This is a genomic window from Kitasatospora sp. GAS204B, assembly GCF_029892155.1.
In the GTDB taxonomy this organism is placed as follows: domain Bacteria; phylum Actinomycetota; class Actinomycetes; order Streptomycetales; family Streptomycetaceae; genus Kitasatospora.
In genome coordinates this window covers 1-57671 of record NZ_JARZAG010000022.1, presented here as the reverse complement: position 1 = coordinate 57671, position 57671 = coordinate 1, and the positions used below count along the sequence as shown (strand labels likewise).

Here is a 57671-nt window from a genome sequence, read left to right as displayed (position 1 = left end):
GTCCGGGGAGATCACCCGGATCTTGTGTTCCGGCAGGCCCGCGACCATCGCGTAGAGGGTGCGGTGGGCGTGCGGCGCCTGGGTGGTGGCCCACAGGGTGAGCTTGCCGTCGACCGGGTCCATGTCGGCCACGCAGCCGCAGGTCTCCAGCGGGGCGGGGTGCACCCGCGGGTAGAGCATGTCCTGGGCGACCACCACGTCGGCGTCCGCGAACACCGCGTCGGTGGAGGCCTTGTCGCCCGCCTCCCAGTCGAAGACGTGGTTGTCGGTGCGGCCCTCCTGGTCATCCCGGATCACCGGGGCGTCCGCGTCCAGCGCGTGCCGCGCGTTGATCACCGGGGGCAGCGGCTCGTACTCGACGTCGATCAGCTCGATCGCGTCGCGGGCCGCGTAGTGGTCGTCGGCCACCACGAACGCCACCTCCTGGCCCTGGAAGCGCACCTTGTCGGTGGCCAGCACGGCCTGGGTGTCCATGGACAGCGTCGGCATCCAGGCCAGGCCCAGGCCGGCCAGCGCCTCGCCGGTGATCACCGCGCGGACCTTGGGGTGCGCCTCGGCCGCCGAGGTGTCGATCGACACGATCCGGGCGTGCGCCAGCGGGCTGCGCAGCACGGCGCCGTGCAGCATGCCGGGCAGCTGGACGTCGTCCACGTAGTGGCCCTTGCCGCGGACGAAGCGCGGGTCCTCCTTGCGCTTGAGCCGCCCGTAGCCGATCGGACGCTCCTCGACGACCGGCTCTTCCACAGCGGTCATGGCGTGCTCCCGGCGCTCGGGGCGGTGGCAGCGGCGGCCGCCGCCGGGTGGTGCGCGGCCCACTGGACCGCGCGGACGATGTTCAGGTAGCCGGTGCACCGGCAGAGCTGGCCGGAGATCGCCTCCCGGATCTGCTGCTCGGAGGGATCGGGATCGCGGTCCAGCAGCGCACGGGCGGTGAGCATCATGCCCGGCGTGCAGAAGCCGCACTGCAGCCCGTGCTGCTCGATGAACCCCTGCTGGACCGGGTCGAGCCCGTCGGCGGTCTCCAGTCCCTCCACGGTGCGCACCTGGTGCCCGGCCGCCATGACGGCCAGCATCGTGCAGCTCTTCACCGGCTCGCCGTCGAGCAGCACCACGCAGGTGCCGCAGTTGCTGGTGTCGCAGCCCCAGTGGGTGCCGGTGAGGCCGAGGTCGTCGCGCAGGAAGCGGACCAGCAGGTGCCGGGGCTCCACGTCGGCGGTGTGGTCCTCGCCGTTGACATTGATGGTGACCTGCATCGTCAGCCGTCCTTCCGGCTCGGTCAGGCCGCGGCGGCGGGCCGCAGGGCCCGCTCGACGGCCAGGCGCAGGGCGCGTTCGGTGAGTTCGCCGGCCAGGTGGCGCTTGTACGCGGCGGTGCCGCGGGTGTCGGTCACCGGCTCGCAGTCCTCGGCGGCCAACCGACCGGCCTCGGCGAAGACCTCCTCGGACGGCTCCCGGCCGACCAGCGCCTGCTCGGCCCGCCGGTACCCGGCGGCCGAGACGCCGACCGCCGCCAGCCCGATCCCGGCCGAGGCGATCCGCCCGTCCGCCAGCGACAGGGCGGCGCCACAGGCCGCGATCGCCCAGTCCCCGGTCTTCCGTTCGACCTTCTGATAGGCGCTGCCGGAGTCCGGCAGGATCGGCACCCGGATCTCGCCCAGCATCTCGCCGGCGCCCACATCCGTCTCGTACGGTCCCCGGTAGAAGTCCGCCATCGGCACCGAACGCCGTCCACCGGCACCGAGCACCACGGCCACCGCACGCACGGCCGTGCAGACGGCGGAGAGGTCCTCGGCCGGGTCGGCCTGGCAGAGCGAGCCGCCGATGGTGCCCCGGTTGCGCACCGGCGGGTCGGCGATCACCCGCTCGGCGTCGTGGAAGATCGGGAAGAGCCGGCCGACCAGCTCGGACTCCAGCAGGCCACGGTGGCGGGTGAGCGCCCCGATGCACAACTCGGCGCCCTCCTGCCGCAGATAGTCCAGCTCGTGCAGGTCGTTGATGTCGACCAGGAACTCCGGACGGGCCAGCCGCAGCTTCATCATCGGCAGCAGGCTGTGCCCGCCCGCGATGACCCGGGCGTCCTCCCCGAACCGCTCCAGCAGCGCGAGGGCGTCCGGCACGCTCTGGGCCCGCCGGTATTCGAATGACGCGGGAACCTGCACGGTGGCCTCCTGACGATCACGGGCCGCGCGCGGCCGCACTGCCGCACGCCTGCACGGTGACCCCGGCAACCGCCCAGGTCAAAGCCGACTTAGGGGAATGGTTAAGAGCCCGCCACGGCTGACATCCTCAGGGCGGAAATCCGCTGCGGACGGTGCGAGGCGGCGGACGACGTGGAGCAGCGGACGACGGGAGGCTCGGACGACGGGGGCTGTAGACGAGGGGGCGGACGACGGGAGGCGGCGATGACGCTCACCCAGCTCAGGGCGTTCCTGGCGGTGGCCCGGCTCGGCTCGGTCAAGGCGGCGGCGATCTCGCTGCGGGTCAGCGAGCCCGCCGTGTCGGGCGCGATCGCGGCGCTGCGCCGGGAGTTCGGCGACCGGCTCTTCGTCCGGGCGGGGGGCGGCATCGCGCTGACCCCGGGCGGGCGGCGGCTGGCGGCGGGCGCGGCGGAGATCGTGGGGCTGGCCGAGGAGACCCGCCGGCAGGTCCGGGCGGCCGGCACGGAGGGCGGCTACCTGCGGCTGGCCACCACTGAGCAACTCGCCGAGCAGATCGCCCCGCCGCTGCTGGAGGCCTTCGTGCGCCGGCACCCGGACGTCGAGACCACCACGCTGACGGTGCCGTCCAGCGCGCTGGCCGAACTGCTGCTGGACCGGCGAGCCGACGTGGTGGTCGGCCTCGCGGGCGCCGACCAGAGCGGGAGCGCCGGCCCGCCCGGCCCGGACACCTTCGAGCACATCCCGTTCCTGCGCTTCCAGCTCGTCGTGGTCGCGGCGAGGAACTGCGCCGGCTCCGGTCTCGACCGGCTGGCCGGCGGTCGGCTGCACCTGCCGGTCGGCCGCCTGCCGAAGGCGCACTGGCTGCTCGGCCCGGGCGGGCTCGATCCGGGCACGCCCGGCGGCGCTTTCCTCACCCGGCACGGCGTCGGCGAGGCCGACGCGTCCGTCTTCCCCAGCACCAGCGCGGCACTGGGCGCGGCGGTGGCCGGGGGAGGGCTGTCCGTCGCCCTGCTGCACCTGGTCCGCGACGAACTGCGCCACGGATCGCTCACCGTGGTCGCCGTCCCCGGTACACCGATCAACGGCGTGCTGCGGGCCAGCGCGCTGCCCGGTGAGCGGCGCTCGCCGACCGCCTCCGCGCTGTGCCGCTTCGTGACCACCCCGATTGCCGTGCAGAGCCTGCTGGCCCGGGACACCGGGGTGCCGGTCGGGCACTACCGGCCCACGGTGCGGGTGAGCCTGTGGAGCTGACCGGCGCGTGGCCGCGCGGGAATGGCGGGGCTGCGGCGAACCGTTGCACGAGGGGGGTCGCTCCGGGCAAGGAGGCTCGTCCGCATGGAGTTCAGCAACGAGTTCCGGGTGAGCCTGCCGATGGAACCGGCCTGGGAGCTCTTCACCGACGTCGAGCGGCTGGCCCCCTGTATGCCGGGGGCCCAGCTCACCGAGGTCGACGGCGACGTGTTCCACGGGACGGTCAAGATCAGGGTGGGCGCGGTCACCGTCCAGTACCGGGGCACCGCCTCGTTCGAGGAGCGGGACGAGGCGACCCGCACCGTCCGGCTCAAGGCCACCGGACGTGACACCCACGGCCAGGGCAACGCCGACGCGCACATCACCGCGCGGCTCGTGCCGGACGGCGACGGCACCCGGGTGACGGTGGAGACCAACCTCAGCGTCACGGGGAAGGTGGCCCAGTTCGGCAAAGGCGTCATGACGGAGATCAGCGGCAAGCTGCTGGCCCGGTTCGTGGACTGCCTGGAGGCACGCCTGGCCACCGAGCGTGAGCCTGAGCCCGCAGCCGCAGCCGTAGCACCCGAAGCCGCTGCAGCGCCCGAAGCAGCACCCGAAGCCCCCGCACCACTTGTAGCGCCGGCGCCGTTGCCGACCGCCGCCCCGGCCGAGAACGAGCCGCTCGACCTGCTCGCGCTGGCCCGTGGGCCGGTGGCCAGGCGCCTGGCTCCGGTCGCCCTCGCCGCACTGGCCCTGCTCGGCCTCGCGCTCGGGTTGCGCCGGGCCCGCTGCTGCCACCGACCCCGGCCGTGAGGGGGACCAGGTGCGCGACATCCTCGACGAGGTGTACCCGTGGTACCTGGCGGGTGAGACCTTCGCGCTCGGCACCGTGGTCCGCACCTTCCGCAGCGCGCCGCGCCGGCCCGGTGCCGCCATGGCGGTGTCCGCCGCCGGCACCGTGGTCGGCAGCGTGTCGGGCGGCTGCGTCGAGGGCGCGGTGTACGAGGAGGCGAGCGCCGCGCGCGTCTCGGGACGCCCGGTGTTGCGGACCTACGGGGTGAGTGACGACGACGCCTTCGAGGTGGGGCTGACCTGCGGCGGCACCATCCAGGTCTTCGTCGAGCCGGTGTCCCGTCGCACCTTCCCCGAACTGCCCGACCTGATGCGCTCATTGACGGATCGTCAGGCTGTCGCGGTGGCCACCGTGGTGACCGGTCCGGACGCCGGGCCGGGCGCGATCGGCAGCAGGCTGGTGGTCTGGCCCGACCGCGACGCGGGCACGTTGGGCTCGACCGCACTCGACCGCGCGGTGACCATCGATGTCCGGGGCCTGCTCGACCACGGCACGACCGCGCTGCGCGAGTACGACCTGGCGGGCCGCTGCGTGGACGGCGACGCGTCGGCCGATTCCGACCGACTGGCCGTCTTCGTCTGCTCGTTCGTCCCGCCGCCCCGCCTGCTGGTGTTCGGCGCCATCGACTTCGCCGCCGCCTTCGCCGAACTCGGCGCATTCCTGGGCTACCGGGTCACGGTGTGCGACGCGCGCTCGGTCTTCGCCACCGCCGCCCGGTTCCCGCACGCGCACGAGGTGGTGGTGCGCTGGCCGCACGAGTACCTGGCCGAGGCGGCCGAAGCTGGGCGGATCGACGACCGGACGGTGGTCGCCGTGCTGACCCATGACCCCAAGTTCGACGTCCCGCTGCTGAGCTGCGCCCTGCGCCTGCCCCAGCTCGCCTATGTCGGCGCGCTGGGCTCGCGTCGCACGCACCGCGACCGGCTCGCCCGGCTACGCGAAGTCGGGCTGAACGACGTCGAGTTGGCGCGACTGTCCGCCCCGGCCGGGCTCGATCTCGGCGCCCGCACCCCGCAGGAGACGGCCGTCTCCATCGCCGCCGAGATCATCGCCGTCCGCTGGGGCGGCACCGGCCGGCCGCTCGCCCGCACCGAGGGGCCCATCCACACCGCCCTGGCGCTGGGCGAGCAGTCGCCGGCCCGGCTCGCGGCAGACTGACGCTTCCATCCTGTCCATCGTGTGACGACCGCAGCGCGGTCCGCATGCTGGTCGGGGTGGTGGATGCGGCCCCGCGTGGTGTTAGAGTCCGCCCCATGCTGCACACCACCGCACTCGCCATGATGCGAATGATGCCCCGAACTTCGGAGGCGCTTCGCTAGCGAAGCCGTGTGCGCGCAGGACGCGACGGACCCTCCGGAAACGGAGGGTCCGTTTTTTGTTGTCCCGATACCTTGTCTCGATACCGCAGGAGAACCCCCGCCATGACCCAGCCACCGGTCATCTCCCTCACCGACTGTGCCGACCCGAACGCGCTGGCCCGGCAGTCCGCCAGGATCGCCGCCCTGTTCGGTGCCACGCCGAGCGTCCTCCCGCTGGCCGGGCCGGACCCGGAAGGCGTGGCCGCGCTCACGCTGCTCGACCTGCTGCGCGCCACCGACCTGGTCGGCGGACCGACGCACCCGGCCGTCGTGCTGGTCAACATCGCGCCGCGGGACGGCCACTGGCCCAACGGAGCGCCGTTCTGCTACTTCCGCCACCGGGAGCACCTGGTGATCAGCACCCTGAACCCCAGGGTGCTGGCGCCCCTGTCGACCTTCCTGGGGCTGACGGAGGTTCATGTCACCGACGTGCGCGAGGTGTTGGAGGCCGCCGCCGCCCAGTGGGCCGAGCTGGCGCCGGCCGAGGTCGAGGAGATCGCGCGGACCCAGTTCCGCAGCCTCTGGTACGTGCCGCTGCTGGCCCGCTGGCTGGTGGACGGCCGCCCGGTCCCCGCGCGGCCGCACGCGCTGGTGACACCCGGTCAGGAGGCGGGGGAGGCCGGTGCGGTGCGGGTCGCCGTGGTGGACAACTTCGGGAACTGCAAGCTCGACCGGCCCGCCGCCGCCATCCCCGGCTACCAGGAGGTGGCCGGTCTGCCGGTCCGCAGTGGCCGCGACGGCGGCAGTGTCCGGGTGCGCTGTTACGACCGGTTGCCCGATGTCCCGTACGGCGAACCGGGGATCACCACGGGGAGTTCGGGCCTCGGATTCGCCGAACTGGTCGTACGCGGTGGCTCGGCGGCCGAAATGTTCGGCCTGCGCGAAGGTGATCGGGTCTTTCATCTCACCAGCTGACATGTTGTCCGGGCGTTACCGAACGGTAATCACCTCAATTGACAGCGCGTCGCGCCGCCCGGAATGCTGAAGCGCATGTCCGGAACCCTCCCGCTGGTACGCCGCCGCCATGTCGACCACGTGCGTTGCGCCGCTGATCTGTGTTGCTGATCCGCGTTGCCGAGTGCACCGTCCCAGCCCCTCTCTCCGCACCGTCCGTTCTGGACATCTCTGCAAGGAATCTCCCATGTCCCGTGCCCGTAAGGCCGTTGCCGTCTCGCTGGGGGCCGCCGTCGTGCTGACGGCCGCCGCCTGCGCACCCCAGCCGCAGGCCACGGCCTCGTCCGCCGCCTCCGGTGCCGCCGCCTGCTCGCCGAGCAGTCCGAACCTGTTCAAGCAGGGCCAACTGACCGTCGCCACCGATTCCCCGGCCTACGCGCCGTGGTTCGACAGCAACGCCCCGGCCGACGGCAAGGGCTTCGAGAGCGCGGTGGCCTATGCGGTGGCCGCCAAGCTCGGCTTCACCCAGAGTCAGGTCAAGTGGGCGGTCGAACCGTTCGACAATTCCTATGCCCCCGGGGCGAAGGATTTCGACTTCGACATCAACGAGATCTCGAGCACTCCGGAGCGAGCCAAGGCGGTGGACTTCTCCACCAGTTACTACACGGCCAGTCAGGCCGTGCTGGTTCTGGACAAGTCCAAGTACGCGGGGGCCGGTTCGCTGGCCGCGCTCAAGGACGCCAGGATCGGCGTCCAGGTGGCCACCACCAGCTACCAGGCGGTACTCGACCAGATCAAGCCCACCCAGCAGCCGAGCGTCTTCAACACCACCAACGACGAGGTCAACGCGCTGAAGAACGGTCAGATCGACGTGGTGGTGACCGACCTGCCGACCGTCTTCTACCTGGCGGGCTCGGAGCTGGACAACGGAAAGATCGTCGGCCAGTTCGGCTACGACGGCGGCACGCCGGAGCAGTTCGGCCTGCTGCTGCACAAGGGCAGCGGGTTGACCTCCTGCGTGAACCAGGCGCTCGCCGGGCTCAAGGCCGACGGCACGCTCGACCGGATCACCTCCCAGTGGCTGTCGGCCTCGGCCAACGCCCCCGAGCTCAAGTAAGCGCGGGTCGAACAGTGGAGCAGCAGCCCACCGCCGAGCTGAACCAGCCGGCCCAGCCGTCCGGGCAGGCGTCACCGGGGCAGGAGTACCGCCCCAGCCCCCTGCAGCAGGAGCGCGAGCGGTTCCGCCGGACCCGCAAGCGGCGCAACAGCTGGATCGCGACCCTCTGCACCCTGGCCTTCCTGCTGGCGGTGGGGGCGGCCGCGGTCGCCTCGCCGGGCTGGGACCGGGTGCACAGCCTCTTCCTGGACGGCGCGGAGTTCCGCAGGACGCTTCCCGCGATCCTGAGCGGCTTCCTGCTCAACATCCAGATGTTCCTGATCGCCGAGGTGCTGATCCTGGCCCTGGGCCTGCTGGTCGCGCTGGTGCGGGTGACCCGCGCGCCGGGCCTGCAACCCGTGCGGCTGGCCGCCACCCTGTACGTCGACGTGTTCCGCGGGGTGCCGACCCTGCTGCTGGTCTTCCTGGTCGGCTTCGGACTCCCGGCGCTCCAGTTGCAGGGCACCCCCACCCAGCCGTGGGTCCTCGGGGTGATCGCGCTGGTGCTCTCCTACGGCGCCTACGTCGGCGAGGTGCTGCGGGCCGGGCTGAACTCGGTGCACCCCGCGCAGCGCAACGCCGCGCGGGCGCTCGGCCTGAGCGAGGCGCAGACCCTGCGGCGGGTGATCCTGCCGCAGGCGGTGCGCAACGTGCTGCCGCCGCTGCTCAACGACTTCATCGCGCTGCAGAAGGACACCGCGCTGGTCGCCGTGCTCGGGCCGCTGGAGGCGCTGCGGGTCGCGCAGATCAAGGCGGACTTCGCGTTCAACTACACCCCCTACCTGGGGGCGGCGCTCCTGTTCATCGCGGTGACCATCCCGCTGACCAGGTACGCCGATCGACTGCAGCGCCGTGCGGCGCAGCGCACCTGGGCGGAGGCGGGAGCATGAGCGAGCCGTTGCTGCGGATTCGCGGCCTGCGCAAGAGCCATGGTTCACGGCTGGTCCTGCGCTCGATCGACCTGGACGTCGCCGAGCACCAGGTGGTCTGCCTGATCGGCGGTTCCGGCTCCGGCAAGTCGACGCTGCTGCGCTGCGTGGACCTGCTGGACGTGGTCGACGACGGCACCGTCCACCTGGGCGCGACCGAGCTGACCGATCCCCGCCTGGACGCGAACGTCGCCCGCCGGCGGATCGGCATAGTCTTCCAGGCCTACAACCTGTTCCCGCACCTGAGCGTGCTGGACAACATCACCCTCGCGCCGCGCCAGGTGCACAAGGTGCCGCGCAAGCAGGCCGAGGAGTCGGCGCGGGAGCTGCTGGCGCGGCTGGGACTGGCCGACAAGGCGCACGACTACCCGGACCGGCTCTCCGGCGGCCAGCAACAGCGTGCCGCGATCGCCCGCGCGCTGGCCACCGAACCGGAGTTGCTCCTCTTCGACGAGATCACCTCGGCACTCGACCCCGAACTGGTGGGAGAGGTGCTGGACGTGGTCGCGGACCTCAAGCAGCGGGGCCTGACCATCCTGATGGCCACCCACGAGATGGGCTTCGCCCGGGAGGCCGCCGACCAGGTCTGCTTCCTCGAGGACGGCGTGATCCGCGAGCAGGGCACCGCGGAGCAGGTGCTCACCGACCCGCGCCACGGGTCGACCCGGCGCTTCCTCTCCCGCGTGCTGGAACGGTAGGGACTGTCGGGGGACGGCCGCGCGGCAACACGGCTGCTGCGGCCACGACTTGACCGACCATGATTCGCCACGGCTATTTGACGCAGCGACATGTCGGCGCCACCGTCCCGCGCTACCCTCTCCCGCGTACATGCCAGAAGGCCCACCCCCGCTCCCGGAGGTCCCATGTCCTTCCTGCCTGCGCTCGCCCGTCCGGTTCGCCGCGTGGCCACCGTGCTCGCCGCCGTAGCCTTCGCACTGCCACTCGCCACCGGGTCGTCCCTCGCCGCCGACACCGGTGGCCTCTCGCTCGCCGCCGGCACCTCGGTCGGCCTCCACAACACCTACGACGACACCACCCAGTTCCCCTTCCTGGCCAACGCGTTGGACACCGGGGCCTCGCTGATCGAGCTGGACACCTGGGTGGATCCCTTCACCCACGAGTGGAAGGTCAGTCACTCCAACCCGCTGGGCAACAAGAACAACTGCGTCGACGCGACCACCACCGCCGACCTCTACCAAGGTGGCGCCAACAAGGACCTCGGCAGCTGCCTGGACGACATCCGGATCTGGCTCGCGGCCCACCCCGGCCACCCGCCGATCATGGTCAAGCTGGAGATGAAGGCGGGATTCGACGCCACGATCGGCCTCGGCCCGACCGAGCTGGACGCGCTGGTCCAGGCCCACCTGGGCGCGGACGTCTACCGCCCGGCCGACCTGCTGGGCGGCTACCCGACGCTCGACGCGGCGGCGCGCGCCGGGAACTGGCCGACGCGCTCGGCGCTGGCCGGGAAGGTGATCCTGGAGGCGATCCCGGGGACGTTCGAGATGAACAACCCCTTCGACCACCTGTGGACCGACACCGAGTACGCCCAGCACCTGGCCGCGCTCCAGGCGGCGGGCACGCTCGACCAGGCGCAGATCTTCCCCTCCGTCCTCGGCGCCGCCGCCGGCGACCCCCGCACCCGCTACCCCGACACCTCGCTGCGCCCGTGGTTCGTCGTCTTCGACGGCGACGCGCACGCCTTCGTCGACGGGGGCATCGACACCTCCTGGTACGACACCAACCACTACCTGCTGGTCATGACCGACGCCCAGAACGTGAACCCCACGCTCTCCGACACCGCCCCGAGCCAGGCCGACGCACTCGCCCGGGTGGCCCGACTCGCGGCCGCGCACGCCTCGTTCGTCTCCTGCGACTGGACGGGTCTGCCGACGGTGTTGGGTCAGCAGCTCCCGCGCGGCTAGGACGGGACCCGGTCCGTGACGGCGAGGCCCGCCGTCACGGACCGTAGGCCGATCGGGGACAGCCGGGCGTGGCTCCACGGCAGGCGTGAGCAGCTTCTGTAGACCGGTGCTCGGGGAATCTACCGGAGGTACGTCATGGACTGCTCGAGGACCCAGCTCTCCCGCCGTGGCACACTGCTCGCCGGTGCCGGCCTCGCCGCCGCGGCCGGACTGGGCCTGACCACGCCCGCGAGCGCCGCCACCGCCCGCCCGGCGCGGCATCTGACGCCACGTCAGCTCGCCGGACAGCGAGTGATCTTCTCCTATCCCGGTCCCACCGTCCCGCAGAGCCTGCTCGACGCGATCGCCGCCGGCGAGTGCGGCGGGGTCATCCTCTTCGGCGAGAACGTGACCGGCCTGCCGCAGATCACCGCCGCCGTCCAGCAGCTGCACGACGCCAACCGGAGCAGCCCGGTGGATGCCCCGCTGCTGGTGATGACCGATCAGGAGGGCGGCCTGGTGCGGCGGTTGCCCGGAGCTCCGGTGCTTTCGGCGAAGCAGATCGGTGCGTCCGCGGACCCGGCGGCGACCGCGGCGAGCGCCGGCCATGACGCCGGGCTGCTGCTGCGCGGGGCCGGAGTGAACCTCAACCTGGCGCCGGTGCTGGATGTCTTCCGTACGCCCGGCGACTTCGACGACCAGTTCCAACGGTCGTTCAGCTCGGACCCGGAGGTGGTGGCGACCTGCGGCCGGTCCTTCATCGGGGCGCAGCAGGCCGTCGGCGTCGCGGCCACCGCCAAGCACTTCCCGGGACTGGGCCCGGCCACCGCCCAGCAGAACACCGACCTGGGACCGGTCACCCTCACCACACCGCTGGCCGACCTGCGCAGCATCGACGAGCACCCGTACACCTCGGCGATCGCCGCCGGAGTCAAGCTGGTCATGGTCAGCTGGGCGATCTACACCAACCTGGACCCGGGCGTTCCTGCGGCCTTCTCCCCGCGGATCATCCACCGGGAGCTGCGCCGGCGGCACCGCTTCGAGGGGGTGACCGTCACCGACGCGATCAACGCGGGCGCGATCAGCGCGTTCGGTACCCCTGCGCAGAACGCGGTGACGGCGGCCCGGGCCGGGATGGACCTGATCCTGGAGGCGACCCGTGACGTGTCGCACGGACAGGCGGTGGTCGAGGGGTTGGCGAGCGCGTTGGACTGCGGCGACCTGGCACGAAGGGAGTTCGAGCAGGCGCTGCACCGGATCGTCGACCTCCGGAACACCCTGCGCTGAGCCGCTCGGCCTGGTCAGCGGGCAATTCCTGCGGAGCCGTCGGGGGAGAGGGCGGGCAGGCGGACGGTGAACGTCGCACCGCGTTCCGCCTGGCCGCCGCCGCTCGTGGTGGTCGGGCCGACGCTGATGGTGCCGCCGTGGGCGGTGGCGATGTCGCGGGCGATCGACAGTCCGAGCCCGGTGCCGGTGGCCTCTCCGGCGTGGCGGGTCCGGGCGGCCTGGAGGCGGACGAAGCGGTCGAAGACGCGGTCGCGGTCCTCGGGCGCGATGCCCGGGCCGTCGTCGGCGACGGTGAGGACGGCGGTGGCCGGACCGTCCGTGGTCACGGTCACCTCGATGTGCTGGTCGGCGTGGCGCTCGGCGTTGTCGAGCAGGTTGCGGATCAGCCGGGTGAGCTGGTCGGGGTCGCCGAGGACGTGCACCGTGCCGGTGGCGTGCGGCTCGACGGCGACCCGCGCCGGCGCCGCGTCGATCGCGGTCCGGGCGAGCGCGGCGAGGTCGACCGGCTCGCGGTGGCGCAACAGGGTGTCGTCGTCGGAGCGGGCCAGCAACAGGAGTGCGTCGACCAGGCGTTGCAGCCGGGTGGTCTCGGCCACGGTACGGCTCGCCAGTTCGGGCCAGGGGGCCAGGTCCGGGTGGGCGAGACCGACCTCCATCGAGGTGCGCACGGCCGCGAGGGGGGTGCGCAGTTCGTGGGAGGCGTCGGCGACGAAGCGGCGCTGGCGGGCGGCGGAGGCCTCCAGGCGGTCGAGCATGGTGTTCAGGGTGCGGGCCAGGCGGCCGATCTCGTCGTCGCTGTCCGGCTCGGGGATCCGCCGGTGCAGGTCGCTGCCGGTGATCTCGGCGGCCTCGGCGCGGATCCGTTCGACCGGGCGCAGGGTTCGGCCGATCAGCAGCCAGGAGACGCCGACCGAGCCGAGCAGGACCAGCGGCACGACGTAGAGCAGGTGCCCCTGGATGTCGTTGGTCAGGATGCCGAGCAGTTCGGTGGAGCCGCCGGCGTAGACGACCACCGGCTGCGTGCCGATGACGTAGCGCTGGGCGATCACCTGTTCGTCCCCGTGGCCGGGCGCGCCGGGTGCGGGGTGGGGCGAGGTGCTGCCGGGGGCCAGTGTGTAGAGGGCGGGCTGGCCCGCGACGTTGGCGGTGGCGGCGATCACCGTGCCGTCCGGGTTCACCACCTGGGCCCACACGGTCCGGTCGCCGGGGGAGGGCGGCAGCGGCTGCGGCCAGCGCCCGTCGACGGCGGAGTGCCCGACCGAGTCCGCGTAGGCGTCCAGCGTGGTCACCACGTTCGACCGGACCGAGCTGACCAGCGTGATGACCAGGACGGCCGTGGCGAGCGTGACGGTCACGGTGATGGCGAGCGTCGCCAGCAGCGTGAGCCGCAGCCGCAGCGAACGGCTAGGCGTGCTGCGGGTCGTGCTGCGGGTCGTGGTGCGGGTCAATGCGGTACCCCGATCCTCGGACCGTCTCGATGGTGCGGGTGGCGAACGGTTGGTCGATCTTGCGGCGCAGGTGGTGCACGCGGACCTCGACCACGGCCGGGTCGGCCTGCGAGGCGGTGTCCCAGCAGTGTTCCAGCAGTTCGCTCTTGGAGACGGCGCGACCCTCGGCCCGCAGCAGGTACTCCAGCACCGCGAGCTCACCCGGCGTCAGCGCGATCGCCCGGCCGGCGCGGCGGACCACCCGGGTGGCCGGATCCAGCGTCAGCTCGCCGGCCCGCAGCAGGGCCGGGCGCGGGGGCGCGCCGCGCCGCAGCAGCGAGCGGATGTGGGCGAGCAGGACCGGATAGACGAAGGGTTTGGTCAGGTAGTCGTCGGCGCCCAGGTCCAGTCCCTCGGCCTGGTCGAGGGGTGCGTCCATGGCGGTGAGCATCAGGATCGGCGTCCAGTTCCCGGCTTCGCGCAGCCGCGCGCAGATCTGGTAGCCGTCCAGGCCGGGGAGCATGACGTCGAGGATGATCAGGTCGAAGTCGTGCTCGGTCGCCTGCCAGAGCCCCTCGGTGCCGTCGGCCGACAGCTGCACGGCGTAGCCCTCGGCCCGCAGTCCCCAGGTCAGGGACGCCCCGAGGGCCTCGTCGTCTTCGATCACCAGGATGCGCATGGCTCAAGCTTGCCCGGACGGGTGGGTGCCCGCCGCGCTCATCGCGCCGTCGTGCTCGTACTCGCCGTCGTGCTCACCGCTTTCGTGCTCCGCGCCTTCGTGCCCCGCGCCTTCGCGCTGCGGGTCCGCCGTCGGGGCGCTCGGCTCGACCCGCAGCAGCCGGGCGGCCCAGCCGGGCAGGTACCAGTTGGCGCGCCCGAAGAGCACCACCAGCGCCGGGGTGAGCAGGGTGCGCACGACCAGGGCGTCGATCAGCACGCCGGCCGCCATGCCGGTGGCCATCATCTTGATCGTCACGTCCGGCGAGGAGGAGAGCGAGATCAGCGCCAGGAAGAGGATCAGCGCGGCGCTGGTGACCAGCCGTCCGGTCCTGGAGACGCCTTCGACCACGGCGTCGTTGGTGCGTCCGGTGCGATCGAAGGCCTCGCGGATCCGGGACAGGATGAACACCTCGTAGTCCATCGACACCCCGAACAGGAAGCCGAAGAGCAGCATCGGCACGAACGGGCTGATCGATCCGGTCGCCGGGATGCCCCACAGGGCGTTCGAGCCCCAGCCGAGCTGCCAGACGAGCACCAGCACGCCGTACGCGGCGCCGACCGACAGCACGTTCAGGGCGACGGCCTTGGCGGGCAGCAGCAGCGAGCGCATGCCCCGGGCCAGCAGCACGAAGGTCAGCAGGGCCACCAGGCCCAGCAGGAGCGGGAACCAGGAGGACATGATGTGGGCGACATCGCTCGCCTGGACCTGGTCGCCGCCGATCATCGCGTTGTGCGGCGCCGCGGCGCGCAGGTTCGCCAGCGCGCTGCCGGCGTGGGCGGTGCCGATCTCGCTGTTGGGCAGGCCCATGATCACCGAGCTGCCGGCGTGCTGCCAGGCCGGGGTGTTCGCGACCAGGACGCCGTGCAGGTCCGGTACGGCCCGCAGGGTCGCAGCGGTGCTCGCGGGGTCGGTGCCGGCCGGGAGTTCGATCGGGACCGGGGTCAACACGCCGGTGGGGAACCCGTCGTGCTGCAGCGCGACCAGACCCTGCTGCGCCGGGCCGTTCGCGGCCAGTGAAGTGGACGCCGGGGCGGCGATGTTGATGGTCAGTCCGAAGGCGCACAGGGTGCCCAGGATGCCCGCGCCGAGCAGGGCCGCGGTCTTGGGCCAGGCCACGATGGTGCGCGCGGTGCGGGTCCACATGGTGTCGGAGGCGGTGCTCCTGCGGTGGTGCAGCCGGATCCGGTCCAGGCGCGGCCCGACGGTGACCAGCAGCAGCGGGATGGTGGTCAGCGCCACCAGCGCCGCGATGGAGGGGATGAACAGGCCGGACAGGCCGACGCCTTGCAGGAACGAGACGGGGACCACCATCAGCGCGAACAGTCCCAGCGAGGCGATCAGCGCGCTGAACGCCACCGAGTGCCCGGCCTTGTGCAGCGAGTGCAGCACCGCCTGCCTGTTGTCGGCGCCTTGGTCGCGCTCCTCGCGCCAGCGGTTGACCAGCAGCAGCGCGTAGTCGATCGAGAGGCCGAGGCCCAGCAGGGCGACGATGAACTGCACCGAGGGGTTGATGGCGATGTTGGTGGCGTAGGTCAGGCCCCAGACGGCCAGTTGCATGGTCAGCACGGAGATGATGGCGGACAGCAGCGGCAGCAGGGCGAGGGCGGAGCCGAACACCCAGGCCAGCACGAGCAGGGCGAGCCCCACACCGACCAGCAGCTCGGTCAGCACGCTGGACCCGCCGCTGGTGCCGCCGGCGCTGAGCTGCTCGATGCCGGTCTGGTGCACGGTGGTGCCGGGGACCGCGTGGGTGATCGCGTTGCTCATCGCGTCCAGCACCGGCGGGGCGACCGCGATGCCGGGCTCGGGCGGGTAGACCATCACCAGGGTGGAGGTCCCGCCGGCGCCGACCAGGGCGCGGTCACCGGTGTTGGCGAAGGACAGGTCGCGCACCCCGGGGACGGCGGTGGCGGTCCGGTCGGCGGCGGCGAGGCCGGCCGCCACGGCGGGGCTGTCGGCGGTGGCGCCCCGCGGCAGGTCGACGACCAGCACGCTGGGGTTGGCGCCGGCCCCGCCGTACTCCTTCGCGATCGCGGTGTTGGCGTGGTAACTGGCCGTGTTGACCGTGGTACCGCTCTTGAGACGGCCGGCGACCTGGGGCGCGATCAGCACCCCGACGACAGTGAGCGCGACCCAGGCCAGGCTGACCCACACGCGATGCCGCATGACGAACGCGGCGAAGCGTTCCACGAAGAACCACCTCCAGGAGCGGGCTGGTCCGCAGGGGCACGGGCCAGCGACGTTCACGACGCTAGGAGGGGGCACCTTTCGATTCCCTTAACCGGCCGGTCTCGCGTTGGGGCCTCGCATCATGCAGTCTGCTATAGCAAATTTGCTGCCGCTCAGAGAGGCCAATGATGCTCGCTCGTCGCTCTCGCTCTCGCTCCGCCACCGCCCTGGCGGTCACCGCCCTCGCCCTGGGCGCGGCCATGGCCGGCTGCTCGAAGAGCTCCACCTCGGCGCAGCCGCCCGCCGCCGCCACCCCCGCCGCTCCGGCGGCGGTCGCCGACCTGGTCACCAAGTCGCACGGCGAGTCCGGGCTGATCATGTACGGCAACGCGCCGACGGCCGTGATCCAGCCGCTGCTGGACGACTTCACCAAGACGTACCCGTGGATCAAGCCGGCGTACTCGCAGCTCTCGGACAACCAGGTCTACAGCAAGTACCAGTCCGAGCACGCGCAGCAGGCCCGCAGCGCCGACCTGCTGATCTCCGACTCGATCGCCCAGGTGCTGCAGGGCGAGCAGAACGGCCTGTTCGCCGGCGTCACCCCGCAGGGCCTGGCGAACTTTCCGAGCTACACCGACCAGGGCCACGGCGTGTACGTGATGTCGCCCGACCCGGTGCTGGTCGCCTGGAACACCAAGGAGCTGTCCGGGAGCCAGATCCCCACCAGCTACGCGCAGTTGGCCGCGAGCGTCAAGAACGACCCGTCCCACTTCCCGCTGGTCAGCTACTCGCCCAACAACCCGCTGGGCTACGAGGCGGTCTACGGCCTGACCCACATCCTGGGCGCCGATACCGCCTACGGCCGGCTGGACGCCTACGGCCCGCACACCAGGACCATGGACGAGGGCCTGGACGGCATGCAGTACCTGGCCCAGGGCGGTGCCTCGGTCGCCTGGCTCTCCAGCGGGCTGGCCCAGGCCGTGGTCCCGCAGTACAAGGGCCTGGCCGACTACGGGTACATGAGCGACGCCACCCCGCTGGTGCCGCGGCTGATCACGCAGACCGCCGGCGCGGCGTCGCCCGCCTCGGCCCAGCTCTTCCTGGACTACCTCTACAGCGCCGAGGGCCAGCAGGTGATGTGCGCGGCCGGGATGGAGGCCTCGATGAACGACTTCCGGTCCGCGAGCGGCTGCACCGCGGATCTGACCGATCTGGCCAAGCACGTGCCCGCCAACACCACCTACCTCGTCCCGGTCTCCCAGGACGTGGTCGACCAGCAGAAGGCCATCACCGACCGCTGGAACAAGGCCCTGGGCCACTGACCCCGCCATGACCCCGCACCCGCACCCGCACCCGCACTCGCACCCGCACTCGCACCCGCTTGCCGCCGCCCCGGTCGCCCCGCGCGACCGGCGCCGCCGCCACCTCCCTCAGGGACCCGGCCAGTACCTGGTCTGGGCCGCGGTCGCCGTGCTGACCCTGGCCCCCCTCGCGCCCCTGGTCGTCACCTCGCTGCGCTCCAAGCCCTACTACCTGCCCGGCGGCGTGTTCAGCGTCGACGCCTACGGGAAGCTCTTCGCCGATCCGGCGTTCCGTCAGGCCGCCCTGAACACCGCCCTGTTCGCGCTGACCGCCACCGCACTCGCGGTGCTGCTCGGCGCCACCTTCGCCGTCCTGGTCACCCGCACCAACCTGCCCGGCCGGCGCTGGCTGGGCCCGGCCCTGTCGGCCCCGCTGCTTATTCCGCCGCTGGGACTGATCGTCGGCTGGGAGTCGCTGTACGGACCGGCCGGTTACCTGACCCAGCTGTGGTCCAAGACCCTGCACCTGCCCGCCTGGAATCTCACCTCGCTCCCCGGCATGTCCGTGCTCGGCGCGGTGGTCACCCTCCCCATCGCCTACCTGACCTGCAAGGCGGTGCTGGAGGGCGCGGACGGCACGCTGGAGGACGCCGTGCGCGCCTCCGGCGGCGGAACGCCGCGCGTCCTGCGCACCGTGACCGTGCCGATGCTGCGCACCGCCCTGCTCGACAGCGGGATGCTCATCTTCACGCTCTGCCTCGAGGTGCTGGGCATCCCGCTCTTCCTGGGCCGCCCGGCGCACATCAGCTTCATCGCCAGCTACCTCTACGACACGTGGTCCAACAGCGCCGTCCCCGACCCGCCGATCGTCTCCGCCGGCGCGATCCTGCTGCTCGTGGTGGCCTCGGCCATCCTGATCACCCGCGGCCGGCTGCTGCGGCACGCCGCCCGCTACACCGCCGGCACCCGGGCCGCCCCGCCGGCCCGTCCCCTGGACCTGGGCCGCTGGCGGCTCCCGGCGGCGGCGGGCATGGCCGGCTTCGTGGCCCTGACCTGCGTGATCCCGCTGCTGGGCCTGGCCCTGATGTCATCGGTCACCGACCTGACCACGCTGGTGGCGCCCTGGCACCTGTGGACCGGCGCCAACTGGCACCAGATCTGGACCGATCCCACCCTGCACCGCGCGATCACCGACAGCCTGCTGGTCGCGGTGGTCGGCAGCGTGGCCACCGTCGCGCTGGTGGCGCTCGCCACGGTCGTCGCCCACCGCTCCCGCTTCCGGCTGCGCCGCACCCTGCCCGCGCTGCTGGTCTACCCCCGCGCCACCCCCGGCATCGTCTTCGGCGTCGGCTTCTTCTGGCTGTTCCTGATCGTCGACTGGCCGGGCGCGCTGCTGCGCAACAGCCTCTGGGGCGAGCTGCTCGCCCTGTGCGTGCGGAACATGACGCTCGCCTACATCGTCCTGAGCCCGGCGCTGGCCCGGATCAGCCCGGAACTGGCCAGGGCCGCCGCCGGCTCGGGCGCGAGCTGGTGGACCACCACCCGCCGCATCACGCTGCCGTTGCTGCGCCCGGCGCTGCTCAGCGCTCTGGTGCTGATGTTCGTCACCCTGGTCAGCGACTACGACCCGGTGGTGTTCCTGACCAAGCCCGGCACCGAACTGCTCGGCACCACCATGCTCCAGACCTGGTCCAAGGGGCTCCCCGGGCCGGTCGCCGCCCTGGCTCTGGTCCAAGTCCTGCTGGTCGCCGGCGCCTTGGCGATCGGCCTCGGGTGGACCCTGCGCAAGACGAGTGCAGCAAGCAGGGCACGCAAGACAGGTAAGACAGGCAAGACAGACAAGATGAACGAGACGAGCGAGAGAGGCCGCCATGCCTGAGATCTCCGTCCGCCGGCTGACCCAGGCTTTCGGGTCCGCCCGCGTCCTGGACCAGGTCGACTTCACCGTCCCCGACGGCGAGTTCGTCACCCTGCTCGGCCCCAGCGGCTGCGGCAAGACCACCACCCTGATGTCCATCGCCGGCTTCCACACCCCCGACGCCGGCACCATCGCGCACGGCGACCGGGTGCTCTTCGACGCCGCCGCGCGCCGCAATCTCCCGGCCGAGCAGCGGGAGTTGGGCGTGGTCTTCCAGTCCTACGCGCTGTGGCCGCACCTGACGGTGGCACAGAACGTGGGCTTCCCGCTGAAGATCCGCCGCGTCGGCAAGGCCGAGATCACCCGCCGCGTCGGCGAGGTCCTCGACCTGGTCGAACTCGGTCACCGTGCGGCCGCGCACCCGCACCAGCTCTCCGGCGGCCAGCAGCAACGCGTCGCGCTGGCCAGGGCGCTGGCCCACCGGCCCAGCGCGCTGCTGCTCGACGAGCCGTTCTCCAACCTGGACGCCAAGCTGCGCGAACGGGCCCGCGAATGGCTCGGCGAGCTGCAACGCGAGCTCGGCATCAGCACGGTCTTCGTCACCCACGACCAGACCGAGGCGCTCGCCATGAGCGACCGGATCCTGGTCATGAACGGCGGTCGCATCGTTCGTGCGGGCACGCCCGAGGAGGTCTACCACCGCCCCGGCAGCCGGTTCGTCGCCGACTTCCTGGGCCGCTGCAACTTCGTGACCGGCACCGCCCGCCGGACCGGCGCCGACACCGTGCTGCTGGAGGTCCCGGGGCTACCGGGCGGCATCCCCTGCCACGGCGAAGCCGGTTCCGCGCCCGGCATCGCGACCGCGGCGATTCGACCCGAGGCGCTCATCCTCAGCGAGCCGCGAACCGGCGCGGGTGGCGCCGGTTGGCAGGCCGAGGTCACCCAGCTGACCTTCCTCGGCGACCACTATCTCTACACCCTCCAGGTGGGACCGCATTCCCTCCAGGCCCTCAGCACCCGCCGCGTCCACGGCGTCACCGTCCAGGTCACGCCGGCCCCCGCCGCCGCCAGTCTCGTCACCGACGAGCCGGTCCCTGCCGACCGCGAAGCCGACCTCGGACGGGCGGTGGCTCCGTCCGTGCTACGTGCTGTTTGACAAGTGTGCTGTAGCAGACAACAAATGGGTCATATGACGCTTCCAGCCCTCAGCTCCCAGACACTGGCCGACCAGGCGTACCGAGCCCTGCGGGCGGCGATCATCCAGGGCGACCTGCCGTGGGGCGAGAAGATCACCGAGCGGGGCCTGGCCGCCGGCCTCGGCGTCAGCGCCACCCCCGTCCGCGAGGCCCTGCGCCGGCTCGAGCAGGAGCAGTTGGTCGAGCACACCGGGCCCCGCTCACTGCGGGTGGCCACGGTCTCCCCGCAGGCCCGAAGCGAGAGCGGGCTGATCGAGGCGTCCCTGGAGGGAGTGGCCGCCCGGTTCGCCGCCCAGAAGGCCACCGCCAAGCAACTCGACCGGCTGGAGCGACTGCTCGACGACGCGGACGCGGCGGGCTTGGCACTGCGCGCCGAGCGCGACGTCGGCCGACAGCTCAACCCCGACAAGGTCGAGCGCGTCTTCACCGCGCTGCGGGACTTCCACGACTTGGTGGAGGCCGCGGCGGACAACAGCCACCTGGCCCGCGCGCTGGACCAGGTCCGGGCCTTCAGCCGCTCCGAGCGGCTGGAGATCACCGTGGCCCAACTCGCCGCCGGAGCCTCGGGGCCGATCCAGCGCTACGGCCAGCACCGCGAGCTCCTCGCCGCGCTGCGCGCGCATGACGGCGACCGCGCCGAGCAGTTGGCCCGTACCCACGCGGCCGCGGGCGTCGCGGACCTCGCCGGCTGGGACGTCTGAAGCGGCGCGTGCGGTGCCCGCAGTGCCCGCAGTGCCCGCAGCGCCAGCGCGTGGTCCGATAGCGGTCCGCTGAGTGGCGGCGGTGCGCGGGTCGTTCTACAGGTCATGTGCTATAGCAAATAGCTTACAACTCACAGAAAGCGACCCACCAGATGGAGATCAGGATCCTGGCGCCCACCGGCGTCCTCGGCGCGGGCTTCCGCGTCGAGTCGCTGGAACGGGGCGTCGCCCTGCGCCCGCACGTCATCGCCTGCGACGCGGGCTCCACCGACAGCGGCCCCTACTACCTGGGCAGCGGGCAGCCGAAACTCTCCCGCCAAGCCGTCGGTCGCGACCTGCGGCTGCTGCTGAAGGCCCGCGACACCCTCGGCGTCCCGCTGGTCATCGGCTCCTGCGGCACCAGCGGACGCGACATCGGCGTCGACCAGGTCGCCGAGCTCGCCCGCGAGATCGCGCGGCAGGAGGGCCTGTCCTTCAAGCTCGCCCTCATCTACGCCGACCAGGACCCCGACTACCTCACCGAGCGCTACGACCAGGGCCGCATCCGCCCGCTGCACCCGGCGCCGCCGATCGACCTGGAGACCCTGACGGACAGTCAGGTGGTCGGCATGATGGGCGTCGAGCCGATCCAGCGGGCGCTGAGCGAGGGCGCCGACGTGGTCCTCGCCGGGCGGGCCAGCGACACCGCCCTGTACGCGGCGCTGCCCCACGCGATGGGCGCCGACCCGGGGCTGACCTGGCACGCGGCCAAGACCGTCGAGTGCGGCGCCGCGTGTGCCATCCCGCCCAGCGCAGACGGCCTCTTCGTCCACCTGCGCGAGGACCACTTCGACGTCGAACCGCTGGACCCGGGCGCCCGGCTGACCCCGCACTCGGTAGCCGCCCACACCCTGTACGAGAACGCCAACCCCTACCTGATCACCGAGCCCTCCGGCGTGCTGGACACCACCGACGCGACCTACACCGCCCTGGACGAGCGCCGGGTGCGGGTGGCCGGCGCCGTCTACCGTCCCAGCGACACCTACACGGTCAAGCTGGAGGGCTCCCGGCTGGTCGGTTACCAGAGCATCGCCGTCGGCGGCATCCGCGACCGGGTCGTCATCGAGCAGTTGCCGAGCCTGTTGCCCAAGGCCCAGGAGTACTTCCGGGCGAAGATCCGCGACGTCTTCGCCGGCCGCGTCAACCCCGACGACATCGACATCGACTACCGCCTCTACGGCCGCGACGCCGTGCTGGGCGGGCGCGACCCGGACCGCGAACAGCCCGCCCACGAACTGGGCGTGCTGATCACCGTCACCGCCCCCACCCAGGCCACCGCCAGTGCGATCGCGACCTTCGTGACCCACACCAGCTCGCACCTGCCGATCCCGCAGTACGAGGGCCTGGCCAGCACCATCGCCTTCCCCTTCTCGCCCCCGGAGACCGACCGCGGCCCGGTGTACCAGTTCACGCTCAACCACGTCGCGCTCCCCGGCACGCCCCATGAGATGTTCCGCACCGTCCACGAAGAGGTGACCCCGTGACCCGGCTGCTCGACCTGTGCTCGCTGATCCGCTCCAAGAACGCCGGCCCGTTCGTCCTCACCTTCGACTTCATGTGCCACGACCAGGACGGCTACGACCGGCTGCGCACCTCCGGGGTGCTCACCCCGCAGCTCTTCGCCGACCTGTACGGCGCCGACCCGCGGGATGTCCTGGTCGTCCACCACGACCGCGCCCAGGCGGTGAAGGTCTCGCTGCCCCGGCCGGTCCGCCAGGGCGACATCCACGACTCCGACAGCTACGGCGGCCAGCAGTACGCCCCGCTGGTCGACCTGGAGATCCCCGCACCGCCCCGCTGAGCCACGCGAATCCGGGGTGACCGGCCCGGGTGCGCGGGCCGGCCGCCTCCGTCTGCTGCTGCGACAGTCCCACCGACCGGCACATTGTCGCTGGTTGTAGTGTTGCCGAATATCCTCCGTGTCCGATCGGCGGGTGTCGTAGGTTGATTCCTGGTCGGCATCGACTCGACATCGCGTCATCGCGCGGGTGTTCGGGCTGGTGTAGCGTAGCGTCAGGGGGATCTGCATGTTCGGTAGTCGGGTTCGGTATAGCTCGGGCCAACCTTTCGGGGTGCGCGGGGGCCGGCTGCGTGATGCTCAACTTCGCTCTCACAGCCGCCGTTTGATGCGGCGTCTCGCGCCGTCGCTGCCATTGAGCGTTACCACTCTGTGCGACTCGATCGGCGAGCTGCGCGGTACACCGATCAAACTGCTGGAATGGGATCTTCCGGCCGACGGGCCTTTCGGTGTGCTGATTTCGCGCCACGACGAGGATGTGATCGCCTATCAGGCGAAAACCACCAAGGCGCACCAGGCGCACATCATCCTGCATGAGGTCGGACACATCGTCGCCTACGACTCGCGGGCGAGCGGCCGGCGACGCAGATGCAGTTCCGGACGTGCTACTCCGACCGGGACGAGCGGGACGCCGAGATCATCGCTTCCACGATCATGCAGTACGCCATATCGATGAGCCGTCGCACGCGGCGCTACGGTCTCGACGAGCCGTGGCGGCCCTCGGTCTACAACAGCCTCGTTCTCACAGACGGGCTGACGTGAGCGTGCTCAACCTGGTCGCGATCGTCACGCTCCTCGGTGGCGCCGCGTGGACGCTGCCTGCCCTGATCCAGCGGCGTTTCCGGGACCCGATGCGGCTGCACCTGTGCCTGTCCCTGTTCCTGATGGGCGTGGGGAACGTGCTGTACCAGCCGCCCGTCCTGCGGTTCGTCGACGATTGCACCTTCGCCGGGTTCACCAAAGTCACCTACAACATGGCGGTGTTGACCGGGCTCTGCCTCATGGTCGGCTTCCTGCGCGAGAGTCCACTGAACCGCTGGAGGTTTCCGTGGCCCTGGGAGATCGGTGCCCTCCTGGTCTGCCTGGTGGGAATGATCCTCGCAACGGTGCTTCTGCCGTCGCCTCGGCGCAACCACGTCCTGACGTCCGCCTTCCTGGTGGACTGGCGCGTGCGGGCGTTCTACAACCTCGGCAACTTCTACCTGCTCTTCGGGTACGCCGCCTGCGCCGTTCTCGCCGGGGGCCACGCGCGGCGCGGGCGTTCACTGCGCAGGCTGTCGTTGGCCACCATCTCGGTCGGGCTGACCGGGTTGGCCCTGTCCTGCTTCTTCCGTTTCCTCTGGGTCAACGTGCCCGTGCTCCGGGAGCCCGGACGGCTGATCACGTACGAGGACGACTTCGTCTTCGGCCAGATCGCCACCATCGTGGTGTGTGCCGGGCTGACTCTGCCGTTCCTGGTGAGCGTGGTGCAGATCGCGCAGGAGAGGCTGGACTGCCGCGCCCAGTTCCACGGTCTGGAGGAGTTGTGGAACCGGCTGGTGGAGTTCCATCCCGAGCTGGTCCTCGACCACCGCAGCCGACGCCGACGGCTGGTGCCCGCGAACGCCCAAGCCGTCTACCGCCGTTACGTGGAGTGCCGGGACGGCCTGACCCGGCTCGGCCCCTACCTGCGGCTCGCTGCGGAGGACGGGTCGGATCCCGCGCGGCATGACGACCCGCGAACGTCCGCCCAGCTCATCGATCGCGCGTTGCGCATCATCGCAGACCGCGGTGAGGGGGGTGACGCGCTGCCGATGACGCCGACCTTCGTCCTCGCCCCGGAGGGGCGTTACCGCATCGACGGCTACGACTACGAGAACGATCTCGTCGCCCTCATCCGGCTCTCCGATGAACTGCGGGCGCTGCGCACCGGTTCCGTGCCGGTACGCCGACCGCCCGCGGGCAGTCCCGCCCCCTCGGCCTCGGCCCGGTAGGGCCCTTACGCGTCGTCGTCCTCGCCGGCGGCGGATTCCTTCGACGCGTCCAACACGTCCATGATCGACAGCAGTTGCTCGCGCAGACCGGGAGTGAGCCGGCCCGCCCGCATCGCGATCGAGCGCACCTGACGGTCGGACAGTGCCGCCGCCCACTCGTCCTTCTCCTCGACGGCCGGGGCCGGAGCCTTCTCGTTGACCAGCGCGCTCACCGACACCGGCAGGGTCATGTCCCGGCCCTGGAAGTACTTCACGATCGCCGAGAGCACGTTCACCGTCGGGTTGGTCTGCGACCCGTTGCGCAGCGCCGTCAGGTAGCTCCTGGAGATCGTCACGTCATGGCTCGGGTCCTCCGAGATGGCCTGCGCGACCTCGGACGTCGACGGCTCGCGATGGCGGCCGACGGCGTCTGCGGTCGCGGCATCGGCGAACCAGGAGTTCAGGCGTTCCGCCAGCGTTGCCATGCGACCCACCTCCCTGGGCTTCGGTGACTCGGGCTCTGGTGACTTGGGGCTCGGTGACCGGGGGTTCCGGTGTACGAGCGCACAGGACCTCCGACTCGACGCACGTGCACTCTGCCCGCGCGGCCGTACGAAATGTCACTGCTGCGCTCAAAGTTTAACACAGATGTCATCTACAGAGCAGTGCTGCTAATATACTGGACAACGAGCTGATAAAAGGGTCTTATGTCTAGTGTTTCGGCGCTCGAACTGGAGGGGACATGCGCAGCGGTACTGCTTTCACTCAGGGCCTTCGCCAGGCTGTCGACAACGGGCCGGTCTGGACGGTCGAGGCCGTTCGTCAGGTGCGCTACCACGTCGTCAGCTCCGACGGCCTGTTCATCCCCGGCAACACGGCCCTGCTGACCGGCTGCCCGGACGTGCCGTTGGGCCCGGGGGACCGGCGGCTCGTCGTCATCGACGAGAACGTCGACGCGCTCTACGGCGCCTCGGTGCGTGCGTACTTCGCCCATCACGCGGTCGACGCCGAGGTCGTGGCGCTGCGTGCCGACGAGACGGTGAAGCAGTGGGACGCCGTCTCCCGTGTCGTCGACGCGATGAACGGCTTCGGGATCGACCGCCGCCGCGAGCCGGTGATCGCCATCGGAGGCGGCGTGTTGACCGACATCGTCGGCTTCGCGGCGAGCCTCTACCGGCGTGGCACGCCGTACATCCGGATCCCCACCACACTGATCGGCCTGGTCGACGCCGGAGTCGGGGTCAAGACCGGCGTCAACTACGAGCTCGGCAAGAACCGGCTGGGGACGTACGCGCCGGCCACGGCCACGTTCCTGGACCGCTCGTTCCTGCGCAGCCTGGACCTGCGGCACATCAGCAACGGTCTGGCCGAGATCCTGAAGATGGCCCTCATCCGGTCCGAGGACCTGTTCACCCTGCTGGAGTCGCGCGGTGCGGCCGTGCGCGCCGACCGGTTCCAGGGGACGACCCGGGAGCTCGCCTCGGCCGCGGACACGATCATCGCCGAGTCCATTCACCTCATGCTCGAGGAACTGCAGCCCAATCTGTGGGAGTCCTCGCTGGAGCGGTGCGTGGACTACGGTCACACCTTCAGCCCGACCATCGAGATGCACGCGCTGCCCGAGTTGCTGCACGGTGAGGCCGTGGTGATCGACATGGCCCTCACGACGGCCCTGGCGACCCTGCGCGGCGACGTCAGCCAGGCCCAGGCCGACCGGGTCTACGCCGTGATCCGGGCTCTCGGGCTGCCGTTGTGGAACGACGTGCTGGACGACCCGCTGCTGCTGGAGAACGCCCTGCGGGAGACGGTGCGCCACCGTGACGGCCAGCAGCGGCTGCCGCTGCCGGTCGGCATCGGGCGCCACCACTTCGTCAACGACGTCACGCCGACGGAACTGCGTGACGCGGCCCGGCTGCTGCGCACGCAGGCCCAGGAGTCGCCGTTCGCCGCCTCGGTCGGGGCGTTGGTGTCCGCGCCGGTGGGCGCATGAGCGGCGCGGACCGCCGGGGCGCCACGGCGGTCGTGGTCGGCGGATCGACCGGAATCGGGCGGGGCGTCGCCGATGCCTGGGCCTCGTCGGGCATCGAGACCCACGTGTTCAGCCGCAGCAGGCCGACCGGCCCCGGCGGCGAGCACCTGGTGTGGCATCAGCTCGACCTGCGCGACGCCGAGGCGGCCAAGGAGGCGCTGCGCCGCGGCATTCCGTCCCGGGTCGACCTGGTCTGCTACTCGGCGGTCTACTTCACCGCCCGGCGTGAGCCGTTCACGCGGACGACCGAGAGCGACTGGCTCGATCAGTTCGCCGTCAACGTGCACGGCCTGTCCTGGACGCTGCGGGCGGCGCTGCCGGCCCTGCGCGCGGCCACCCCCGGGATGTTCCTGCACATCTCGTCCGAGGTGGTCTACAACGCCGGCCCCCACCGGTCGGGGTATGCCGCCACCAAGGCCGCGGCCAGTTCGCTGATCGGGTCCGTCTCCCAGGAGATCGACCCCGCCGAGGTCACCTTCGTCCAGGCGCTGCCCGCGGGCATGGTCGATTCCCCGGGGATCCGCGCCCGCCGGTCGGCGGACTTCGACTACAGCGGCTACATGGCGCCGGCCGCCTTCGCACCGCTGGCCGTCGAACTCGCCCGCACCCGCGGTGTGCCGTACGCCGGCCGGGCACTGGTCGTGCACGAGGACACCAGCTGGGCGTCGGTCGACGACGCGCTGCCGGTGTCCCAGTCACGCTCCCTGGCCAACTCCCACCAGTAGGAAGCGAAGCGATGCGCACCCGCCCATCGCCGGCTCTCCCGCCGCCGACGTCCCAGGAGGACCTCTTGCCACAACTACACGGGGCAGCGCTGCTGTTCGACATGGACGGCACCCTGGTGGACTCGACCGCGCTCGTCGAGTCCACCTGGGCCGGCTTCAGCGATCAGCACGGACTCGACCTCGAGCAGGTGCTGGCCTTCGCCCACGGCCGCCCCACCGCGAAGACCGTGGGCCACTTCATCCCCGATCCGCGGCTGGCCGCCTCGGAGACCCGCAGGCTGGTCGCGTGCGAGGAGTCGCAGACCGCCGGCATCACGCAGGTCCCCGGCGCCCGCGAACTCCTCGCGGCGCTGCCGCAGGGCTCCTGGGCCGTCGTCACCTCGGCCGGCCGGAAGCTGGCCACGGTCAGGCTCGCCGCGGCGGGGCTCCCCGTGCCCGAGGTGCTGGTGAGCGCGGACGACGTGACCCACGGCAAGCCGCACCCCGAGGGTTACCTGCTGGCCGCTGCCGTGCTGGGCGCCGAGCCGGCCGCCACGATCGTCTTCGAGGACTCCGAGGCGGGTGTCCGGGCGGGACTGGCCAGCGGCGGGCGCACCGTGGTCATCGGCACCCTCGCCACCCGTGACGGGGTGTGCGAACGGTACGCCGACTTCCGCGGCTTCCAGGTCACGGCCGACCCCGCGCGCCCCGGCGTGGTGTTGACCCTTCCCGAGCCGGTCGCCGTCGGTCCGACGGCCCGGCTGTGACGAGCCCTGCCGTGACGGCCGGGGCCGGATCCTCGGCACCGACGGCCCTCGCGGCGGACATCGGCGGCACCTGGGTGCGCCTGCGGGTCGGGGGAGCGCAGGCGCCGGTCGAGAAGCTGCGCTCGCCCAGCCGGCTCAACCACCCCGACCGGTCGGTCGCGGCCCTGCGCGAGGAGATGGTCGAGCTGCTGTGCCGGGCCGCGCCGCCCGGCGCCCGAACCGCGATCTCCTTCGGCGCGGCCATCGACCACCTCACCGGCACCGTCTACGGATCGGCGCCGCTGTGGGGATCCGAGGCCGCCCCCTACGACCTGGCAGCGGCGTTGCGGCGCCGCCGTCCCGACGTCAGCTGGCTGCTGGTCAACGACGTCACCGCGGCTCTGGTGGACTTCGCCGCCACGCACGCCAGGCCCGCTGTCCGGCGGATCGGCTACCTGACCATCAGCAGCGGCATCGCGATGCGCGTCGCCGACCTGGACCGGAACCTGATCCCGGTCGACGGATGGGGGCTGCAGGGCGAGATCGGCCACCTCCCGGCCATGACGAGCGGGTCCGAGCCCCGGATCGCGGGGCTGCCCTGCGCCTGCGGAGCGCGGGACCACCTCGCCTCGATCGCCTCCGGACCCGGCATCGCGAGCGTGGCCGAGCGGCTGGGCATCGCCGAGGCTCCCGCCGTCGTGCGGTGGCTGCCCGGCGCACTCGACGCGCACCACCCCGCGGCGCGGCGGCTGCTCGAACTCTGCGTCGAACCGGTCGCGAACATGCTCCGCACCCTGTGGTGCCTGGACCCCCACCTCGATCTGCTCGGTCTCGGCGGGGGCGTCGTCGAGGGCCTCGGCAGTCACTACGCCGAGGAACTGCGCCGCCAACTCGGGGCGGCCACCTCCTATGCCGACCGGGGGCGCGGCCAGGACTGGCTCGACGAGCGGCTGGTGTTCTGCGGACCAGGTCGGCTCGACGCGCTGCGCGGGGCGGAACGCCTCGGCCGATGGCTGCCGGGGATCGTCGCGTGAGCGCCGTGAGCGCCGTGAGCGCCGTGGGCGCCGTGACGCACCGGGCGCTGGTGCGCCGGCCACCGGACGCCCGTGGGCGCACCTTCGTCGAGGTCGCCGAGCTGCCGACGCCGCGGCTCGGTCCGGGTGATGCCCTGCTGGCACCGGCGGTCGTCGGCATCTGCGGCACCGACTGGCAGATCCTGCGTGGGCTGCGCGACGACCCGAGTCCGGTCCTGGGGCACGAAGGAGTAGCCCGCGTCGTCGAGCCCGGTGACACCGGCCTGCCCGTGGGTTCCATGGTCACCGTGAACCCCACCCACCCCGGCGACCCCTCGTTCCTGCTCGGCCACAACCTGCCGGGCCTGTGGGCGGAGCGGACCCGGATTCCCGCCACGGCCGTCCGCGCCGGGCTGGTCATCCCGGTGCCGGCCGGCGCGGACCGGGCGCGGGTGGCCGCGCTGGCCGAGCCCCTCGCTTCGGTCCTGTACGGCCTGCGGATCGCCGCGCACACCCTGCGTCCCGCCGCCCTGGTCGTGTGGGGGGACGGCATCGTGGGACGGCTGGCCCGCGAGGCGTGGCAGCGCGAGTTCCCCGCACTGCGCACCCTCCTGGTGGGACACGGGGCCGATGCGGTCGACCCGCACGACCCGGGCCTGCCGGAGCTGTTGGCCGACCTGCCCGCACCGGCCGCCGTCGTGATCGCCACCCCACGGACCGGGACCCGGGAGGCGCTGTCCGTGGTGGACCGTCAGCTGCCCGGCACGGTGCTGGTCGACGTGCACGCCGGCCTGCCGTCGGGCGCCGTCCCGCTGGCGGGCCGCGAACTCGACGTCGCGGCCCTGCGCGCGGCCAACTGCGGGGGCGGTCCCTGGCCGCCCAGCGTGCACGCCTTCGACCGTCCGACCGGTCCCCTGCTGCTCTGCGGCCATCGCGGAGTGGCGCGGGAACACCTGCTGGAGGCGATCGACCTGCTGCGGGAACGGCGGGACGAACCCTTCGGCCACCACGTGCTCACACACGAGGTGGACCTGGCGGGCGCGGCCGAGCTGGTCAACTCGGTGCTCGCCGGGACCGGTCGGGTCCTCGAGGGGCGCCGGGTGCTGAAGGCCGCGATCCGGCTGGGGGAGCGGCCATGACCGCGGAACCGGCCGTGGCGGTCGCCGCCCCGCAGTGGCGGATCAGCACCGATCGCCGCGCGGCGGCCCGGCTCGCCCTGGCGGCCGGGGCCGACCTGCTGCAACTTGACTTCGGCGGCGCTCATCGCGGCCCCCTGCTGAGCGGTCGAAGCGAGCTGCGCTCCGCCGAGGCGATCACCAAGGACATCCCGATCCCCGTTCTCGCGGTCAACCACGTGAACGACATCGGCCTCGCGCACCCGTGGGGTTCGGCGAATCCGGCGGCGCTGATCCTCCTGGAGCGGGCCCTGGAATGCGCGCAGCGCCTGGGGGCACAGGTGCTCCACGTCCCCGGTTTCCGACGGAGCCTGCCGACGACCCAGGGCCTGCGGGAGGGGACCGTCGATGCCCTGCGCATCGTGGGCGAATGGGTCGCGGCGGCGCGGCTGACCCTCGCCTACGAGTCGCCGCTCGGCCCCCGCGACTCCCTCGCCCTGGCCCGGGCGGTGGACCGCCCCGCGCTGCGGCTCGTGCTGGACGCCGGCAACCTCCTGGACGCCGGTGAAGACCCCCTGGAGTTCGCCGGGACGGTCGGTGCCGCCGGGCTGCTCCTGCCGGACCTGCACGTCAAGGACCCCACCCGCGCCGCCGGTGACGACGAGGACGACGGGGCGGCGCCGTGCCCCTTCCACGACGACCTGCCGGACCTGTTGCGGTGCTCGGGCGCCCGCTCGGTGCTCGTGGAGAACGACTACCGGCACACGATCGCCCGGCTGCGCACCGACATCACGCTCTGCCGCAACGCGGCCGAACTCAGCCACCACGAGGACGAACGATGAAATCCATCCAACTCACCGCCGTGCGCGCGGTGTCGATCACCGAGGTCGACGCGCCCGAACCGGGCCCCGAGGAGGTGCTGGTCCGGGTGGGCCTGCTCGGTCTGTGCGGCACCGATCTCGGCTTCTTCGACGGCAGCAGCAACTACCTGCGCGAGGGCCTGAAAAGCTATCCGTTCGTCATCGGTCACGAGTGGATCGGCACCGTGGTCGGGGTGGGCCCCGGCGCGGACCCGGCGCTCGTCGGGCAGCGGGTCTCTGGGCACAACTTCCGTCCCTGCGGCCGCTGTTCGCACTGCCGCGCCGGGCGGATCAGGTACTGCCCCGAGCGCAGCGAGATCGGAGTCCTCGGCCCCCACCCCGGAGCCGGTTCGCAGTGGCTCACGGCACCGGTGGACACCCTGGTCCGGATCCCGGACGGCCTCTCCGATGCCGCGGGAGCCCTGCTCGAGCCGACCGCCGCGGCGGTCCACGCGGTGGACCGGCTCGCCGTGACCGGTCAGGACCGGGTCGCGGTGCTCGGCGCGGGCACGCTGGGGCTCGCGGCGGCCCAGGTCGCCGCAGCCCTCGGGGCCGACCCGGTCGTCTTCGACCCGCAGCCCGCCGCCCGCGAACTGGCGCACCGGCTCGGCCTGCGTGCCCTGGCCGCCCCCGCCGCGTCGGACGAGGGGTGCTACGACGCCGTGATCGAGGCGTCCGGCAGCACGGCCGCGGTCCGCTCCGCCGTCCGCCTGGTCGCGGCGGGCGGCCGGATAGCCCAGCTCGGGACACCGCACCACGCCACCGACGGCTTCGACGCGGCGACCCTGGTGATCCGTGACGTGACGCTCCACGGCGTGCTGTCCGGCATCGGCTACTGGGACCGGCTCGTCGGGCTCGTCCAGTCGGGCGCGGTCGACCTGGACAGTCTCGTCGACCGTGTCTTCCAACTCGACGAACTGGACGCCGCCTTCGCCCGCCTGGCGGCCGGCAACCGCACTCGCCCCAAGATCCTGGTCCAGTTGGGGCCCGTCCTGGATCCGGGCGCCCCGGGGGCGCCAGCCCGCGCGGCGCTGCGACCCACGGGGGCTGAGGGCCCGTGAGCGGCACGACCGCGCCGGCGGCGGCGCCGGCCAGGATCGACGCGCCGGCCGCCGCGCGCCTGGCCGCGCTCGCCGGCGCCACCTTCGTCTACGTCACCTTCGAGGTCTTCCCGGTCGGGCTCATCCACGACATCGCCCGCAGCCTCGAAGTGACGGACGGTCAGGTCGGGCTGCTGATCAGCGGGTACGCCGTGGTCGCGGCGCTCGTCACGGTCCCGAGCGTGGCGCTCGCCTCGCGCGTCTCGCGCGGCACGGCGCTGGTGGCCTCCCTGCTGGTCCTGGTGGTGGCCGAGCTGCTCGCCTCGGCCGCGACCGGGTTCACGATGATGGTGGTCAGCCGGGCCGCCGCGGCGCTGACCCACGGGGTGCTGTGGTCGCTGGTCGCCCCGGCGGCCGCCACCCTGGTGCCGCGTGAGCGGGTGGGGACCGCGACCGCCGCGGTCTTCGCCGGGGCCTCGCTCGCGGCGATCGTGGGCAGTCCGGGTACGGCACTGATCGGTGAACTCATCGGCTGGCGGGCCACCGTCCTGGCGCTGGCGGCCGCGACCGTGGCGGTCACCCTCGCTCTCGCCTGCGCGCTCGGGCCGCTGCGGCCGGCCGGCGGCGCAGCCGAGCGGGACGACCGGGCGGTGGACGAGGCGGCGCGGGCGTCGGACGGCGGGCCCGGGGCGGTGCACTGGCCCGCGGTGCTGACCCTGTGCGGTGTGGCGGTGCTGCTGGTCACCGCGCACTTCCTGAGCTACACCTACTTCGCCGTCATCGTCACCGAGGTCACCGGGACCTCGCGTTCGACGGTGCTGCTGCTGACGGTCTTCGGCCTGGCCGGGGCCGCCGCGACCTACCTCGTCGGCCGGTACAACGACACCAGACCGCAGCAGGCCGCCACCGTCACCATGGCGGTGTTCGTGGCGGGTGTCGCCCTCCTGGCCCTCGCGTTCGCGCCCGCTCCGACGGCGGTTCGCTATGCCGGGGCCGCCGTCGCCGCGGTTCTCTGGGGCGGTGCGTTCGCCGCGGCGGGGCCCGTCTTCCAGACGGGGGTGATGCGCCTGGCGGCCCAGGACGCTGATCGGGCGTCAGCGATCTACGTCACCGGATTCCAGGTCGGGATCGCCGGCGGATCCGCGCTCGGCGCCGTCCTGCTGGGCCGCTCGGCCGCTTGGCTGCCGCTCGCCTCGACCGTGTTGGCGGCCGCGGTGCTGCTCGCCGTCGTCGTCCGTCGGCCCGTTCCTGCCGTCAGTGCGCGTCCGTGATGGACAACCTGCTTGTATAGTAGCCAATGAGCTTCTATAGTCATCGTATGGCAGGCGGTGGGGGCCGGGGCGGCAGGTGCCTTCGAGTAGCACGCCGACCGCTCCCGAAGCGGCTCTGGGCCGCCCCGCCGGGCGCCCGAGCCGTCCAACCTCGTCCGATTCCTACGAGAGGCAATCCATGCGGTTCCGTATGGCCGTACTGATCCTGGCCATCTTCTGCGTCGGTACCGCCGAACTGGCGCCGAGCGGGATGCTGGGAGACCTGTCCCGGGACCTGTCGGTGACCGTCCCCACCGCGGGCCTCCTGGTCACCGTCTACGCGCTGACCGTGGTGGTCGGCGGGCCGATCGTCACCGCGCTGTCCCCCCGGGTCCGCCGCAAGTACCTGCTGGTGGCGCTGCTGCTGGTCTCCGTCGCCGGTAACCTCGTCTCCAGCTTGGCGCCCAACTTCGGTGTCCTGATCGTCGGTCGGATGCTGACCGCCGTCATCCACGGCACCTTCCTCGCCGTCTGCGTCGTCACCGCGGGTGGCATGGCGGCCAAGGGGCGGGAGGGGTCCGCGGTCGCGGCCACCCAGCTGGGCATCAATCTGGCGACCGTGCTCGGCGTCCCGCTGGGCACGCTGGTGGCGCATCAGTTCAACTGGCGGGCCACCTTCGGCGGCGTCGCCGCACTCGCCGCGGTCGCCGCCGTCCTGATCCTGCTGGTGATCCCGGACGACGGTGGGACCGCCGGTTCGTCCGCCGCGCACGAACTGCGGGTGTTCAAGAAGTGGCAGGTGCTCGGCACGGTCCTGGCGACCGTGCTGTGCTCGGCCGGCATGTTCACGCTGATCACCTACATGGTGCCGCTGCTCACGGACGTCGGGAAGTTCCCGAGCGCCTGGGTCCCGGCCGTGCTCGTCGCCTACGGCCTGGGCTCCATCGTGGGCAACGCCATCGGCGGCCGGATCGCCAACAGGTCCGCCGACGTCGCCGTCCTGACCATGTCCTGGACGCTCGCCGCGGTCTGCCTCCTGTACTGGCTCGCCGCCCCGTCGGCCGTCGGCGCGGCCGCGTTCCTGTTCCTGTTCTCCATCGCCACCTTCGCCCTGATCCCCGGGCTGCAGACCAAGGTCCTCGCCGCGGCGGCGGACGCGCCGACCCTGTCCCTGACCGCGAACATGTCAGCCTTCGGCCTCGGCGCCGCACTCGGCTCCTGGGCCGGTGGCCAGGTGATCGCCCAGGGGTTCGGCACCCGCGCGGTGACGCTCGGCGCGGCGCTCTTCACCGCCCTGGGCGCCGTGCTGATCGCCCAGACCGTGTACGCCGGGCGACACCGCCGATCGACCGTCAACTCCGCCGCGCACAGCGGTCCTTCGGACGGCCGACCGGCCGATGACGCCACCCGTGCCGAGTCCGGGACCACCGCCGCCCCGGCCTCCTGAACCCTGCCGCCCCGACCCAGAGAGCCGGCCGTATGCCTGTCAACTCCGCGCTGTCGACCAGACCCCAGCTCCCCTCGTTGACGGGGGTGCGGTTCATCGCCGCTGCACTGGTCTTCTTCTTCCACGCCTCACTGATCTTCATCTCGATGAACCCGTTCGCCGACCAGGGCGTCGCCGACGGATTCCACTGGTTGTTCAGCAAGGCCGGCTGGATGGGCGTCTCGTTCTTCTTCGTGCTGAGCGGATTCGTCCTGACCTGGTCGGCGAAGCCGCACGACACGGTCACCGGGTTCTGGCGCCGCCGACTGCTGAAGATCTTCCCCAACCACATCGCCACCTGGGCGATGGCGATGGTCCTCTTCGCCGGTACGGCGATCCCGCTGAAGGTCTGGCTGCCGAACCTCTTCCTGCTCCATTCGTGGTTCCCGGACCCGGCCGTCTACCTGAGCCTCAACGCCCCCGCCTGGTCGCTCTGCAGCGAGTTGCTCTTCTACCTGCTCTTCCCGTTCCTGATCCGTCCGATCCTGCGGATCAAGGAGAGTGCCCTGTGGGTCTGGGCGGGGGCGATGGTCGCCGGCATGCTGGCCGTGCAGCTGGTCACCGACTTCCTCGCGCCGAGCAGCCCGCCGGCTCCCGGCACCGATGTGACGGTCTGGCAGTTCTGGTTCGGGTACAACTTCCCGCCGGTGCGGATGTTCGAGTTCGTGCTCGGCATGATCCTGGCCCGGCTGGTGCTGGCGGGCAGGTTCCCCCGGGTCCGGATCCTGCCGGCGGCGCTGCTGTGCGTGGTCGGCTACGCGGTGGCCATGGTGGTGCCGTTCCTGTACGGGCTCAATCTGGCGACCATCGTTCCCATCGCGCTGCTGATCTGCGCGGTGGCCAGGGCCGATGTCGACGGCCGGCCGACTGTGCTGCGCGGACGCACGATGCAGTGGCTCGGGACGGTCTCCTTCGGCTTCTACCTGGCCCAGCAGATCGTGCTCTCCTTCGTCCGCACCACGCTGACGCACCATCACCTGTATGCGACTCCCATCGGCATCGCCATGGTGGCGGTGGAGTTCTTCGGGGCCCTCGCCGTCGGCTGGCTGCTTCTGGTGTGCGTCGAGAGCCCGGTGATGCGCCGTTGGGCCCGCTCGCGCACCTCGTCCAAGGACACCCCCGCCGCATCCCCGTCGGACCGGCAGCTCACTCCCGCCTCGTGAACCTCCGCCTCGTGAACCTCCGCCTCGTGAACCTCTGCCTCGTGAACTCCGCCTCGTGAAAGGGCAACACCTCCGCATGTCCTCGTCGCCCTCAACGGCGCAGGCGCCCAGAGCGTCTGAGCGCTCCCGAGCCAAGCTCCCGTCCCTGACCGGGTTGCGGTTCATCGCCGCCGCACTGGTCTTCTTCTTCCACGCCACCTTCAGCAACCCGCCCATGAACCCGTACGCCGACCCGAGTTGGCAGGAAGGCTTCCGCTGGCTGTTCAGCAAGGCCGGTTGGATGGGCGTCTCGTTCTTCTTCGTGCTGAGCGGATTCGTCCTGACCTGGTCGGCCCGGCCCCAGGACACGGCCACCGGGTTCTGGCGCCGCCGACTGCTGAAGGTCTTCCCCAACCACATCGCCATGTGGGCCCTGGCCATGGTGCTGTTCGCCGGCGCCATGACCCCGGTCTCCGCCTGGCTGCCGAACCTCTTCCTGCTCCACTCGTGGTTCCCGCAGCACGCGACCTTCATCAGCGTGAACCCGCCGAGCTGGTCGCTCTGCAGCGAGTTGCTCTTCTACCTGCTCTTCCCGTTCCTGATCCGTCCGATCATGCGGATCAGGGAGGGCGCGCTGTGGGTCTGGGCGGGGGCGATGGTCGCCGGCATGCTGGCCGTGCAGCTGTTCACCGACTTCCTCGCGCCGAGCAGCCCGCCGACCCCCGAGGGTTTCGGCATCTCGCTGTGGCAGTTCTGGTTCGGGTACAACTTCCCGCCGGTGCGGATGTTCGAGTTCGTGCTCGGCATGATCCTGGCCCGGCTGGTGCTGGCGGGTAGGTTCCCCCGGGTCAGGATCCTGCCGGCGGCGCTGCTGTGCGTGGTCGGCTACGCGGTGGCCATGGTGGTGCCGTTCCTGTACGGGCTCAATCTGGCGACCATCGTTCCCATAGCGCTGCTGATCTGCGCGGTGGCCAGGGCCGATGTCGACAGCCGCCCGACCGTGCTGCGTGGACGCACGATGCAGTGGCTCGGGACGGTCTCCTTCGGCTTCTACCTCGCCCAGTACGTGGTCATGTACTTCGGCCGGACCACCCTGATGGACCGCCGGCTCTTCGGCCCGGTCCTCGGCACCCTGGTGCTGCTCGGCTTCTTCTTCGCCACCCTGCTGGTCGGCTGGCTGCTCCTGGTCTGCGTCGAGCGTCCCGTGATGCGGCGTTGGGCCAGGTCGAGCACCGATCCGGTCGCCGTACCGGAGCAGGGGCACGAGGAACGACAGCCCTCCCCGGCCCTGCGCTGACGGCGCCCCAGACCCCCGCATTCCCCCACGTTTCCCGCGATTCACCTCAGGAATTGGAGGCCCCCGTGCCCACGATCGACGTCCATGGCACCCCCGTCCACTACACCGCGCAGGGCAGCGGCCCCGGCCTGCTCTTCGTGCACGGCACGGCCGCCGACGGCGAGACCAACTTCGGCCACCTGCGCGAGCACTTCACCGATCGCTACACCGTCATCACCCCCGACTTCTCGGGCAGCGGCCGGACGCCGCTGCACGCCGACGAGTTGAGCGTGGACGAGCTGGTCGCGCAGGTGATCGGCGCGGCCCGCGCGGTGACCGACCAGCCGTTCGACATCGTCGGCTTCTCGCTCGGCGCGGTCGTCGCGGCGGCCGCCGCCGCCCGGCACCCCGAGCTGGTCCGCCGCTTGATCGTCATCAACGGCTGGGCCCGCAACGACGACCCGCGCCAGCAGTTGGCGGTCGACCTGTGGCGGCGGCTGCCGGACATCAACGCGGAGGCGTTCTCCGCCTACAGCGCGCTGTTGATCTTCTCGCCGCCCTTCCTCGCCGGCTTCGGCAGCGAGGGCGTCAAGGCCACCGTCGCCGGGATCACGGCGGAGGTGGGCACCCTGCGCCAGATCGAGCTCGACCACCGGGTCGACATCCGCGACCGCCTGGCGTCCATCACCGCCCGCACCCTGGTCATCGGCTCCAGCCGGGACTTCCTGATCCCCGTGGAGCACTCGCGGGAGATCCACCAGGCCGTCAAGGGCAGCGAGTACGCCGAACTGGAGAGCGGCCACATGGTCGTCTTCGAGAAGACGGCCGAACTGGTCGAGTTGCTCGTCGAGTTCCTCGACCGCGACTGACCGACCGGCCCCGCTCAGACCGGCGGGGGCGGCACCAGTCCGCCCCCGCCGCCGTCCTCCCTACCCGCTTCCTCCCTGCTCGCCTTCTTCCTTACCTGCCTTCCTCCCTACCCGCTTCCTCCTTACCTGCCTTCCTCCCTACCCGACCTCCCGCATGCCTCCGGAGGCACACCTTGTCCACCACCGCGGAACCCGCCGCGATACCCGGGGAGCGCGCCGGTCAGGCGTCCCGGACGCCCCGGGCGGTGCACGGCCGGCTCCCGTCCCTCACCGGGCTGCGCTTCATCGCCGCCCTACTCGTGTTCGGGTACCACTCCTCGCTCGCCCTGCCGGCCCTCAACCCGTTCGCCTCGCACCACGTCGCCGACGGCTACCGGCGGCTGTTCAGCAACGCCGGCTGGGCCGGTGTGTCCTTCTTCTTCATCCTCAGCGGATTCGTCCTGACCTGGTCGGCGCGGCCTGGTGACCGGCCCCAGCACTTCTGGCGCCGCAGATTCTTCAAGATCTACCCGAACCACCTGGTCACCTGGGCGCTGGCCCTGGTCCTGCTCACCGGCGCCGCCACCCAGTGGTGGCAGGCGGTGCCGAACCTGCTCCTGGTGCACGCCTGGGTCCCGGTGTTCTCGGTCTTCCTCGGCGTCAACCCGCCGAGCTGGTCGCTCGCCTGTGAGCTCTTCTTCTACCTCTGCTTCCCGCTGTTCCTGCACTGGATCAAGCGGATCCCGCGGGAGAACCTGTGGCGCTGGGCCATCGGCACGGCTGCCGCGGTGATCGCCGTACCCACGCTCGCGTACCTGCTGCTCCCCGGTAACCCGCCGATGCCCGAGGGCTCCCCGGCCTCCGTCTGGCAGTACTGGAGCGTGTACATGCTCCCTCCGGTGCGCGCCCTGGACTTCGTGCTCGGCATGCTGATGGCGCGCATCGTCCTCACCGGCGTCAGGTTCGGCGTGAAGCCGCTGCCCGCCGCGGTCGCCTGCGTCGCGGCCTACGCGCTGTCGCTGTACATCCCGTGGCTGTACGCCCTTGACGCGGTCTTCGTCATCCCGATGGCGCTGCTGATCCCGGCGATCGCGATCACCGACGTCTCCGACCGGCCGTCACCGCTGCGCAGCCGGCCCATGGTCTGGCTCGGCGAAGTCTCCTTCGCCTTCTACATGGTCCATCTGATCCTGTTGAACGTGGTACGCAAGCTGCTCGGGCCGCACCGCTACTTCTCAACCGCCACCGGTATCGGCGTGTTGCTGCTCGAGGCCCTCGCCACGCTCGGCGTGGCCTGGCTGATCTACGTGGCGGTGGAGCGCCCGGCGACGAAGCGCTGGGGACGATCCCGGAAGGTGACCGCATGAAAGCCGTGACCATCGATCGCTACGGACCGCCCGAGGTCCTCACCGTCACCGAGCGGGACCGACCCCGGCCGGGCCCGGGCGAACTCCTGCTCCGGGTGGCCGCGGTGGCGGTGAACCCCGTGGACCTGGCGGTGCGCCGGGGCGACATCCCCTCCCCGGTGCTGCCCGCCGTCGTCGGCTGGGACGTCTCCGGCACCGTCGTCGAGACGGGCCCCGGCGTCAGTCGCTTCCAGCTGGGCGACCGCGTCGTCGCCGCGCACTCCCCGCTGGCCACCGGCATCGGCGTGTCCGCCGCATACGTCGCGCTCGACGAGACACTCGCGGCACCCGCGCCCGCCAGTGTCCCGCTGGAGCACGCGGCGGCCCTGCCGCTGGCCGCGCTCACCGCCGAGCAGGCACTGTCGCAGCTGGGCCCCGACTTCTCCGGCCGCCTCCTGGTGGCCGGCGCGGCAGGCGCGGTCGGCGGATTCCTCGTCCAACTGGCAGCCCTGCGCGGCCGGCGGCCAGCCGGCCTCGCCCGCGCGAGCGACGCACCGACCGTGGCCACGCTCGGCGCCGCCGAGGTCTTCTCGAGCCCGGGCACCCTGCCCACCGGCGCCTTCGACGCCGTCATCGACGCGGCGGGCCTCCCGGCAACGATCGCGGCGGTACGCGACGGCGGACGCTACCTGTCGCTGACCCCCTTCGCCGTGCCGGAGCCCGAGCGGTCCATCGCCGTGGAGATCTACGGCGTACGGACCGACGGCACCATGCTCGACACACTGGCCCGCCACGTGGACCAGGGGCACCTGACGCTGCGCATAGCCCACGTCCTGCCGTTCGAGGACGCGCCGCTCGCACACGCCCTCCTGGAGGGGGGTGGTACGCGGGGCAAGATCCTGCTGACCCCGGGGGACTGACTCCACGAGCGGCGTGGTCGGTTGCTGGCCGAGTACGGCTTGGCGCTGTGGGTTGATCCGGCGCCGACCAAGGCGAGAAACACGCCGGTCGAGTCGCGCGCCCAGTTCGGTCCGGCGGCGCCCAGGGAGGACGCGCTGGCAGCCATCGCGTACGCGGAAAGCCTGAGCTGAGTGGACGTGGGGTGACAGATCGAGATCGGCCCGCAGGCCAGGAGGGTGCGGTGTTGGCAGCGGCGGCCACTGACACGGTGTCGTAGGGCTGCGCGGTCGGGTGCCGTACCGGGCTTCATCGATGTGGGGGTTCATTACGGAGACCGAGTTGAACCATACCTACATGCCAGCGCTGCAGGGTGTGGTGACGCTGCCGTAGCACAGTTTCGAGTCCCCGGCAGGAGCCACAGAACATGGCTGGTCGTTCGGGGCGGTTGGTGGTGCGGCAAGTGGTCACGCCGCGGCAGTAGCACCGGCTCGTAGGCGCGGACGTCGTCGTGGTTCAGCGGCGTCTCTGTGGTGCGGCTGACCCCCGCTCGCGCGGGGCGGACCGGCTGTTGAAGTTGGTGCCCAAGGCCGTCGCCGGCTGACCCTCGCTCGCGCGGGGCGGACGGCGCGGTGCCGGTGCACGACCTGGGCGAGATCGGCTGACCCCCGCTCGTGCGGGGTGGACACCCGGTAGGGCATCACCGGCGTGCCGACCGGCGGCCGACCCCCGCTCGCGCAGGGCGGACAGCACCGGGACCAGGCCGCACGCTGGCCCGACCGGCTGACCCCCGCTCGCGCGGGGCGGACGAGGGCCCAAGCACCGCCGACGATCACGGCCCCGGCTGACCCCCGCTGGCGCGGGGCGGACCGCCCGGAGGAGGCCATCGGTGACGAGGACTACGGCTGACCCCCGCTCGCGCGGGGCGGACAGCACCGCGTCGAGCCGCTGCCAGGACAGATCCGGCTGACCCCCGCTCGCGCGGGGCGGACACCGGTGGCGCTGAGCGTATCGTTGCGATACGCGGCTGACCCCCGCTCACGCGGGGCGGACTGCACCTCCTGCCGGGACGGCTGCGACGCCTACGGCTGACCCCCGCTCGCGCGGGGCGGACCCCAGCCCCACCGCACCGCCGACCTGCAAGTTCGGCTGACCCCTGCTCGCGCGGGGCGGACCCGACCGAACGCGGCGGTCACCGCTTCGACGGCGGCTGACCCCCGCTCGCGCGCGGCGGACTCGGCACCGCACAGGAGCTCCGGCACCGCCGACGGCTGACCCCCGCTCGCGCGGGGCGGACGCGGCATCAAGGTTTTCCGTCGGTACGGAGACCGGCTGACCCCCGCTCGCGCGGGGCGGACCCGGCGTACCGCTGCTGGCGCTCGCTCCAGTGCGGCTGACCTCCGCTCGCGCGGGGCGGACTGCTCGACCAGCTCACCGAGGCACTCAAGCCGCGGCTGACCCCCGCTCGCGCGGGGCGGACCCGACCTGCCAGTTCCAGGTGCGGTTGATGACCGGCTGACCCCCGCTCGCGCGGGGCGGACGTTACGGAGGGTGCCTACTGGCCGAACCTGACCGGCTGACCCCCGCTCGCGCGGGGCGGACAAGTTCGAGGACGTGATGATCCCCTACTCCGACGGCTGACCCCCGCTCGCGCGGGGCGGACTTCGCCGCAAGGTTCAACGCGGCACTGCTGCACGGCTGACCCCCGCTCGCGCGGGGCGGACTGCGACCGGGCCGGTAGTGGCCGCCGGGGTGGCGGCTGACCCCCGCTCGCGCGGGGCGGACTCCGCCCCGCCGGTCGCAGAGACGATCAAGTCCGGCTGACCCCCGCTCGCGCGGGGCGGACCCCTACCGCTGCGAGCTCCAGCAGCGGCACGTCGGCTGACCCCCGCTCGCGCGGGGCGGACCCAGCCGCTGCGCCTCGGAATCCTTTCGATTTCGGCTGACCCCCGCTCGCGCGGGGCGGACCCAGCCGCTGCGCCTCGGAATCCTTTCGATTTCGGCTGACCCCCGCTCGCGCGGGGCGGACCTCGTCACCGCCCTCGCCGCGATCACTCTCTGCGGCTGACCCCCGCTCGCGCGGGGCGGACGCCGGAGTCACCCTTCTACTGGGCGAAGACGGCGGCTGACCCCCGCTCGCGCGGGGCGGACTCGGACCCGCAGTCGAGAGCGCACAGGCAGCGCGGCTGACCCCCGCTCGCGCGGGGCGGACCCAAGGGACCGCGCTGGTATGCCACCCCGACGCGGCTGACCCCCGCTCGCGCGGGGCGGACACCTGCTCCTGCAGCTCGGCGACGCGGATCGGCGGCTGACCCCCGCTCGCGCGGGGCGGACTCGACCGCCGGGGCCGGAGGCTCGGAGACGGTCGGCTGACCCCCGCTCGCGCGGGGCGGACCGCATCGCGGTGGTGGTCACCTCCGTCTGCGACGGCTGACCCCCGCTCGCGCGGGGCGGACCCGAGGCAGCCAACCGCGACGCGGACCACGTGGCGGCTGACCCCCGCTCGCGCGGGGCGGACCCGGGGTGGGCCGATGACGGGCGCCCGGGCCGCGGCTGACCCCCGCTCGCGCGGGGCGGACACTTCCTGACCTGCAACGCTAGACAGGCTTTGCCATTTCTTGACGATTCGCCACACGTCCACAGAGGACCGACGGCCAAGCTGTTTGGCTGCTGCCGCTGCTGTGCCGCAGTGGTCGGTCTGTCATGACGCAGATAGTAGAGGTGTAGAGCGATCGGTTGGGACCTCTCGGTTCCGGGGTTGGACTTGTCAGTGGCACCTGGTACCCCTTCGGTCATGACTGAGAACAGTGAGTCGGTCGCCGCGAGTGACGGCTTATGGCTGGATGCGCGCTTGTGGGGCAAGAGCGCCGAGCTGCCGCGGCCGTATCCGGTGGTCTGCCACCTGCTCGACACCGTGGCCGTGGCGGGAGCCCTGTGGGACCAGATGGTGAGCCCGCGTTCGCGGGCGCGGATCGCCGCGGAGTTGGGCTTGTCCGTGGCCGAGGGCCGTCAGATGGTGTGTTTCTGGGCTGGGTTGCACGACATCGGGAAGATCTCGCCGCCGTTCCAGGCGTTGGACAAGGCCGCGTTCGCGGGCGTAGCGGGCGACCCCCGCTACGGAGAAGGCGCCGGGCGGGCGGTCGCCGGACCGGCCCTGCGCCACGAGACGGTGACGCACTGGGCGCTCGCGGAGTTCTTCGCGCAGTGCGGCTACCCGACGAGCAGGCTCGTCGACCTGTCCGCCAGTCATCAGATCGCCCAGCTGCTGGGCGGGCACCACGGCTGCTTCGGGGAGCCGCTTCGGAAGAAGGAGTTGGCGAATCCGACGGCCTATCAGCCGGGTTTGGGGGAGCACGGGTGGCGTGAGCAGCGGACGGCTCATGCGGTCGCGGTGCGTCGGCTGACGGGTGCGGTCGCGGTGCCGCAGGGGGCGTTGTCGGGGCCGACGGCGGCTGTCGTCACGGGGCTGGTGGTCGTGGCGGACTGGTTGGCCAGTCAGGTCGAGGTGATCACTGAACGGCTGCCGGAGCCGGGGTGGCGAGGGGACAGCGGGCAGCTCGACGCGCACTACGGTGCGGCGGTCGCGTCGGCGCCGGTGTTGGTGCGGCAAGCGGGACTTGGCCGCGCCGAGTTCGTGGAGCGGTCGTTCGAGGAGCGGTTCCCGTTCCCGCCGAACGGGCTGCAGGCCGACATCGCCGCCCACCTGCCCGAGCTGGTGTCGGGCGCGGGGCTGCTGCTGGTCACCGCGCCGACCGGGGACGGCAAGACCGAAGCCGCGCTGCACGCCGCCTCCGTGATGGCCCGGGCCTCGGGCGCGAGCGGGCTGTACTTCGCGTTGCCGACGATGGCCACGGCCGACGCGATGTTCGAGCGGGTACGGAGGTTCGCCGAGGGCAATGTCACCGGCGAGCGCGCGTTGACGCTGCTGCACAGCATGGCGTGGCTCAGCCCGCAGTACGCCGAGCCCGACGAGGCGGAGCAGGGATCGCCGGTGCTGTCGGACGAGCGGACGGGGGTCGAGGCGGGGCGGTGGCTGCGCACGGGCCGGCGCGGCCTGCTGGCGCCGCTGAGCAACGGCACCATCGACCAGGCGCTGACGGCGGTCCTGCCGGTGCGGTACAACGTGCTGCGCCTGCTGGGCCTGTCGGACAAGGTGTTCGTGGTGGACGAGGCGCACGCGTACGGGCCGTGGATGCACAGCCTGCTGGTGCGGCTGCTGGAGTGGCTGGGTGCGTTGCGGGCGCCGGTCGTCCTGTTGTCGGCGACGCTGACCGGCAGGGCGGCCTCCTCGCTGGTGGAGGCTTACCGGCGCGGGGCGGGTTTCGCGAATGCGGCGACGATCGCGCCGTGCTACCCGGGCTGGTTGTATGTCGATGCCGGCACGGGCGAGGTCTGCGAGCCCCGGGCGGTGAAGAGCAACCGGGAGCGCTGTCTCCAGGTGGAGACCCGCCAGGTGCACTGGGACGTGCGCGAGGACCCGGCCGTGCAGCCGCAGTCGGGCTCGCGCCGCGAGGCGCTGCGTGAACTGCTGGCGCCGGTCACCGAGCAGGGCGGCTGCGTGCTGGTCTGCTGCACCACCGTGGACGAGGCCCAACGCACCTACCGCGACCTGCGCCACGCCCTGCCGGAACTGGCCTCGCGCGAGGGCGGGTTGCGGTTGCTCCACTCGCGCTACCCGGCTCATGAGCGCCAGCGGATCTCGCAGGAGTGCGAGGCCGCCTTCGGCAAGCCGGTCGACGAGAACGCGGCCTCCCAGGCTCGTGTCGGCTCGATTCTGGTGGCGACACAGATCGTGGAGCAGTCCCTGGACCTGGACTTCGACCTGGTCGTCAGCGACCTCGCCCCACTGGCCCAGCTCCTGCAGCGCGCCGGGCGCGGCAAGCGCCACAACCGCGCCAACCGGCCCGCCTGGACGGGTGAGCCGCGCACACCGCGCATGGTCGTCCTGGAGCCGCTCGACAAGGACGGCGCGGTCGCCGCGCCGAGGAGCTGGGGCGCGGTCTACGACGGCGCCCTCCTGCACCGCACCAGCGTGCTGCTGAACAAGCCCGAGTACCGCAGCATCGAGGTCCCGGGCGACGTGCAGGACCTGGTCGACGCCGTCTACGCCGACGACTTCTCCACCCACCTCGCGGACGCCGCCGAGCGCGACCGGCTGGCACGCATGGACGCAGAGCGTCTCGCTGCCGCCGCAGCGGAAGGCCAGTTGGCGAAGATGGCGGCGATCCCGGCGCCCCAGGACGTCGCCGGCGATCTGTCGGCGCTGAGCACGAGCGACCCGGGGATCACCGAGGAACTGCTGACGACCCGTCTGGGCGCCGACACCGGACGTGCGGTGTGCGTCTACGTCCAGGCGGACGGCTCCCGCACCCTGGACGCGGCCGGCACGACACCGCTGCCGGCCGCGTCCGGCCGCGCACCGGCGCGCCGGGATGTCGCGCTGGTGATGCGTCACACGGTCCCGCTGCCCGGGCGGTGGCTCCTGGGACGCACCGCCGAGCACGACGTCCCGTCCTCCTGGGACAAGCGCCCGCTGCTCGCGGAACTCGTGCTGCTGCCGATGCGCCGAGGTGCGGACGGGCGGTGGACGTGCCGGCTCGGCGCCCGGGAGATCGAGATCTCCGAACTCGGGATTTCCGCGAACTGAACATCTACAAGCCACACTTGTGTGTAGCGTTGGAGACGTGGGGGGGGGGGGGGGGGGCGCGCCCCCCCCCCCCCCCCCCCCCCCCGGCCCCCCCCCCCCCCCCCCCCCCCCCGGCGGGGCCCCCCCCCCCCCCCCCCCCCCCGCGGCCCCCCCCCCCCCCCCCCCCCCCCCCCCCCCGGCGGGGGCCGGCCCCGGCGGCGCCCCCCCCGCGCGCCCCCAACCCCGCTCCTCGGCCCCCCCCCACACACACCACCCCCCCGCACGGTGTAGGGGGGGGGGGGCGCCCCGCCCCCCGCCCCCCCCCCCCCCCCCCACGCCAACCCCGCTCGCGCGGGGAACCGGGCCGCCGCCCATCGTGCGGTATCTACAACCCACACGGCTGACCCCCGCTCGGTGCGGGGAACCCGTTGCAGCCTACCCAGCCGTACCCAGCCCAGCCCTCGACCGGAGGCAGGATGCCGCCCGACGCACCCACCTACAACCTGTTCGACGAACCCTGGATCCCCGTGCGCTGGACCACCAGCACCCAGGCCCCCAGGCCCGAGGCCGTGGGGCTGCGCGAACTCCTGCTCCGCAGCCACGAGATCAGCCACATCGCCATCGCACTGCCGCCCGCCCTCTCCGCCCTCTACCGGATCCTGTACGCGGTCACCGCGCGCGTCACCGCGCTGGACGAAGCCGCCTCCGGCCTTGCGGACTGGCGAACCCGACGCGTTCAACTCCTCGACAGGGAACGGCTGGACGCCGGCGCGGTCGACAACTTCGCCCAGGACCACCACGGGCGCTTCGACCTCTTCGATCCGCAGCACCCGTTCCTGCAGGACCCGCGCCTGGCGCACCAGTGCGACCCCGAGAACACCGCCGGCGTCAACAAGCTGATCACCACCCGGCCCTCGGGCAACAACCACGCCTGGTTCCGCCACGTCTCCGACACCGCCCCCGACCTGCCCACCACCGACCAGGCGGTTCTGCACCTGCTGGTCTGGCTCTACTACGGCCCCTCGGGGCGCTGCTCCAGTCGCACGGTCGGAGCGGAGAAGATCGCGAACTCGCTGGCCGGGCCGCTGCGCAGCACGCTCTCCTACCACCCCGAGGGTGCATCGCTCTTCGAGAGTCTGCTCGCCGGGCTGCCCGCGCCTGAGAGCACCGTGCGCCGCGGCAACGACCTGTGCCCGTGGGAACGGGACGAGCTGCCCGACCCGACCGGAGCCCTACCGGAGTTGACCGGTCCCTGCACCGGACTGACGGCCCGCTCGCAGCATGCCCTCCTCCTGGTCCCGGACGCCACCGGACGGCACGTCAAGGACGCGTTCATCACCTGGGCCTACCGGGAAAAGATCTCCCGCACGGGCGACCCGTACCTGATCTGGCAGACCAGCAAGGAGGGCAACTCCTACCCGCGGCCGGCCGACTCCGGCCGCGCGCTGTGGCGCGACCTGGACGCGCTGCTGCTGAAGAAGCCCAGCGGAACGGCCCAGCCGCAGCGCCCCACGGTGTTCTCCACCGCGTTCGACATTTCGGACGACCTGCGGGTCCGCGCTCTCGGCTTCGAGCAGGACGGGCAGGCCAAGGACGTCCAGTTCGTCGACGCCTCGACCCCACCCGTCCTGGGCCTGAGCGAGGACCGCAACCCGCGCCTGGCCCCGCAGATCGGCAACTTGCGGATCGTCGGCGAAACGTACGGGGCACGGTTGAACCGGGCCGTGAAGAAGGCCTGGGCCCTCTACACCGACGCACCCAAGATCGAGGACTGCACCTGGTCCCTGGACGCCGGCGCCCGCTACTGGCCGGCGGCCGAGGCGGAGTTCTGGCACCGCCTGGAGAACCAGGACTTCGCCACCGCGGCCGCAGCCTTCCGGCAGCTCGCCGAACAGGTCTACGACACCGTCACCCGCAAGGCCCTGGGGACTCTGCGTGGCGCCAAGGCGTGCTCGCAGGCCCGCGGCGAACTGTACGGCGGCGCGGTCAAGGCCGCCGCCAAGACCCCTGCCAAGGCCGGCACCACCCGCCGGAGCAGCACCACGGAGGACACGTGAGCGACACCGCCACCGACCCGACCACCCCGGCCGAGAGCAGCAGCCCGCCCCTCACCGCCGACCGAGCCGGCTCGCCGCTGGGCCATGCCAGGGCCTTCGTCGGCTGGATCGACCAGCGGTGCCACGCCGACCCGGGAGTGCGCAGCGCCCTTCGCCGCGGCGTGGGCCGGCCGCTGGATGACGTTCCCTTCATGCACAGGTACGTCGTGAACTGGCTGACCGCCGACCACCTGCGCAGCCCGGACATCCAGCGCGCCTACTACACCGTCGCGTCCCTGATCGCCAACCAGCGCCGCGACCAGTACGCCGCCGCGAAGCAGAAACCGCCCGTCGGCGAGGCCGACACCCCGAGCAACGAGCAGGAGAGCAGCACCGCCACGCCGCAGCGCCGTTACGGCACCAGCCTGGGCACCGCCTTCGCCGCCGCCGTCGACAAGGGCACCGACGGCATCCGCGAGAGCTCGGCCGAGACCCGCCTCAACTTGCTGACCCGCCAGAGCGTCAACGGGCTGCACCGCCACCTGCCCGGCGCCGTGCGCCAGTTGCGGGACAAGAACGTCGAGGTCGACTGGGCGCAGCTGCTGGTGGACCTGACCCGCTGGCACCGCCACAGCGGCAGCATCAAGCGCCGCTGGCTGCAGGACTACTACCGCGCCCGCAACGCCGCCGAAAACGAGCACGCCCGCCGGCAGGACGACGCGAACCCGCCCGCCCCGCCCGCCCCGGCCGCCGAAGACACCGCCGAGAACTGACCGACCACCCCAGCCCGCAAGCCTTCCGTCACAGGAAAAGAGCCAACGATGCCCACCGAAAACACCAACGCCACCGCCCCGGCCCGGTTCATCGACATCCACGTCGTGCAGAGCGTGCCGTTCGCCAACCTGAACCGCGACGACAACAACTCCGTCAAGACCGTCCGCTACGGCGACACCGACCGCACCCGGGTCAGCAGCCAGTCCTGGAAGCGCGCCGTGCGCCAGTACTTCCAGCAGACCATCGGCGAGAACGCGCTGCGCACCCGACGCATCGGCGCCCGCGTCACGCACCTGCTGGAGACCGAACGGGCCTGGCCCGCCGACCTCGCCCGCCGCGCCGGACAGCACGCCGCCGCCGGCAGCAGCATCAAGTTCGAACTCGGCAAGGACGACCCGGTGGTGCTGACCAACGCCATGGTCTACGTCCCCGAAACCGCCGTCGCCGAACTCGCCGACCTCGCCCAGGAGTTCCGCACCACCCTGGAGAGCGCGAAGGACATCAAGAAGCCCGCCGACAAGAGCGTCCTGCCCAAGGACCGCATCGACGCGATCCTGCGCACCCGCAACGGAGTCATCAACCTCTTCGGCCGCATGCTCGCCGAGGTCGACGACGCCGGCGTCGACGGCGCCGTCCAGGTCGCCCACGCCCTGACCACCCACGGCACCGACGTCGAACTCGACTACTTCTCCGCCGTCGACGACGTCACCTCCACCTGGGGCGACACCACCGGCAGCGCCCACATGGGCCACACCGAATACAGCGCCGGCGTCTTCTACCGCTACGCCACCATCGACCTGGCCGACCTGCTCGCCAACCTCGGCGACGACCACCAGGCCGCACGCGAACTCGCCGAGGCCTTCATCGAGGCGTTCATCCTCTCCCTGCCGCAGGCCAAGAAGACCGCCACCGCCCCCCACACCATCCCCGACCTCGTCCACGTCGCCGTCCGCTCGGACCGCCCGCTCTCCTACGCCGCCGCCTTCGAAAAGCCCGTACGATCCCACGACGAGGGCGGCTACGCCACTGCCTCCCGCACCGCGCTCAACACCTACGCCACCGCCGCCAACAAGCTGCTCGGCCACCGCGGCGTCGTCACGTCCGGCTGGGCCAGCCTCGAGGACAAGGACCTGACCGGCCTCGGCTCGCGCGTCGACTCCTTCCCCGCACTCATCGACCTCGCCGTCAACGCCGCCCTCACCACTCGGGCCGACGCGTGAGCACCAGCCCCGAGCCCACCACGACCGACCCGGCCGCACCCGGACTGCTCCTGCACCTGGCCGGCCCCCTGCAATCCTGGGGCGAGCGAAGCCAGTTCAACCAACGCGACACCGCCCCCTTCCCCACCCGGTCCGGCATCATCGGCCTGCTCGCCTGCACCCTCGGCCGCCACCGCGACGAGCCGATCGACGACCTCGCCCGCCTGTCACTGACCGTGCGCGCCGACCGCCCCGGCGTCCTGCTGCGCGACCTGCACACCGTCGGCGGCGGCCTGCGCGGCCGCGACACCGTCACCACCGCCGACGGCAAGAAGCGCAGCGGCGCCACCGCCACCCTGCTCTCGCACCGCTACTACCTGGCCGACGCCGCCTTCACCGCAGCCGTCACCGGCACCGACACCGACCTGCTCGACCGGTGCGCGGTCGCACTCCGCGAACCCAAGTGGCCGCCCTACCTCGGACGCCGCTCCTGCCCACCCGAAGGCCCACTGCTCATCGACCTGCTCGAACAGCCCCTGCAACACCTGGTCCAACTGCCGCTCGCCGCCCGTACGCGCAACGGCGAGGCCGGATCGGTGCGGGTCGTTTTCCACGGCGACCAGCCGCTCGACCGCCTACCCGCTGCCCGCCACGCCGCCGACCGCACGGATGCTGACGGCACGTCACCGGCCGGACAGGTCAACGACGACCCCCTCGGCTTCCACCCCCGCACCCGCGCCTACCGGGCCCGCACCCGCTACCAGCGCACCCTCACCCTGCCCGCCAGCCAGTGCGCAGGCCTCGGCAGCGCCTACCTCACCGCGGTCGCCACCTACCTCGACCAGCACACCCGCCACCTGGAAAGGGGCCACGCGTGAACCTGTGGCTCACCCGCATCCTGCCCGACCAGCGCCACCGCGACGCCCGCAAGGACCTGACCGCAGCGGTCGACCTGCACCACCGCCTGATGGCCCTGTTCCCCGACCACATCGGCGACCAGGCCCGACAGCACCTCGGCGTCCTCTTCCGCGTCGAAGACGCACCCGCCGGCACCCAGATCCTCCTGCAGAGCACCCAACCACCCGACCTCACCCGCCTCCCCACCGGCTACGGAACCGCCGCCACCAAACCCCTCACCCCCCTGCTCGACGCCCTGCGCACGGACCTCACCGTCCGCTACCGCATCGCCGCCAACGCCATCCGCAAGCCCGGCCGCACCACCCGCGAGCTCTACAACCTCGGCCCCGTCATCCCCCTCAACGGCGCCGCCGCCGAGGAATGGTGGATGCGTCAAGCCGAGGCCTCCGGACTCAAGGTCATCACCGTGCAGTCCACCCCACTGGACGCGGCCCGCGGCACCCGCCGCCAGGACCACAACCGCATCAAACATGCCCGCACCCAGTTCGAAGGCACCGCCCTGATCACCGACCCCGACCAACTCCGCACCCGCCTCACCGACGGCATCGGCAAGGGCAAGGCCTACGGCTGCGGCCTGCTCAGCATCGCACCCACCAGGCAGCCGTGATGGCCGGCTCCACCCGCCCCTTCGCGACGGCGGGCCGCCGCAAGCTCGCCGCCCCCACCGTGGCCATGTTGCCGCGGATCGCCGACTCGCTCTCCTTCCTGTACCTCGACATCGTCCGCATCGTCCAGGACGACACCGGCGTCTGCGCCGAAGTCACGAGCCCCCAACACGGCACCGAGCTCGTCTACTTACCCACCGCCGCACTCAGTTGCGTCCTGCTCGGACCCGGAACCTCCATCACCTCCCGAGCCCTGACCACCTTCGCCCGCCACGGCACCACCGTCGTCGTCACGGGCTCCGGGGGAGTGCGCTGCTACGCCGGAATCGTCCCCGACTCACTCAGCACCACCTGGCTCGAACGCCAAGCCCGAGCCTGGGCCGACGACCACCAGCGCCTCGCCGTCGCCACCGCCATGTACGAACAGCGGTTCGGCGCCGGCGAGGTCCCAGCCAGTACCACCATCGCCCAACTGCGCGGTATGGAAGGCCAACGGGTCAAAGCCCACTACCGCCTCCTGGCCAAGCAATACCGCATCGGCCGCTTCCGACGCGCGTACGACCCCGACTCCTGGGACACCCAGGACCCGGTCAACCTGGCCCTCTCCGCAGCCAACACCTGCCTCTACGGCATCGTCCACGCAGCCATCGTGGCCCTGGGCTGCTCACCTGCCCTCGGATTCGTCCACAGCGGCAACCAGCAGGCCTTCGTCTACGACATCGCCGACCTCTACAAAGCCGAACTGACCATCCCCCTCGCCTTCGCCCTGCACAACTCACCCCACCCGGAACAGGAAGCCCGCCGCAGCTTCCGCGACGGCCTGCGCCTCTTCCAACTCCTGCCCCGCATCGTCACAGACATCCAGCGGCTCCTCGCCCCCGAGGCCGACATCGCCGCACCCGACCCGGCCGAACAGCTCATCGACCTCTGGGACCCGATCTCCGGAATCATTCCCGGCGGCGTCAACTACGCAGGCGAGTCGACGCCGTGACCGTCCGCACCCACCTCCGTCTCGAGGAGGATCCGCCGTGGCATCGATGATCGCCCTGTCGGTCACCGCAGTCCCCGACCACGTCCGAGGCGCCCTCACCCGCTGGCTCCTCGAAGTCACGCCCTACCTCTACGTGGGGACCGTCTCCGCCAAGGTCCGCGACGAACTGTGGTCCGCAGTCAGCGACTGTGCAGGGGCCGGGGTTGCTGTCCTCGTCTACCCGGCGGCGAACGAGCAAGGGTTCGAGCTCAAGACGGCTGGCGAGCAGCGCAGGCATCCCAGGGACTTCGATGGCCTGACCCCTCCTGGCATTCAGGCAGACCGACGCAACGGCGAGCCAAGAAACGGCAAAGCCATAGAAACGTCGCAGGTCGGGAAGTGTCCGCCCCGCGCGAGCGGGGGTCAGCCGCCGTCCGCCTGGCCGGTGAGGGCGCCGCTCAGGTCCGCCCCGCGCGAGCGGGGGTCAGCCGTCGCCGTGCACCGAGTCGTCCGTCTGGTACTCGTCCGCCCCGCGCGAGCGGGGGTCAGCCGTGGATCAAGCTCTGCATGGCGGTGCAGCCGGTGTCCGCCCCGCGCGAGCGGGGGTCAGCCGGTCCAGACAACACCGCGAGAGAGGCCAAAACAGTCCGCCCCGCGCGAGCGGGGGTCAGCCGGGGAGAAGGACGTCGAGTCGGCCGAGGCCGCCGTCCGCCCCGCGCGAGCGGGGGTCAGCCATTGGTCCCACAAGGGTTCCAAGAGGCATGAGGGGACCGCAGGCACGAACCCTCCAGGTGATCATTGAGCGTCGAGAACTCCGTGATCACTTAGGCTCGTGCCTGCCGTGTATTCGGGGCCCGCCTGGGCGGCCCGCCCCACCATCTGCCGGCCGGTCTTAGTCCGTGTTGGTCAGCGCGACACTTTCCGCGCCCTTGCCGGGCACGTTGAAGCATGTGTGGTCAGGCTTGTCGCCGGTGTAGTCGTAGACGGCGGTCAAGCACGATGCGAGTGCCTGCTGGCCGTAGTAGTTGGGGTGTACGGACTCGTCCTTGTCGCCCTGCGCGAAGGGGCCGGAGGCATCGAGGAACCGGGCCCACTCGGCCTTGTTGCCCGGCAGCGGGTTACCGTGCCAGTTGGACAGGCCGGCCTGCTGCGCGTCCTTGGCGCAGACCTCGTGCCTGTCGAGCAGGTTGGCGACGTCCAGGTACTGCAGGCGTTTCGTGTGGGCGATGGGTTTGAGTGTGTTCGCGATCGTCGGCACCATGGTGCCGCGCACCCAGTCCGCGTCCGAGTTGTAGACCGGGCAGCCGCCGATCTGGTAGCGGTCGAGGTTGGTCTCCGGGTAGCGGATGTTGCGTCCGTAGGGCACGGGCGACGGGTAGGACTGGAGCACGAACGTGTAGGAACCGTCGCTGTAGCCTCCCGCCCGCATCACGGAGCGCACCTTGTCGACGGCGTCTTCCACGCCGTGCACAGCCCGCTGGAGGCCGCTGCGGAACGCAGGCTCCTGCGACTGCCGGCACGGGCCTTTGCCGAAGAGGAATGCCTTCACGCAGGATTCGATGATGGTGCGGAAGCCGATGTCGTTGCCGCCGATGTTCAGCACGATCAGCTTCACCTTGTAGTGCGGCAGCAGTGCGGCGAGCTGGTCGGCCTGTGGCATCTCGCCCTTGAGCGGCTTGTCGATGATGTTGTTCGTCTCGGCACCCGAACAGGCAAGGTTGATCTTCCGGTATAGCGGGATGTCGACGCTCTGGATCTCCGAGGAGTACGAGCGCAGACAGCCGCTGGCCCGGTTGTAGGACGTGCCGTACACCAGCCGCGGGTCATATTGACACGGTGCTTCGAAGCCGGCCTGGCAGGCGTAGACGGCCCGGTCGGTGCCGAACACGTCCGTGTAGGAGCCCAGGCGCAGAGCGTTGCCCTGCCAGCGGCCGGCGACGCCGGAGATGAAGCTGTCGCCCAGCGCGACTGCCGCGGTCAGTTCCTGCGGCCGGCCGGTGGCCACCGCGATCGGTCCTTTGGCCACGTCGGTTGTGCTGACGGTGTTGTCCTCGGTTTTGATGACCGAGGTCTTCGTGCTGCCGTTGTCGGGCACGTAGACCTTCGCGCCGTCCGGGCTGACTGCGACTCCGACCGGGTGATAGCCCACGCGGACGGTCGTCACCTTGTTGATGGAGTCGACCTTGTTGGTGCCGGTGTTCAGCACGGTCACGTCGTCCGAGTCCACGTTGGACACGTACGTGCGGGTGCCGTCCGGTGTGACTGCGATGCCTGATGGGCCGTGACCAGCCGGGACGGTTGCGATGACGAGGCCGCTGCCGACGTCGACGACCGACACGTTGTCGGAGCCGTTGTTGGCCACGAGGACCTTGCTGCCGTCGGGAGTGATCGCCAGGCCGGTCGGGCGCTTGCCCACCGTGATGTTGCCCAGTCTGGTGTTCGTGGCGGTGCTGATCACGCTCACCGCGTTGGAGTCGTTGTCGGCGACATAGACGCGCGAGCCGTCCGGGGTGACCGTGATCCCCACGGGGCTGCGGGCGACGTTGACGGTCGCGATCACGCGATGCTGCGCGGTGTCGAGGACCGAGACAGTGTTGGACCCGGAGTTGGCCACGTAGGCGCGGGTGCCGTCCGCGCCGAAGGCCACGGCGGAGGGCCGGTCGCCCACCTTGATGGTGGTGACCTGACGCTTGTGGTTGGTGTCGAGGACCGACACGCTGTTGGACCGGCCGTTGGTGACGTAGGCCTCGTCGCCGTTCGGCGAGATCGCGACCGCCGATGGGGCGCGGCCGACCGGGATGGTCGCGGTTGCACCGGTCGACACGCTGATGGTGGTGACGGTGTCGGACAGGTTGTTGACGACGTAGGCGAAGCCCGTGGATTCCGCCGCGTTGGCCGCCACGTCTGGCATCGCGAGCCCTGCGGCCGTGATCATCACGCCCAAGGCCGAAGAGAATGTCTGAGACCGCAAACGCGTGCGCACCGCGCCTCCAATGAGAGTTCAATGCCGTGGAGCAGGTAGAGAGCCCGAAGGGGAACGAAATCGCTGTGGTGATTCCACCGGTTTCATCGGAACCGCACCGTCTCGCACTTGTTGATCCGAAACCCAAGGGCTTCCGTCTGCTGGGCCGCTGACCTGCGGTGGCGTGCCGTCAGGCCGGAACCTGAAGGTTTCGGATCAAAGGCGCAACCACACATATCGCGGTTCAAGTCCTCGACCGCGGGGATCTGGACGGCCGCCCGGTGGCAGACGAGGACCGCGCTCAGCGGACGGCCTGGGCCTGGACTGTCCATGTGGTGTGGAACGTCATCCCTTGGCACCGGATGTCCGTGTCGTCCTTCAACTTCACCGCGTGAGCCAGCACGAATGGCAGGTTGGCCTGGCTGAGGTCAAGCGTGGGCAGGGTTCCCACGCCGATGGTGGACAGTTCGATCTGATCGTGGCAGTACGGCATGTCGCCGGCGTTCGCAACGGTGTCGACAACGACGTCGCCGGCACCGATGGAGGTCAGTTGGGCCCTTACGTTGCTGTTCGGGTTGGTGAAAGTGAGGGTGACGTCCGCGGTTTCGCCGGGCAGCAGCTTGCCGGTTGCCCCGCCGGTTACCGTGATGGGGGCGAAGGACTCGGCGGAGCCTGCCACGGCGTCCGAGGTGCTCTGCTGGATGAATGCGGCGAAGGCGAATCCGCCGGTGCCGAGGACTGTGCCGGCGATGGTGATGCCGAGCGCGGTGCGGATTTTCGTGTTGAGGCGCATGGTGTTCCTTTACATCGGATGGAGCCTCGCGGAAGGCCAGAGGGGTGTTCGGCGGTCCGTATCCCGGGCAAGGAGCGCTGTGCGGCTCCTCCTCGCCGAATCCTGCGAGGACGCACCCGCTGACACACCTCCAAGGTGTGGCAGTTGGCGGACCGGCAGCCATTCCCGATGCACAGTTGAAGAGACGACCGGGACGCCCTCATGACGGCGCCCGGGCCGGCCAGGGCGCGCCTCGCTGCGTGCGACTTTCCAGCTTGGTGTCAGCGAGTGGGGGCCAGTGACGCCACGTCATCCGGACCAGGTGGGCTGCTCTGTCTCGGCTGTTCTTGGCCTGTTGCGGTCTCCTTCGTGGTGCTTCTTACGGAAGCTCGACGCGGATACGGGGGCCTTGGGCCTAGGCGAGGTCACCACGGGCTCTCGGAGTCCTTGGACGAGGCGACCGAGTTCAACGGCGACAAGAAAGGGTCTTCTCCGGTGGCTGTGGCAGTAGTGGATGCGATCCCGTCCGCACCGCCAGGCAGAGGGCGTAGGCGCAGTCGGCTCAAGGAAACCCTCGTCCTGATGCCCGGATTGGCGTTGCTGGCGACGGCCGTTGTGGTCCCGAGCCCCGCGCACGCCGCGGAAGCCCCTGTGGCGCTCGGGACGGACACCAGTTACGCGGTCCTGGCGGTTCAACGGTTACCAATACCGGTCCCAGCGTCATCAACGGCGACCTGGGCTCAGCCCCGGAACTTCGGTGACGGACTTTCCGCTGGGAACCGTTCACGGAGTGCAGCACGTAGCCGATGCTCCCGCCGCTCAGGCACAGGCCGACCTGACCACCGCCTACCACGACGCGGCCGGCCGGACACCCACCACCAACCTGACCTCTCCGGGCAATATCGGCGGAATGGCGCTGGCCCCTGGCGTCTGCAGGGCTTCGTCCTCGACTGAACCTCACCGCCACCGTCACCCTTGATGCCCAGGGGGACCCGGTGTCCGGCCGGTATTCCCCCAGGATTGAACGCTAACCTCGATCTTTCGTGACGGTCCGTCGGTGCGTTCGACGGGCCATTTCGACTTGTCCGGGTAGTGGTGGGCAGGCCGAGGGCCCGGCTGTCGCGTC

General features: G+C 71.6%; 48 protein-coding genes, 1 pseudogene and 2 CRISPR repeat arrays (1 of these 51 running past the window's edge). Of the genes and pseudogenes, 40 read left to right on the top strand and 9 right to left on the bottom strand.

Features of this window, described 5'->3' with window-relative positions:
• The 3 genes in view from P3T41_RS26535 to P3T41_RS26525 are tightly spaced (at most 23 nt apart) and all read right to left on the bottom strand, a layout consistent with a single transcriptional unit that may run on beyond the window.
• Positions 1-753: the beginning of an aerobic carbon-monoxide dehydrogenase large subunit gene (locus P3T41_RS26535; protein WP_280693031.1), read on the bottom strand. Its footprint begins 1614 nt before the window's first position; the window shows 753 of its 2367 coding nt (coding positions 1-753); the start codon lies at positions 751-753; its stop codon lies off the left edge, out of view.
• Positions 750-1253 carry a 2Fe-2S iron-sulfur cluster-binding protein gene (locus P3T41_RS26530; protein WP_280693029.1) on the bottom strand — a complete coding sequence of 168 codons (504 nt, stop codon included), beginning with the start codon at positions 1251-1253 and terminating at the stop codon, positions 750-752. Before P3T41_RS26530 ends, P3T41_RS26535 begins: the two co-directional genes overlap by 4 nt.
• A gap of 23 nt (positions 1254-1276) precedes the next feature.
• Positions 1277-2158, bottom strand: coding sequence for a xanthine dehydrogenase family protein subunit M (locus tag P3T41_RS26525; RefSeq protein WP_280693027.1), 882 nt, complete (start codon positions 2156-2158; stop codon positions 1277-1279).
• A 243-nt stretch (positions 2159-2401) separates the two neighbouring features.
• On the opposite strand from P3T41_RS26525, the gene P3T41_RS26520 reads away from it, so the two are divergent.
• From P3T41_RS26520 to P3T41_RS26480, 9 genes are all read left to right on the top strand, one after another.
• Positions 2402-3409: a LysR family transcriptional regulator gene (locus P3T41_RS26520; RefSeq protein WP_280693025.1), complete on the top strand. Its 1008-nt coding sequence runs from the start codon at positions 2402-2404 to the stop codon at positions 3407-3409.
• Between the two features lie 84 nt (positions 3410-3493).
• Entirely contained in the window at positions 3494-4201 is a 708-nt protein-coding gene (locus P3T41_RS26515; protein ID WP_280693023.1) for an SRPBCC family protein, read from the top strand.
• A 10-nt stretch (positions 4202-4211) separates the two neighbouring features.
• A complete protein-coding gene (locus tag P3T41_RS26510; RefSeq protein ID WP_280693022.1) occupies positions 4212-5399 on the top strand; it encodes an XdhC family protein in 1188 nt (395 codons plus the stop codon).
• A 263-nt stretch (positions 5400-5662) separates the two neighbouring features.
• Positions 5663-6514, top strand: coding sequence for an SAM hydroxide adenosyltransferase (locus P3T41_RS26505; RefSeq protein ID WP_280693020.1), 852 nt, complete (start codon positions 5663-5665; stop codon positions 6512-6514).
• 226 nt (positions 6515-6740) lie between these two features.
• Positions 6741-7610 carry an ABC transporter substrate-binding protein gene (locus tag P3T41_RS26500; protein ID WP_280693018.1) on the top strand — a complete coding sequence of 290 codons (870 nt, stop codon included), beginning with the start codon at positions 6741-6743 and terminating at the stop codon, positions 7608-7610.
• A gap of 14 nt (positions 7611-7624) precedes the next feature.
• Positions 7625-8539 (top strand): amino acid ABC transporter permease, encoded by a 915-nt coding sequence (locus tag P3T41_RS26495; protein ID WP_280693017.1) that lies wholly within the window; start codon positions 7625-7627, stop codon positions 8537-8539.
• The gene (locus P3T41_RS26490) at positions 8536-9276 is read left to right on the top strand and encodes an amino acid ABC transporter ATP-binding protein (protein ID WP_280693016.1); all 741 of its coding nucleotides are present in this window, start codon (positions 8536-8538) and stop codon (positions 9274-9276) included. The genes P3T41_RS26495 and P3T41_RS26490 overlap by 4 nt, the downstream gene beginning before the upstream one ends.
• 165 nt (positions 9277-9441) lie before the next feature.
• Positions 9442-10503 (top strand): phosphatidylinositol-specific phospholipase C domain-containing protein, encoded by a 1062-nt coding sequence (locus P3T41_RS26485; protein WP_280693015.1) that lies wholly within the window; start codon positions 9442-9444, stop codon positions 10501-10503.
• Positions 10504-10638: 135 nt separating this feature from the next.
• Positions 10639-11769 (top strand): glycoside hydrolase family 3 N-terminal domain-containing protein, encoded by a 1131-nt coding sequence (locus tag P3T41_RS26480; RefSeq protein ID WP_280693014.1) that lies wholly within the window; start codon positions 10639-10641, stop codon positions 11767-11769.
• Positions 11770-11783: 14 nt separating this feature from the next.
• Here the strand turns inward: P3T41_RS26480 and P3T41_RS26475 are convergent, their stop codons facing one another.
• Genes P3T41_RS26475 through P3T41_RS26465 form a run of 3 tightly spaced genes read right to left on the bottom strand, consistent with a single transcriptional unit; the run spans position 11784 to position 16107 of the window.
• A complete protein-coding gene (locus P3T41_RS26475) occupies positions 11784-13217 on the bottom strand; it encodes a HAMP domain-containing sensor histidine kinase (protein ID WP_280693013.1) in 1434 nt (477 codons plus the stop codon).
• Complete coding sequence (locus P3T41_RS26470; RefSeq protein WP_280693012.1) at positions 13174-13875, bottom strand: response regulator transcription factor; 702 nt, start codon at positions 13873-13875, stop codon at positions 13174-13176. The genes P3T41_RS26475 and P3T41_RS26470 overlap by 44 nt, the downstream gene beginning before the upstream one ends.
• Positions 13876-13878: 3 nt before the next feature.
• Entirely contained in the window at positions 13879-16107 is a 2229-nt protein-coding gene (locus P3T41_RS26465) for an MMPL family transporter (RefSeq protein ID WP_280693011.1), read from the bottom strand.
• A 167-nt stretch (positions 16108-16274) separates the two neighbouring features.
• Here P3T41_RS26465 and P3T41_RS26460 point away from each other — a divergent pair, with 167 nt between their 5' ends.
• The 8 genes from P3T41_RS26460 to P3T41_RS26425 all read left to right on the top strand — a co-directional run bounded on the left by P3T41_RS26460 (position 16275) and on the right by P3T41_RS26425 (position 24952).
• Entirely contained in the window at positions 16275-17408 is a 1134-nt protein-coding gene (locus P3T41_RS26460) for an extracellular solute-binding protein (RefSeq protein WP_280693010.1), read from the top strand.
• 7 nt (positions 17409-17415) lie between these two features.
• Positions 17416-19266, top strand: a complete 1851-nt coding sequence (locus P3T41_RS26455; protein WP_280693009.1) for an iron ABC transporter permease — start codon at positions 17416-17418, stop codon at positions 19264-19266.
• A complete protein-coding gene (locus tag P3T41_RS26450; protein ID WP_280693008.1) occupies positions 19259-20401 on the top strand; it encodes an ABC transporter ATP-binding protein in 1143 nt (380 codons plus the stop codon). Before P3T41_RS26455 ends, P3T41_RS26450 begins: the two co-directional genes overlap by 8 nt.
• 33 nt (positions 20402-20434) lie before the next feature.
• Positions 20435-21142, top strand: a complete 708-nt coding sequence (locus tag P3T41_RS26445; RefSeq protein ID WP_280693007.1) for a GntR family transcriptional regulator — start codon at positions 20435-20437, stop codon at positions 21140-21142.
• Positions 21143-21294: 152 nt separating this feature from the next.
• On the top strand, positions 21295-22665 hold the full coding sequence (locus P3T41_RS26440) for an acyclic terpene utilization AtuA family protein (protein ID WP_280693006.1): 1371 nt from the start codon (positions 21295-21297) through the stop codon (positions 22663-22665).
• Positions 22662-22982, top strand: a complete 321-nt coding sequence (locus P3T41_RS26435; protein ID WP_280693005.1) for a DUF4387 domain-containing protein — start codon at positions 22662-22664, stop codon at positions 22980-22982. The genes P3T41_RS26440 and P3T41_RS26435 overlap by 4 nt, the downstream gene beginning before the upstream one ends.
• A gap of 325 nt (positions 22983-23307) precedes the next feature.
• Complete coding sequence (locus P3T41_RS26430) at positions 23308-23655, top strand: hypothetical protein (protein ID WP_280693004.1); 348 nt, start codon at positions 23308-23310, stop codon at positions 23653-23655.
• An 82-nt stretch (positions 23656-23737) separates the two neighbouring features.
• Positions 23738-24952 carry an MAB_1171c family putative transporter gene (locus tag P3T41_RS26425; protein WP_280693003.1) on the top strand — a complete coding sequence of 405 codons (1215 nt, stop codon included), beginning with the start codon at positions 23738-23740 and terminating at the stop codon, positions 24950-24952.
• Positions 24953-24957: 5 nt separating this feature from the next.
• Here P3T41_RS26425 and P3T41_RS26420 read toward each other — a convergent pair whose 3' ends face one another.
• Positions 24958-25416: a hypothetical protein gene (locus P3T41_RS26420; RefSeq protein ID WP_280693002.1), complete on the bottom strand. Its 459-nt coding sequence runs from the start codon at positions 25414-25416 to the stop codon at positions 24958-24960.
• A gap of 257 nt (positions 25417-25673) precedes the next feature.
• On the opposite strand from P3T41_RS26420, the gene P3T41_RS26415 reads away from it, so the two are divergent.
• The 23 genes and pseudogenes from P3T41_RS26415 (at position 25674) to cas2e (ending at position 53191) form a co-directional block, all read left to right on the top strand.
• Complete coding sequence (locus tag P3T41_RS26415) at positions 25674-26921, top strand: sedoheptulose 7-phosphate cyclase (protein ID WP_280693001.1); 1248 nt, start codon at positions 25674-25676, stop codon at positions 26919-26921.
• Entirely contained in the window at positions 26918-27685 is a 768-nt protein-coding gene (locus P3T41_RS26410; RefSeq protein ID WP_280693000.1) for an SDR family oxidoreductase, read from the top strand. The genes P3T41_RS26415 and P3T41_RS26410 overlap by 4 nt, the downstream gene beginning before the upstream one ends.
• Before the next feature lie 65 nt (positions 27686-27750).
• Positions 27751-28431 (top strand): HAD-IA family hydrolase, encoded by a 681-nt coding sequence (locus P3T41_RS26405; RefSeq protein ID WP_280692999.1) that lies wholly within the window; start codon positions 27751-27753, stop codon positions 28429-28431.
• Positions 28428-29444: an ROK family protein gene (locus tag P3T41_RS26400; RefSeq protein WP_280692998.1), complete on the top strand. Its 1017-nt coding sequence runs from the start codon at positions 28428-28430 to the stop codon at positions 29442-29444. The genes P3T41_RS26405 and P3T41_RS26400 overlap by 4 nt, the downstream gene beginning before the upstream one ends.
• Positions 29441-30562, top strand: a complete 1122-nt coding sequence (locus P3T41_RS26395) for an alcohol dehydrogenase catalytic domain-containing protein (RefSeq protein ID WP_280692997.1) — start codon at positions 29441-29443, stop codon at positions 30560-30562. The genes P3T41_RS26400 and P3T41_RS26395 overlap by 4 nt, the downstream gene beginning before the upstream one ends.
• Positions 30559-31380 carry a TIM barrel protein gene (locus P3T41_RS26390; protein WP_280692996.1) on the top strand — a complete coding sequence of 274 codons (822 nt, stop codon included), beginning with the start codon at positions 30559-30561 and terminating at the stop codon, positions 31378-31380. Before P3T41_RS26395 ends, P3T41_RS26390 begins: the two co-directional genes overlap by 4 nt.
• Entirely contained in the window at positions 31377-32459 is a 1083-nt protein-coding gene (locus P3T41_RS26385) for an alcohol dehydrogenase catalytic domain-containing protein (RefSeq protein ID WP_280692995.1), read from the top strand. The genes P3T41_RS26390 and P3T41_RS26385 overlap by 4 nt, the downstream gene beginning before the upstream one ends.
• Positions 32456-33709: an MFS transporter gene (locus P3T41_RS26380; RefSeq protein WP_280692994.1), complete on the top strand. Its 1254-nt coding sequence runs from the start codon at positions 32456-32458 to the stop codon at positions 33707-33709. Before P3T41_RS26385 ends, P3T41_RS26380 begins: the two co-directional genes overlap by 4 nt.
• Positions 33710-33899: 190 nt before the next feature.
• Positions 33900-35135: an MFS transporter gene (locus P3T41_RS26375; protein ID WP_280692992.1), complete on the top strand. Its 1236-nt coding sequence runs from the start codon at positions 33900-33902 to the stop codon at positions 35133-35135.
• 32 nt (positions 35136-35167) lie between these two features.
• Positions 35168-36337 (top strand): acyltransferase, encoded by a 1170-nt coding sequence (locus P3T41_RS26370; protein WP_280692990.1) that lies wholly within the window; start codon positions 35168-35170, stop codon positions 36335-36337.
• Positions 36338-36413: 76 nt separating this feature from the next.
• Positions 36414-37613: an acyltransferase gene (locus tag P3T41_RS26365; RefSeq protein WP_280692988.1), complete on the top strand. Its 1200-nt coding sequence runs from the start codon at positions 36414-36416 to the stop codon at positions 37611-37613.
• Between the two features lie 65 nt (positions 37614-37678).
• Positions 37679-38461: an alpha/beta hydrolase gene (locus P3T41_RS26360; RefSeq protein WP_280692986.1), complete on the top strand. Its 783-nt coding sequence runs from the start codon at positions 37679-37681 to the stop codon at positions 38459-38461.
• Between the two features lie 173 nt (positions 38462-38634).
• Positions 38635-39807, top strand: coding sequence for an acyltransferase (locus tag P3T41_RS26355; RefSeq protein ID WP_280692985.1), 1173 nt, complete (start codon positions 38635-38637; stop codon positions 39805-39807).
• Positions 39804-40706 (top strand): NADP-dependent oxidoreductase, encoded by a 903-nt coding sequence (locus P3T41_RS26350; RefSeq protein WP_280692983.1) that lies wholly within the window; start codon positions 39804-39806, stop codon positions 40704-40706. Before P3T41_RS26355 ends, P3T41_RS26350 begins: the two co-directional genes overlap by 4 nt.
• Positions 40707-40727: 21 nt before the next feature.
• Positions 40728-40877 carry a hypothetical protein gene (locus P3T41_RS26345; RefSeq protein ID WP_280692981.1) on the top strand — a complete coding sequence of 50 codons (150 nt, stop codon included), beginning with the start codon at positions 40728-40730 and terminating at the stop codon, positions 40875-40877.
• Positions 40878-41219: 342 nt separating this feature from the next.
• Positions 41220-43262: a CRISPR direct-repeat array (repeat unit 29 nt; unit sequence CGGCTGACCCCCGCTCGCGCGGGGCGGAC).
• A 215-nt stretch (positions 43263-43477) separates the two neighbouring features.
• Positions 43478-46330 carry a CRISPR-associated helicase Cas3' gene (gene cas3 / locus P3T41_RS26340; protein ID WP_280692978.1) on the top strand — a complete coding sequence of 951 codons (2853 nt, stop codon included), beginning with the start codon at positions 43478-43480 and terminating at the stop codon, positions 46328-46330.
• 455 nt (positions 46331-46785) lie between these two features.
• The gene (gene casA / locus P3T41_RS26335) at positions 46786-48366 is read left to right on the top strand and encodes a type I-E CRISPR-associated protein Cse1/CasA (protein WP_280692977.1); all 1581 of its coding nucleotides are present in this window, start codon (positions 46786-46788) and stop codon (positions 48364-48366) included.
• A complete protein-coding gene (gene casB, locus P3T41_RS26330; protein ID WP_280692975.1) occupies positions 48363-49118 on the top strand; it encodes a type I-E CRISPR-associated protein Cse2/CasB in 756 nt (251 codons plus the stop codon). The genes casA and casB overlap by 4 nt, the downstream gene beginning before the upstream one ends.
• A 48-nt stretch (positions 49119-49166) precedes the next feature.
• Positions 49167-50339 (top strand): type I-E CRISPR-associated protein Cas7/Cse4/CasC, encoded by a 1173-nt coding sequence (cas7e, locus tag P3T41_RS26325; protein WP_280692973.1) that lies wholly within the window; start codon positions 49167-49169, stop codon positions 50337-50339.
• Entirely contained in the window at positions 50336-51196 is an 861-nt protein-coding gene (gene cas5e / locus P3T41_RS26320) for a type I-E CRISPR-associated protein Cas5/CasD (RefSeq protein ID WP_280692971.1), read from the top strand. The genes cas7e and cas5e overlap by 4 nt, the downstream gene beginning before the upstream one ends.
• Complete coding sequence (gene cas6e, locus P3T41_RS26315) at positions 51193-51843, top strand: type I-E CRISPR-associated protein Cas6/Cse3/CasE (RefSeq protein WP_280692969.1); 651 nt, start codon at positions 51193-51195, stop codon at positions 51841-51843. Before cas5e ends, cas6e begins: the two co-directional genes overlap by 4 nt.
• Positions 51844-51908: 65 nt before the next feature.
• Complete coding sequence (gene cas1e, locus P3T41_RS26310; protein ID WP_348533698.1) at positions 51909-52832, top strand: type I-E CRISPR-associated endonuclease Cas1e; 924 nt, start codon at positions 51909-51911, stop codon at positions 52830-52832.
• Positions 52833-52869: 37 nt separating this feature from the next.
• Positions 52870-53191: pseudogene (gene cas2e / locus P3T41_RS26305) on the top strand (type I-E CRISPR-associated endoribonuclease Cas2e).
• A gap of 21 nt (positions 53192-53212) precedes the next feature.
• Positions 53213-53546: a CRISPR direct-repeat array (repeat unit 28 nt; unit sequence GTCCGCCCCGCGCGAGCGGGGGTCAGCC).
• A gap of 157 nt (positions 53547-53703) precedes the next feature.
• Here the strand turns inward: cas2e and P3T41_RS26300 are convergent.
• Both P3T41_RS26300 and P3T41_RS26295 read right to left on the bottom strand, forming a co-directional pair.
• A complete protein-coding gene (locus tag P3T41_RS26300; RefSeq protein WP_280692966.1) occupies positions 53704-55794 on the bottom strand; it encodes a beta-propeller fold lactonase family protein in 2091 nt (696 codons plus the stop codon).
• Positions 55795-56074: 280 nt separating this feature from the next.
• Positions 56075-56566 carry a hypothetical protein gene (locus P3T41_RS26295; protein ID WP_280692964.1) on the bottom strand — a complete coding sequence of 164 codons (492 nt, stop codon included), beginning with the start codon at positions 56564-56566 and terminating at the stop codon, positions 56075-56077.
• Positions 56567-57671: the final 1105 nt, after the last annotated feature.

What these genes read in the sequence shown, in the direction of transcription:
- P3T41_RS26530 (WP_280693029.1), bottom strand. Translation starts at nt 1,253, where the DNA reads ATGCAGGTCACCATCAATGTCAACGGCGAGGACCACACCGCCGACGTG.
- P3T41_RS26520 (WP_280693025.1), top strand. Translation starts at nt 2,402, where the DNA reads ATGACGCTCACCCAGCTCAGGGCGTTCCTGGCGGTGGCCCGGCTCGGC.
- P3T41_RS26515 (WP_280693023.1), top strand. Translation starts at nt 3,494, where the DNA reads ATGGAGTTCAGCAACGAGTTCCGGGTGAGCCTGCCGATGGAACCGGCC.
- P3T41_RS26505 (WP_280693020.1), top strand. Translation starts at nt 5,663, where the DNA reads ATGACCCAGCCACCGGTCATCTCCCTCACCGACTGTGCCGACCCGAAC.
- P3T41_RS26500 (WP_280693018.1), top strand. Translation starts at nt 6,741, where the DNA reads ATGTCCCGTGCCCGTAAGGCCGTTGCCGTCTCGCTGGGGGCCGCCGTC.
- P3T41_RS26490 (WP_280693016.1), top strand. Translation starts at nt 8,536, where the DNA reads ATGAGCGAGCCGTTGCTGCGGATTCGCGGCCTGCGCAAGAGCCATGGT.
- P3T41_RS26485 (WP_280693015.1), top strand. Translation starts at nt 9,442, where the DNA reads ATGTCCTTCCTGCCTGCGCTCGCCCGTCCGGTTCGCCGCGTGGCCACC.
- P3T41_RS26480 (WP_280693014.1), top strand. Translation starts at nt 10,639, where the DNA reads ATGGACTGCTCGAGGACCCAGCTCTCCCGCCGTGGCACACTGCTCGCC.
- P3T41_RS26470 (WP_280693012.1), bottom strand. Translation starts at nt 13,875, where the DNA reads ATGCGCATCCTGGTGATCGAAGACGACGAGGCCCTCGGGGCGTCCCTG.
- P3T41_RS26460 (WP_280693010.1), top strand. Translation starts at nt 16,275, where the DNA reads ATGCTCGCTCGTCGCTCTCGCTCTCGCTCCGCCACCGCCCTGGCGGTC.
- P3T41_RS26455 (WP_280693009.1), top strand. Translation starts at nt 17,416, where the DNA reads ATGACCCCGCACCCGCACCCGCACCCGCACTCGCACCCGCACTCGCAC.
- P3T41_RS26450 (WP_280693008.1), top strand. Translation starts at nt 19,259, where the DNA reads ATGCCTGAGATCTCCGTCCGCCGGCTGACCCAGGCTTTCGGGTCCGCC.
- P3T41_RS26445 (WP_280693007.1), top strand. Translation starts at nt 20,435, where the DNA reads ATGACGCTTCCAGCCCTCAGCTCCCAGACACTGGCCGACCAGGCGTAC.
- P3T41_RS26440 (WP_280693006.1), top strand. Translation starts at nt 21,295, where the DNA reads ATGGAGATCAGGATCCTGGCGCCCACCGGCGTCCTCGGCGCGGGCTTC.
- P3T41_RS26430 (WP_280693004.1), top strand. Translation starts at nt 23,308, where the DNA reads ATGCGGCGTCTCGCGCCGTCGCTGCCATTGAGCGTTACCACTCTGTGC.
- P3T41_RS26420 (WP_280693002.1), bottom strand. Translation starts at nt 25,416, where the DNA reads ATGGCAACGCTGGCGGAACGCCTGAACTCCTGGTTCGCCGATGCCGCG.
- P3T41_RS26415 (WP_280693001.1), top strand. Translation starts at nt 25,674, where the DNA reads ATGCGCAGCGGTACTGCTTTCACTCAGGGCCTTCGCCAGGCTGTCGAC.
- P3T41_RS26410 (WP_280693000.1), top strand. Translation starts at nt 26,918, where the DNA reads ATGAGCGGCGCGGACCGCCGGGGCGCCACGGCGGTCGTGGTCGGCGGA.
- P3T41_RS26390 (WP_280692996.1), top strand. Translation starts at nt 30,559, where the DNA reads ATGACCGCGGAACCGGCCGTGGCGGTCGCCGCCCCGCAGTGGCGGATC.
- P3T41_RS26385 (WP_280692995.1), top strand. Translation starts at nt 31,377, where the DNA reads ATGAAATCCATCCAACTCACCGCCGTGCGCGCGGTGTCGATCACCGAG.
- P3T41_RS26375 (WP_280692992.1), top strand. Translation starts at nt 33,900, where the DNA reads ATGGCCGTACTGATCCTGGCCATCTTCTGCGTCGGTACCGCCGAACTG.
- P3T41_RS26370 (WP_280692990.1), top strand. Translation starts at nt 35,168, where the DNA reads ATGCCTGTCAACTCCGCGCTGTCGACCAGACCCCAGCTCCCCTCGTTG.
- P3T41_RS26365 (WP_280692988.1), top strand. Translation starts at nt 36,414, where the DNA reads ATGTCCTCGTCGCCCTCAACGGCGCAGGCGCCCAGAGCGTCTGAGCGC.
- P3T41_RS26350 (WP_280692983.1), top strand. Translation starts at nt 39,804, where the DNA reads ATGAAAGCCGTGACCATCGATCGCTACGGACCGCCCGAGGTCCTCACC.
- cas3 (WP_280692978.1), top strand. Translation starts at nt 43,478, where the DNA reads ATGACTGAGAACAGTGAGTCGGTCGCCGCGAGTGACGGCTTATGGCTG.
- casA (WP_280692977.1), top strand. Translation starts at nt 46,786, where the DNA reads ATGCCGCCCGACGCACCCACCTACAACCTGTTCGACGAACCCTGGATC.
- cas7e (WP_280692973.1), top strand. Translation starts at nt 49,167, where the DNA reads ATGCCCACCGAAAACACCAACGCCACCGCCCCGGCCCGGTTCATCGAC.
- cas1e (WP_348533698.1), top strand. Translation starts at nt 51,909, where the DNA reads ATGTTGCCGCGGATCGCCGACTCGCTCTCCTTCCTGTACCTCGACATC.
- P3T41_RS26295 (WP_280692964.1), bottom strand. Translation starts at nt 56,566, where the DNA reads ATGCGCCTCAACACGAAAATCCGCACCGCGCTCGGCATCACCATCGCC.